Annotated in this window: 51 protein-coding genes, 3 tRNA genes and 1 pseudogene (2 of these 55 only partly in view); 16 read left to right on the forward strand and 39 right to left on the reverse strand. The window is 72.9% G+C overall.

Translation table 11 applies throughout. From position 1 onward, the window contains the following. Together OG472_RS18085 and OG472_RS18090 are read right to left on the reverse strand one after the other, a co-directional pair. On the reverse strand, positions 1-1,164 hold the 5' portion of the coding sequence (locus OG472_RS18085) for an ATP-binding protein (protein WP_401602207.1). 234 nt of this gene lie to the left of the window's left edge; 1,164 of the gene's 1,398 nt are visible here — the first part of the coding sequence; it begins with the start codon at positions 1,162-1,164; the stop codon falls past the left edge of the window. A 7-nt stretch (positions 1,165-1,171) separates the two neighbouring features. Continuing rightward, positions 1,172-1,861, reverse strand: coding sequence for a response regulator transcription factor (locus tag OG472_RS18090; RefSeq protein ID WP_078893179.1), 690 nt, complete (start codon positions 1,859-1,861; stop codon positions 1,172-1,174). 79 nt (positions 1,862-1,940) lie between these two features. Here OG472_RS18090 and OG472_RS18095 point away from each other — a divergent pair, with 79 nt between their 5' ends. Next, positions 1,941-2,489 (forward strand): hypothetical protein, encoded by a 549-nt coding sequence (locus OG472_RS18095; protein ID WP_401602209.1) that lies wholly within the window; start codon positions 1,941-1,943, stop codon positions 2,487-2,489. An 18-nt stretch (positions 2,490-2,507) separates the two neighbouring features. On the opposite strand, the gene OG472_RS18100 is transcribed toward OG472_RS18095, so the two are convergent. From OG472_RS18100 to OG472_RS18110, 3 genes are all read right to left on the reverse strand, one after another. Further along, the gene (locus OG472_RS18100) at positions 2,508-3,143 is read right to left on the reverse strand and encodes a class I SAM-dependent methyltransferase (RefSeq protein WP_383567618.1); all 636 of its coding nucleotides are present in this window, start codon (positions 3,141-3,143) and stop codon (positions 2,508-2,510) included. 234 nt (positions 3,144-3,377) lie between these two features. Beyond that, on the reverse strand, positions 3,378-4,256 hold the full coding sequence (locus OG472_RS18105) for a spermidine synthase (RefSeq protein WP_405941739.1): 879 nt from the start codon (positions 4,254-4,256) through the stop codon (positions 3,378-3,380). A gap of 47 nt (positions 4,257-4,303) precedes the next feature. After that, positions 4,304-4,711 carry a hypothetical protein gene (locus tag OG472_RS18110; protein ID WP_401602213.1) on the reverse strand — a complete coding sequence of 136 codons (408 nt, stop codon included), beginning with the start codon at positions 4,709-4,711 and terminating at the stop codon, positions 4,304-4,306. A gap of 250 nt (positions 4,712-4,961) precedes the next feature. Here OG472_RS18110 and OG472_RS18115 point away from each other — a divergent pair, with 250 nt between their 5' ends. After that, on the forward strand, positions 4,962-6,284 hold the full coding sequence (locus OG472_RS18115) for a tetratricopeptide repeat protein (protein WP_401602214.1): 1,323 nt from the start codon (positions 4,962-4,964) through the stop codon (positions 6,282-6,284). Positions 6,285-6,303: 19 nt separating this feature from the next. Here the strand turns inward: OG472_RS18115 and OG472_RS18120 are convergent, their stop codons facing one another. After that, positions 6,304-6,645 carry a VOC family protein gene (locus OG472_RS18120; protein ID WP_401602215.1) on the reverse strand — a complete coding sequence of 114 codons (342 nt, stop codon included), beginning with the start codon at positions 6,643-6,645 and terminating at the stop codon, positions 6,304-6,306. Between the two features lie 553 nt (positions 6,646-7,198). Further along, a complete protein-coding gene (locus OG472_RS18125; RefSeq protein ID WP_405941740.1) occupies positions 7,199-7,795 on the reverse strand; it encodes a histidine phosphatase family protein in 597 nt (198 codons plus the stop codon). 148 nt (positions 7,796-7,943) lie between these two features. Between OG472_RS18125 and OG472_RS18130 the strand changes: the two genes are divergently transcribed. Genes OG472_RS18130 through OG472_RS18140 form a run of 3 tightly spaced genes read left to right on the forward strand, consistent with a single transcriptional unit; the run spans position 7,944 to position 12,021 of the window. Continuing rightward, complete coding sequence (locus tag OG472_RS18130; protein WP_405941741.1) at positions 7,944-9,083, forward strand: hypothetical protein; 1,140 nt, start codon at positions 7,944-7,946, stop codon at positions 9,081-9,083. Continuing rightward, positions 9,080-10,684 carry a hypothetical protein gene (locus tag OG472_RS18135; RefSeq protein WP_405941742.1) on the forward strand — a complete coding sequence of 535 codons (1,605 nt, stop codon included), beginning with the start codon at positions 9,080-9,082 and terminating at the stop codon, positions 10,682-10,684. Before OG472_RS18130 ends, OG472_RS18135 begins: the two co-directional genes overlap by 4 nt. Beyond that, positions 10,681-12,021 carry an AAA domain-containing protein gene (locus OG472_RS18140; RefSeq protein ID WP_405830258.1) on the forward strand — a complete coding sequence of 447 codons (1,341 nt, stop codon included), beginning with the start codon at positions 10,681-10,683 and terminating at the stop codon, positions 12,019-12,021. The genes OG472_RS18135 and OG472_RS18140 overlap by 4 nt, the downstream gene beginning before the upstream one ends. A 26-nt stretch (positions 12,022-12,047) precedes the next feature. Here the strand turns inward: OG472_RS18140 and OG472_RS18145 are convergent, their stop codons facing one another. Then, entirely contained in the window at positions 12,048-12,527 is a 480-nt protein-coding gene (locus OG472_RS18145) for a MarR family winged helix-turn-helix transcriptional regulator (RefSeq protein WP_405941743.1), read from the reverse strand. Between the two features lie 112 nt (positions 12,528-12,639). Here OG472_RS18145 and OG472_RS18150 point away from each other — a divergent pair, with 112 nt between their 5' ends. Further along, positions 12,640-13,209: an NADPH-dependent FMN reductase gene (locus OG472_RS18150; RefSeq protein ID WP_405941744.1), complete on the forward strand. Its 570-nt coding sequence runs from the start codon at positions 12,640-12,642 to the stop codon at positions 13,207-13,209. Here the strand turns inward: OG472_RS18150 and OG472_RS18155 are convergent. Continuing rightward, on the reverse strand, positions 13,199-14,455 hold the full coding sequence (locus OG472_RS18155) for a M20 family metallopeptidase (RefSeq protein ID WP_405941745.1): 1,257 nt from the start codon (positions 14,453-14,455) through the stop codon (positions 13,199-13,201). The genes OG472_RS18150 and OG472_RS18155 overlap by 11 nt on opposite strands. A gap of 90 nt (positions 14,456-14,545) precedes the next feature. Between OG472_RS18155 and OG472_RS18160 the strand changes: the two genes are divergently transcribed. From OG472_RS18160 to OG472_RS18170, 3 genes and pseudogenes are all read left to right on the forward strand, one after another. Continuing rightward, a complete protein-coding gene (locus OG472_RS18160) occupies positions 14,546-14,887 on the forward strand; it encodes a hypothetical protein (RefSeq protein WP_383567651.1) in 342 nt (113 codons plus the stop codon). Positions 14,888-15,142: 255 nt separating this feature from the next. After that, positions 15,143-15,761, forward strand: a pseudogene (locus OG472_RS18165) (bifunctional DNA primase/polymerase). Next, positions 15,752-15,825: transfer RNA gene (locus OG472_RS18170), tRNA-Lys, on the forward strand. Before OG472_RS18165 ends, OG472_RS18170 begins: the two are co-directional and overlap by 10 nt. Before the next feature lie 53 nt (positions 15,826-15,878). Here the strand turns inward: OG472_RS18170 and OG472_RS18175 are convergent. After that, positions 15,879-17,114, reverse strand: coding sequence for a M6 family metalloprotease domain-containing protein (locus OG472_RS18175; RefSeq protein WP_405830261.1), 1,236 nt, complete (start codon positions 17,112-17,114; stop codon positions 15,879-15,881). A 345-nt stretch (positions 17,115-17,459) separates the two neighbouring features. Between OG472_RS18175 and OG472_RS18180 the strand changes: the two genes are divergently transcribed. Then, complete coding sequence (locus OG472_RS18180; protein WP_401602232.1) at positions 17,460-19,337, forward strand: putative bifunctional diguanylate cyclase/phosphodiesterase; 1,878 nt, start codon at positions 17,460-17,462, stop codon at positions 19,335-19,337. Between the two features lie 119 nt (positions 19,338-19,456). Next, positions 19,457-20,014 carry an ALF repeat-containing protein gene (locus OG472_RS18185; RefSeq protein WP_405830262.1) on the forward strand — a complete coding sequence of 186 codons (558 nt, stop codon included), beginning with the start codon at positions 19,457-19,459 and terminating at the stop codon, positions 20,012-20,014. A 57-nt stretch (positions 20,015-20,071) separates the two neighbouring features. Here OG472_RS18185 and OG472_RS18190 read toward each other — a convergent pair whose 3' ends face one another. The 4 genes from OG472_RS18190 to OG472_RS18205 form a co-directional block, all read right to left on the reverse strand. Next, complete coding sequence (locus OG472_RS18190; RefSeq protein WP_405830264.1) at positions 20,072-20,308, reverse strand: DUF397 domain-containing protein; 237 nt, start codon at positions 20,306-20,308, stop codon at positions 20,072-20,074. Continuing rightward, positions 20,268-21,116 (reverse strand): helix-turn-helix transcriptional regulator, encoded by an 849-nt coding sequence (locus OG472_RS18195; protein ID WP_405830266.1) that lies wholly within the window; start codon positions 21,114-21,116, stop codon positions 20,268-20,270. The genes OG472_RS18190 and OG472_RS18195 overlap by 41 nt, the downstream gene beginning before the upstream one ends. Positions 21,117-21,275: 159 nt before the next feature. Further along, the gene (locus OG472_RS18200) at positions 21,276-22,961 is read right to left on the reverse strand and encodes a glycosyl hydrolase family 18 protein (protein ID WP_405830268.1); all 1,686 of its coding nucleotides are present in this window, start codon (positions 22,959-22,961) and stop codon (positions 21,276-21,278) included. A 254-nt stretch (positions 22,962-23,215) separates the two neighbouring features. Further along, positions 23,216-24,331, reverse strand: coding sequence for an LLM class flavin-dependent oxidoreductase (locus tag OG472_RS18205; protein ID WP_405941746.1), 1,116 nt, complete (start codon positions 24,329-24,331; stop codon positions 23,216-23,218). Positions 24,332-24,560: 229 nt separating this feature from the next. Here OG472_RS18205 and OG472_RS18210 point away from each other — a divergent pair, with 229 nt between their 5' ends. Beyond that, positions 24,561-25,319, forward strand: coding sequence for an IclR family transcriptional regulator (locus OG472_RS18210; protein ID WP_030718073.1), 759 nt, complete (start codon positions 24,561-24,563; stop codon positions 25,317-25,319). Positions 25,320-25,418: 99 nt separating this feature from the next. Here OG472_RS18210 and OG472_RS18215 read toward each other — a convergent pair. The 7 genes from OG472_RS18215 to OG472_RS18245 all read right to left on the reverse strand — a co-directional run bounded on the left by OG472_RS18215 (position 25,419) and on the right by OG472_RS18245 (position 35,204). Continuing rightward, positions 25,419-25,492: transfer RNA gene (locus OG472_RS18215), tRNA-Lys, on the reverse strand. 59 nt (positions 25,493-25,551) lie between these two features. After that, positions 25,552-26,235, reverse strand: a complete 684-nt coding sequence (locus OG472_RS18220) for a LuxR C-terminal-related transcriptional regulator (RefSeq protein WP_401602243.1) — start codon at positions 26,233-26,235, stop codon at positions 25,552-25,554. Then, a complete protein-coding gene (locus OG472_RS18225) occupies positions 26,190-27,515 on the reverse strand; it encodes a sensor domain-containing protein (RefSeq protein ID WP_405941747.1) in 1,326 nt (441 codons plus the stop codon). The genes OG472_RS18220 and OG472_RS18225 overlap by 46 nt, the downstream gene beginning before the upstream one ends. A gap of 681 nt (positions 27,516-28,196) precedes the next feature. Then, a complete protein-coding gene (locus OG472_RS18230; RefSeq protein WP_405830272.1) occupies positions 28,197-29,867 on the reverse strand; it encodes a long-chain-fatty-acid--CoA ligase in 1,671 nt (556 codons plus the stop codon). Between the two features lie 26 nt (positions 29,868-29,893). Beyond that, on the reverse strand, positions 29,894-30,487 hold the full coding sequence (locus OG472_RS18235) for a lytic polysaccharide monooxygenase (protein WP_405943191.1): 594 nt from the start codon (positions 30,485-30,487) through the stop codon (positions 29,894-29,896). A gap of 221 nt (positions 30,488-30,708) precedes the next feature. Further along, positions 30,709-32,352, reverse strand: a complete 1,644-nt coding sequence (locus OG472_RS18240) for an SPFH domain-containing protein (RefSeq protein WP_405941748.1) — start codon at positions 32,350-32,352, stop codon at positions 30,709-30,711. Positions 32,353-33,827: 1,475 nt separating this feature from the next. Continuing rightward, positions 33,828-35,204, reverse strand: coding sequence for a peptidoglycan-binding protein (locus OG472_RS18245; RefSeq protein WP_405834879.1), 1,377 nt, complete (start codon positions 35,202-35,204; stop codon positions 33,828-33,830). A 226-nt stretch (positions 35,205-35,430) separates the two neighbouring features. On the opposite strand from OG472_RS18245, the gene OG472_RS18250 reads away from it, so the two are divergent. Continuing rightward, positions 35,431-35,504, forward strand: a tRNA-Lys gene (locus OG472_RS18250). A gap of 65 nt (positions 35,505-35,569) precedes the next feature. Here the strand turns inward: OG472_RS18250 and OG472_RS18255 are convergent. The 13 genes from OG472_RS18255 to OG472_RS18315 form a co-directional block, all read right to left on the reverse strand. Next, complete coding sequence (locus OG472_RS18255; protein WP_401602250.1) at positions 35,570-36,229, reverse strand: class F sortase; 660 nt, start codon at positions 36,227-36,229, stop codon at positions 35,570-35,572. Between the two features lie 83 nt (positions 36,230-36,312). Further along, positions 36,313-36,921 carry a hypothetical protein gene (locus tag OG472_RS18260; RefSeq protein WP_401602252.1) on the reverse strand — a complete coding sequence of 203 codons (609 nt, stop codon included), beginning with the start codon at positions 36,919-36,921 and terminating at the stop codon, positions 36,313-36,315. A gap of 150 nt (positions 36,922-37,071) precedes the next feature. Then, positions 37,072-37,851, reverse strand: a complete 780-nt coding sequence (locus OG472_RS18265; protein ID WP_319732742.1) for an HAD-IIA family hydrolase — start codon at positions 37,849-37,851, stop codon at positions 37,072-37,074. Positions 37,852-37,988: 137 nt separating this feature from the next. Beyond that, positions 37,989-39,518, reverse strand: a complete 1,530-nt coding sequence (locus OG472_RS18270) for an alkaline phosphatase family protein (RefSeq protein ID WP_405830277.1) — start codon at positions 39,516-39,518, stop codon at positions 37,989-37,991. Between the two features lie 147 nt (positions 39,519-39,665). After that, positions 39,666-40,748, reverse strand: a complete 1,083-nt coding sequence (locus OG472_RS18275) for a 2-aminoethylphosphonate ABC transporter substrate-binding protein (protein WP_405830279.1) — start codon at positions 40,746-40,748, stop codon at positions 39,666-39,668. Positions 40,749-40,860: 112 nt separating this feature from the next. After that, positions 40,861-41,658, reverse strand: a complete 798-nt coding sequence (locus tag OG472_RS18280; RefSeq protein WP_405941749.1) for an ABC transporter permease — start codon at positions 41,656-41,658, stop codon at positions 40,861-40,863. Continuing rightward, entirely contained in the window at positions 41,645-42,463 is an 819-nt protein-coding gene (locus OG472_RS18285; RefSeq protein ID WP_383567719.1) for a 2-aminoethylphosphonate ABC transporter permease subunit, read from the reverse strand. The genes OG472_RS18280 and OG472_RS18285 overlap by 14 nt, the downstream gene beginning before the upstream one ends. 223 nt (positions 42,464-42,686) lie before the next feature. Continuing rightward, positions 42,687-43,736 carry an ABC transporter ATP-binding protein gene (locus OG472_RS18290; protein WP_405830281.1) on the reverse strand — a complete coding sequence of 350 codons (1,050 nt, stop codon included), beginning with the start codon at positions 43,734-43,736 and terminating at the stop codon, positions 42,687-42,689. Next, positions 43,733-44,467 (reverse strand): phosphonatase-like hydrolase, encoded by a 735-nt coding sequence (locus OG472_RS18295; protein ID WP_405830283.1) that lies wholly within the window; start codon positions 44,465-44,467, stop codon positions 43,733-43,735. The genes OG472_RS18290 and OG472_RS18295 overlap by 4 nt, the downstream gene beginning before the upstream one ends. A 5-nt stretch (positions 44,468-44,472) precedes the next feature. After that, on the reverse strand, positions 44,473-45,594 hold the full coding sequence (locus OG472_RS18300; protein ID WP_405830285.1) for a TIGR03364 family FAD-dependent oxidoreductase: 1,122 nt from the start codon (positions 45,592-45,594) through the stop codon (positions 44,473-44,475). Between the two features lie 159 nt (positions 45,595-45,753). Beyond that, positions 45,754-46,518, reverse strand: coding sequence for a GntR family transcriptional regulator (locus OG472_RS18305; RefSeq protein WP_401602266.1), 765 nt, complete (start codon positions 46,516-46,518; stop codon positions 45,754-45,756). Positions 46,519-46,761: 243 nt separating this feature from the next. Further along, entirely contained in the window at positions 46,762-47,499 is a 738-nt protein-coding gene (locus OG472_RS18310; protein ID WP_401602268.1) for a hypothetical protein, read from the reverse strand. A 676-nt stretch (positions 47,500-48,175) separates the two neighbouring features. After that, on the reverse strand, positions 48,176-49,405 hold the full coding sequence (locus tag OG472_RS18315) for an ROK family protein (RefSeq protein ID WP_401602270.1): 1,230 nt from the start codon (positions 49,403-49,405) through the stop codon (positions 48,176-48,178). A gap of 55 nt (positions 49,406-49,460) precedes the next feature. Here OG472_RS18315 and OG472_RS18320 point away from each other — a divergent pair, with 55 nt between their 5' ends. Further along, complete coding sequence (locus OG472_RS18320) at positions 49,461-50,564, forward strand: Gfo/Idh/MocA family oxidoreductase (protein WP_405941750.1); 1,104 nt, start codon at positions 49,461-49,463, stop codon at positions 50,562-50,564. A 137-nt stretch (positions 50,565-50,701) separates the two neighbouring features. Here OG472_RS18320 and OG472_RS18325 read toward each other — a convergent pair whose 3' ends face one another. The 4 genes from OG472_RS18325 to OG472_RS18340 all read right to left on the reverse strand — a co-directional run bounded on the left by OG472_RS18325 (position 50,702) and on the right by OG472_RS18340 (position 53,863). Beyond that, positions 50,702-51,559, reverse strand: a complete 858-nt coding sequence (locus tag OG472_RS18325) for a fumarylacetoacetate hydrolase family protein (RefSeq protein WP_401602273.1) — start codon at positions 51,557-51,559, stop codon at positions 50,702-50,704. Between the two features lie 186 nt (positions 51,560-51,745). Continuing rightward, positions 51,746-52,516: a YidC/Oxa1 family membrane protein insertase gene (locus tag OG472_RS18330; protein ID WP_405941751.1), complete on the reverse strand. Its 771-nt coding sequence runs from the start codon at positions 52,514-52,516 to the stop codon at positions 51,746-51,748. A 132-nt stretch (positions 52,517-52,648) separates the two neighbouring features. Then, a complete protein-coding gene (locus OG472_RS18335) occupies positions 52,649-52,966 on the reverse strand; it encodes a DUF6412 domain-containing protein (protein ID WP_405830292.1) in 318 nt (105 codons plus the stop codon). Positions 52,967-53,047: 81 nt separating this feature from the next. Further along, entirely contained in the window at positions 53,048-53,863 is an 816-nt protein-coding gene (locus OG472_RS18340; protein ID WP_405941752.1) for a class E sortase, read from the reverse strand. 56 nt (positions 53,864-53,919) lie between these two features. Here OG472_RS18340 and OG472_RS18345 point away from each other — a divergent pair, with 56 nt between their 5' ends. Beyond that, positions 53,920-54,924 (forward strand): SEC-C metal-binding domain-containing protein, encoded by a 1,005-nt coding sequence (locus OG472_RS18345; protein WP_405941753.1) that lies wholly within the window; start codon positions 53,920-53,922, stop codon positions 54,922-54,924. A 37-nt stretch (positions 54,925-54,961) separates the two neighbouring features. On the opposite strand, the gene OG472_RS18350 is transcribed toward OG472_RS18345, so the two are convergent. Next, positions 54,962-56,053 (reverse strand): MrcB family domain-containing protein, encoded by a 1,092-nt coding sequence (locus OG472_RS18350; RefSeq protein WP_405943192.1) that lies wholly within the window; start codon positions 56,051-56,053, stop codon positions 54,962-54,964. A 167-nt stretch (positions 56,054-56,220) separates the two neighbouring features. On the opposite strand from OG472_RS18350, the gene OG472_RS18355 reads away from it, so the two are divergent. Further along, positions 56,221-56,564: the 5' end (the start) of a DUF3427 domain-containing protein gene (locus OG472_RS18355; protein ID WP_405941754.1), read on the forward strand. It continues 2,797 nt past the right edge of the window; only the first 344 of its 3,141 coding nucleotides appear in the window; the start codon lies at positions 56,221-56,223; its stop codon lies off the right edge, out of view.

A 56,564-nucleotide genomic window follows, 5' to 3' on the forward strand; every position in this document is an offset into this window, starting at 1 on the left:
GGCGGCCTCCGGGTCGGCGATGCCGGGGCCCGCGTCCGAGACGAGCACGATGACGGCGTCCCCCGCATCGTGGACGTCCACCGAGAAGGGGGTGCCCTCGGGGGTGTGGCGGAAGACGTTGCCGAGCATGGCGTCGAGGGCGGCGGCGAGCTCGGGCCGGGCCACGGGGATCCGTACCGTACGGTCCACCCCCGCGAGCCGCACCTCGCGGCCCTCGTCCTCCGCGAGCGCCGACCAGAAGTCCATCCGGTCGCGGATCACCTCGGAGGCGTCGCAGCCCGCGCCCGCCCCGACCAGGCCGGTGGCCGGGCGCTGCTCCCGCGCCGTGCGGATGATCGTGTCGACCTCGCGCTCCAGCTGCTCCACCGCGGCCCGGGTCTGTTCTGCGGCCGGGCCGTCCCCGAGCGAGGCCGTGTTGAGCCGCAGCACCGTCAGCGGCGTCCGCAGCCGGTGCGAGAGGTCGGCGGCCAGCTCCCGCTCATTGGCGAGGAGTCCCACCACCTGGTCCGCCATCGCGTTGAACGCGACGGCCGCCGAGCGGAGTTCCTTCGGCCCGACCTCCGGCACCCGCGCCCCGAGCCGGCCCTCGCCCAGCTGGTGCGCGGCGTCCGCGAGCCGCTCGGCCGGCCGTACGAGCCGGGCGCCGAGCCGGTCGGCGACGCCCACCGAGCCCACGATCAGCGCGAGCCCGACGCCCGCGAGCACCACCCAGGCGGTGCCGACGCCGTTGCTGACCTCGCTCTCCGGTACGAAGATCTCCACCACGGCGATGTCCCCGGAGCCGAGCGCGGTCGGCTGGAGCAGCGCCGAACCGCCGCCGGCCGCCGAGGCCGTCGTGGCCCGCCCGATCCGCCGGGTCTCGGCGACGGCGTGCGCGCCCGCCCGGCCCTGGCCGATCTCCACCGGGGCGCTGTCGCCGATGGCGGGCACGTGGACGGCCATCCGCCGGGCGGCGCCCATCTGCGTGGACTCCATCGCCTTCTGCAGCTGGACCGGGTCGGTGGTGATGGACAGGGTCGGCCCGATGGTGGCGGCCTGCCGCTCGGCGTTGGAGAAGGCCCGGTCGCTGGCCATCTCCTGGACGACGAGCCCGAGGGGTACGGCGAAGGCCACGACCACCATGGCCGTGACCGCGAGGCACACCTTGACCAGGGCCCATCTCATCGGGGCATCACTGCGGCGGCTCCAGCTTGACGCCGACACCCCGCAGCGTGTGCAGGTACCGCGGGCGGGCGGCGGTTTCGCCGAGTTTGCGGCGCAGCCAGGACAGGTGGACGTCGATGGTCTGGTCGTCCCCGTACGACTGCTGCCAGACCTCGGCGAGCAGTTCGCGGCGGGCCACGACCACTCCGGGCCGCCCGGCGAGGAAGGCCAGCAGGTCGAACTCCCGCCGGGTGAGGTCCAGTACGGTCCCGTCGAGTTCGGCCTGGCGGCGCAGCGGGTCGATGGCGAGCCCGCCGACGCGCAGGACGCGCGAGGGGGGTTCGGCCCCGGCGGCGGCCCGGGAGCGGCGCAGGACGGCGGCCATGCGGGCGGAGAGGTGCTCCACGGAGAAGGGTTTGGTCAGGTAGTCGTCGGCGCCGTCGTTGAGCAGCCGGACGATCTCCGCCTCGTCGTCGCGGGCGGTCGCGATGATCACGGGGACGTCGGTGATGCCGCGCAGCATCTTGAGCGCCTCCGACCCGTCGAGGTCGGGCAGTCCGAGGTCGAGGATGACCACGTCGAAGCGGTGGTGCGCGACCTCGCGCAGGGCCTCCAGGGCCGTGCCGACGCTCCGCACGGTGTGCGAGGCCTCGGTGAGGTGCCGGATGAGGGCGGAACGTACGAACTGGTCGTCCTCGACCACGAGCACACTTGCCATGGCCCGCACCGTAGTCCATTCGAGGTACCCACCGGGGTGTCGGGCTGCTCTTGTGGCGGGTGGTGCAGTATGTGCCCTGATGCGACGAGGACTTCTTCATGCCATGGCTTGGATGCTGGCGACCGGGGCGGCGGTGACGCTGTCGTGGTGGGGCGTGCACAGCGTCATGTCGGGGACGGCCTACGATCCGCCGCTCGCGGTGCCGCTCGCCACCCAGCCGCTGTCCTCCTCGACGCAGCGCGCGCAGCCGCCGGACGCCCCGGCGGAATCCGCCTCCGCGTCCCCGTCGCCCTCCGCCTCGCCGACCCCGTCCGCGCCGTCGTCCGCCGGGGCCTCCCCCGGCAAGCCGTCCCAGAAGCCCTCGGCCACTCCCTCCCCCTACGGGCAGGGGGAGGGACAGGATCCGGGCAGCGTGAAGGCTTATCCGGTCTCCGGCGGCCGGGTCGTCTTCTCCCTGGGCGCGTCCTCCGCCGAGCTGGTTTCGGCGACCCCGGCGGCCGGCTGGCGGATGCAGGTGTGGAAGCAGGACTTCTGGATCCGGGTCACCTTCACCCGGGACGGCCGCGAGGTGTCGGTGTTCTGCACCTGGCACGACCACCCGCCGGTGGTGGAGATCGTCGACCCCTGAGCCCCGGAGTTCCGGACCTCAGGCCGGGACCGTACCCACCAGCACGAACTCGTTGTACGGGAAGACCTTGCCCATCGGCCGGGGGAAGGGGAAGGAGTAGGTCCGCCGGACCGCGATCCCGGCCCGGCCGGCGTGGCTGCGCAGCTGGTCGAAGTCGACCCAGCGGATGTGCGTGGCGTCGGACCGGAAGCCGACCTCCTGCGGGGTGATCATGACGACCGAGCCGCCCGGCTTGACCAGCGGCAGGTACTGCTCCAGCAGCGACGCCGCGGTCCCCTCGTCCACGTGCTCCAGCACGTGCGCGACCAGCAGGCTGTCGAAGGACCCGGGACCGCAGTCCGGGGCGGCGGCCAGCTCGTCGGGCGTGTAGGCGTTCAGTCCGCGCTCGCGGCAGGTCTGCACCGAGTGCGGGTTGTGGTCGACGCCGACGCTGTCCGGGCCGCAGTTGAGCAGGTTCCGCCCCAGCCCGCAGCCGATGTCGAGGACCCGGCCGAGGTGCAGCCGCTGCAGGTTCCAGCGGTACGGAGCCTGCGTGGGCAGCAGCCGCTTGATACCGGACTGCTCCAGGCGTGCCAGCCGCTGGGTGTAATCGGAACCGGCGGTGCTCGGGGTGCCGGGGGTGGGGGCACCAGGGGTTGCGGGGAAATCAGACATGGTCTTGCCGTCTCCTGAACGCGTCGTAGCAGGGCAAGCCCTGCTAGGGGTTCACAGGCTACGCAGGGAGGCCGCCCGCCGGGAGTACTCGACCGATCTTTATCTGCAACTGCGCAAGGTGTATACGGAACCGATGCGCGACCCTGCGTGGCCGCGTATCCGGAACCGATTCGGGCCCCCGGGGGAGGGCCGCGCCGGGCGGGACCCGCGCGGCCGGCGGCAGACCGGGGGCGGCTAGCGGAAGACCGAGGGCGGCGGCTGCGGCGAGGCCACCGCGGAGGCGTCGGCGACGGGGGCCGCGCCGCCCGCGAAGTCCGCCAGCGCCCGGCCGTGCTCGACCCGGCCCGGGTGGGGGTCGCTCGCGACCCGGCGGGTGAATTCCGCGACGGGCAGCTCACGGTCGGACGCCACCAGGACGGCATTACCGAAACGTTTCCCCCGCCACACCACGGGATCGGCGGCCAGCGCCAGCTCCGCGAACCGGGATGCGGCCGTCGCGATCTGGCTCCGCAGATGGGTCAGCGGCGGACCGTCCGCGAGGTTGGCCACGTACCACCCGGTGGGCGCGAGGGCACGCCGTACGTCGTCCAGGAACTCGGTGCTCGTCAGGTGCGCCGGGGTGCGCGCCCCGCTGAACACGTCCGCGATCACCAGGTCCGCCCAGCCGTCCGGCACCTTCGCCAGTCCCGCCCGGGCGTCCACCGCGCGGACCCGGACCCGCGCCTGCGGGTCCAGCGGCAGGTGTTCCCGTACGAAGGTGACTAGTGCGGCGTCGATCTCCACGATCTGCTGGGTCGAGCGGGGGCGGGAGGCGGCCGTGTAGCGGGCGAGGGTGAAGGCGCCGCCGCCGAGGTGCACCACGTTCAGGGGCTGGCGGGCGGGCGCGACGAGGTCGATCAGGTGGCCGATCCTGCGCTGGTACGCGAAGTCCAGGTATCCGGGGTCGTCCAGGTCCACGTGCGACTGCGGGGCACCGTCGATCAGCAGGGTCCAGGCGGCGGCGCGCTCGCGGTCCGGCTCCAGCTCCGCCCGGCCGCCGTCCACCTGCCCGGTGAGCGCCTCGGCGCTGCCGCGTCCGCGCTGCCTGCCCTTGTTCCTGTCCTTGCCTGCCACCACCCCATTGTGCCGGGCGGCAGCCGGGGAAGAGTCGGCCGCAGTGGTCAGCGGCAGTTGTCCGCGGCCTCGATCAGCCGGGCCGCCTCGCCGAGCGCCGCGCGCAGCACCTCGGGGTCGGTGACCGGCCCGACGGCCTCCGGCGGCAGCAGCCAGCCGGTGGAGCCCGCGGCGGGCGAGGCGGCGTCGCCGAAGCGCATCCCGCGCCCGTTGGTCTGCGTACAGGCACTGCCCGGCAGGTCCCAGGCGTCGGCGGTGCCGGGAGGTACGAGGAATCCGAGGGTGTCGTCGGATCCGTCGTGCAGGACGGGTCCGACCCCGCCGGCCTGGCTGGCGGCGCGGCGGATGATGTCCACCGCCTCCAGACCCTGCCGCGTGGGCACGGTCACCAGGTCCAGATCGAGGTCCGGGGCCATGCCGGGCTCGGACGCGGTGTTCGTTCCAGTGCTCTCCATGCCGCCCTCCACCAAGGGAACCCCTCCTCGATCCGTATCCGCATGGGTTCAACGCACGGGAACGTCAACGGGTGCGGCGGCAAGACGCTGCAAAGGATGGCAGTTCATGGCGGATCGCGGGTGAGATATCCGTTTTGTAGCCAAACATCGCATGAACACCCCCGCGCTGACGGTACGTTCATGCGCGCCGGGCCCCACCCTCACACGTCACAGCACCGGCACTGCGGTCCTTGCCAGAGAGGTCACGTCCATGGCGGCGTCCCCCCACTCACCCAACTCCACGTTCCGGCGGCTGCGCGGCCAGCGCTCCCCGGCCGAGTTCGCGGCCCTGGTGCGCCGGGCGGCGAAGGAGATCGGAGAAACGGTTTCCTGCGACGCGCGCTACATCGGCCGGGTCGAGTCCGGCGAGATCCGCTGCCCCAACTACGCGTACGAGCGGGTCTTCCTCCACATGTTCCCCGGCCGCGCCCTGGCCGACCTGGGATTCTCCCCGCGCGAGAGCGTGCGCGGGCGATCGGCGCAGCGCGATCCCTTCACCACCGTCCCCACCCACCGTTCCCCTTCCAGTGCCAAGGAGAGCGACGTGCTGCGTCGCGCGTTCATGGCGGGCGGCTCCGCGACCGTGGCGGCCGCGACGCTCAGCCTCACCCTGCTCGGCGACACCCGCCGGCTCCCCTCCCGCGCCGGCGAGTCCGAGGCGGCCGCCGTCGAGGAAGCGGTACGCCAGATCCGCCTGCTGGACGACCGGCACGGGGCCGACACCCTCTACCGCAGGGCCGCCGAGCCCCTGCGCACCGCCTACGCCCTGCTCGACGCGGGGGCCACCCGGCAGTCCACCGAGGACCGGCTGCACGCGGGCGCCGGCGAACTGGCCGTCTCGGTCGGCTGGCTGGCCCACGACTCCGGCCGCTTCGACGACGCCCGCTCGCACTACGCGGAGGCCCTGGCGACGGCCCGGGTCGCGCGGGACGCGGGTCTGGAGGCGCACGCCTTCAGCAACATGGCCTTCCTCGCCCGGGACTGCGGCCGCTCCCGCGAGGCGGTACGGGCGGCCCAGGCGGGCCGCCGGGCCGCGCGCTCCCTCGGTTCCCCGCGGCTGCTGTCGCTGCTCGCCCTGCGGGAGGCCGGCGGCTGGGCGGGGCTGGCCGACCGGAAGGCCTGCGAGGAGGCGCTGACCCGGGCCCACACGGAGTTCTCCCGGGGCGAGGCCGACGCCGACCCCGAGTGGATGTCCTTCTTCGGCGAGGCGGAGCTGGAGTCCCTGGAGGCGCGGTGCTGGGCGGCGCTCGGGGAACACGCCCGCGCGGCCCGGCACGCCCGCCGCGCCGCCGACCTCCAGGATCCGCACTTCGCCCGGAACGTCGCCCTCTACACGGCCGAGCTGGCCGGCGACCTGGCCCGCGCGGGCGCCCCGGACGAGGCCGCCTGGGCGGGGGGCCGGGTGCTGGACCTGCTGACCGAGGTCCAGTCCACACGGGTCCGGTCGATGCTCTCGGAGACGGCGGGCGCGCTTGTTCCGCATCAGCGCTCTCCTCGGGTGGGCGCCTTCCTGACGAGGCACGCGGCGGTCTGACCCCGCCGGTCCGCCGCGGTCAGCCGCCGAGGTACTCGTAGACCCCGCCCTCGGGGTGGCGCACCACCGCGCGGCGCCCGTTGGGCGTGGGGGCGGGGGCGGCGATCACCTCACCCCCGGACGCGGCGCAGTGCGCGACCGCCGCGTCCAGGTCGGCCACGGAGAGGGTGGCGGCCACGCCCGCGAACCGCTCGGCGATCGCGTCGGGCCCGCTGAACAGCAGGAACGGCCCGACGCTCGCCAGGTCCAGGCCGGCGAACTCGAACCGGGTCGCCGGCTGGCCGGTCAGCCGTACGTAGAAGTCCAGGGCCGGACCGATATCGGCCACGCGCCGCCGCAGCACCACGGAGGTAATCGTCATGGCCCCATCCTCCCAGCCGCACTCTCTCAACTCCCTTGAGAAGGGCTGCCTTTAGAGGATTTCCCGGCCAACTTCCGGTGCAACGCCGCTGCCGGGGCTCCGCCCCGCGCCCCGCTCCTCAAACGCCGGAGGGGCTGGAGGGTACGGCGGGGTGGGAGGACGCGGCAGGGTGGGAGGACGCGGCGGGGTGGGAGGACGCGGCAGGGTGGGAGGACGCGGCGGGGTGGGAGGACGCGGCAGGGTGGGAGGACGCGGCGGGGTGGGAGGACGCGGCTCAAAGATCGGGGCTCCGCCCCGGACCCCGCGCCTCAAACGCCGGCGAGGCTGAATTCGGCACCCGCCGGGTCGGGTGTGTGTCGGGGCGCTCCCCGCAGGGCGCCGAACGCAAGGTGCCCCGGCCCGCCGACCCCCCGACACGTTCGGCGCCCGAGGAGACGCCCCAGCACGCGCCCGGCCCACCCGAACCGGCGAAGCCGGCCGCCCGGCCCCGGCGCAGCCGACCACCCGACCCGACCGGCTCGGCCCAGCCAGACCGGCCCGGCCCGGCCGGAAGCTACGCGTCGAGGTGCCCGGTGTCGTTCCAGCGTTCCAGGGCCGGGGCGCCGTAGGCCCAGCCGAGGACCGAGAGGGAGGTGGGTTCCAGGCGGATGCGGGCGCCGAAGGAGGCTTCGAAGCCGAGCCAGCGGGCGGCGAGGGTGCGCAGGATGTGGCCGTGGGCGAAGACGAGGACGTCGCGCTCCGCCGAGCGGGCCCAGGCGACCACCTCGTCCGCGCGCGCCGCGACGTCGGCGACGGACTCGCCGCCCGGGACCCCGTCGCGCCAGATCAGCCAGCCGGGCTGGATCGCCTGGATCTCGGCCGGGGTCATGCCCTCGTAGTCACCGTAGTCCCACTCCAGCAGGGCGTCCCACGGCTCCGCCCGGACCCCGAAGCCCGCCAGGTCGCAGCTCTCGCTCGCGCGGGCCAGCGGACTGGTGCGGACCTCGATGCCGGGCAGGCTGTTCCACGGGTCGCGGGCCAGCCGCTCGCCGAGCAGCTTGGCACCCCGCTTGCCCTCCTCCAGCAGGGGCACGTCCGTGCGTCCGGTGTGCTTGCCGAGCTGGGACCACGCCGTCTGGCCGTGGCGGGCCAGCAGGATGCGGGGGGCCATGCGAATCTCCCGATCGGTGTGAGATTGTGCGGTTTTACGATGGTTTCCTGGTCCGTCCATCATCCATCACGCCCCCGGCCGGCTCTCCGGCCGGCCCGTTTCCGCACTCCGCACACGATTGTCAGTGGCGGATGGGACACTTCCGCCCGTGAGCTCCTACCCGCCCAGCAGCCCCGCGCAGCCGACCACGCTGCGGCAGCGGCTCGCCGGCCTGCGCGGCCTGGCCGTGCCGCCCCGTCCGCTCGACGCCCGGGCGCTGGCGGCCCTCGCCGCCAATCCCGGCTGCGGCAGACGGGCCCTGCTCGACGGCGCCGGCGTGGACAAGAACGCCCTCGCCACGGCCCTCGGCTCGCCCGCCGCCTTCGGGCAGTCGCAGTTCGCCATAGTCCGCGGGAACTCCTTCGAGACCAAGGTCAAGGGCGACGGCGGGGCCGAGCTGCTGCGGCTGGTCCACGCGCACCTCGACCCGGCCGCCGAGCCGCCCGGCGCGGGCGCGAACGTCCCCGACCTCGCCGCCGCCGGGCCCGAGGGCCGCGCCGCCCGCACCGCGCTCGCCCTGCGCGAGGCGACCGCGGCGCAGGCGTGGACCCTGCTGGACCACCCGATGCTGGCCCTGGAGGTGGCCGGCTCCCCGGCCTACCTGGAGCCGGACGCCGTGGTCGTGCATCCGGACGGCCGCTGGACCGTCGTGGAGATCAAGTCGTTCCCGATGATCGACGGGGCCGCCGACGCCGCGAAGGTGGGCGCCGCCGCCCGCCAGGCCGCCGTGTACGTGCTGGCGCTGGAGAAGACCGCCGGGAAGCTGGCGGGCGCCGAGGTCGGGCACACCGTGCTGCTGGTCTGTCCGAAGGACTTCTCCAACCTGCCCACCGCCTCCCCGGTCGACATCCGCCGCGAGCGTGCGGTGACCCGGCGCCAGCTGGACCGGCTGACCCGGGTCGAGGAGCTGGCCGCGGCCCTACCCGAGGGCCTCAGCTTCGACCCGGCGACCCGGACCGCCGAGGAGCTCGTCGAGGCGGTGTCCGCCGTCGACGCCGCCTACGCCCCCGAGTGCCTGGCCGCCTGCGAGCTGGCCTTCCACTGCCGGGACCGGGCCCGTTCCGCGGGCGCGGTGACCGCGCTGGGCCGTTCCGTACGGGGCGAGCTGGGCGCGCTGACCACCGTGGAGGAGGCACTCGCGGCGGCCTCCGGGGCCGGCTGCGCCGAGGATCCGACCGCCGCCGCCCTGCACCGCGCGGCCCGGCTGCGCGCCGAGGCGCTGGAGTCGGCTGCGGGGGTCGTCGCATGAGCCTGCTGAACACGCTGGCCCGGCTGGAGGCCGTACGGGCGGGCCGCGCCCAGCCGCTCGCGACCGTACGGCACCGCCATCTGAGCGAGCGCCCGATGGTCTTCGTGCCGCTGACGACGGCCGGTGAGGCCGGGGCCCCGCTGGGCGCGCTGGTGGGCACGGACCGGCACGAGCCGCAGGTGTTCGTGATACCCCAGCCCCGCGACCGGGACCTGCGGTGGGCGTTCCTCGCGGACCTGGCGGTCCAGGTGCTGGCCCACATCGACGCGTACGCGGACGCCGTGGAGCCGGCCGAGCGCAGCGAGACCGACCCGGAGACGGGCAAGCGGGTCAAGGTGGAGACCGAGCTGTGCGTGGACGCGCCGCAGCTGATCGTGCCGAGCCGGGCGGGCATCGAGTACGTGCGGCTGCTGGGGCGGTCGATGCGGTTCCGGCGCACCGCCGAGGAGGAGCCGGAGAATCCGTATCCGGCGCCCTCGCAGGTGCCGATGCTGGGCCGCTGGTTCACCCACCTCGCCGAGCGCTCCCGGGTGCCCGGCTCCTCGATGCTGCTGTCGGCGACGGACCTGCTGTCCCGGCACTGGGCGACCGGCCAGAGCAATCTGGAGGACCAGCACCTGGGCGCGCTGCTGAGCTGGATCGACCCGCCCGAGGGCCTCTCGGGGGCCGAGGCGGCGCTCCGGGCGGAGCTGGGCCGCGACGAGGAAGGCCGGCTGCTGTGCCCGCCGGCCGGTCCGGCCACCGACCCGGCCTTCGACAACAAGCTGCTGGCCCCGGCGATCGCCCGCTACGACGCTGCGCGCGCGGCTCTGGCGGCCGCCGGGCCCGGGGACGGCGACCGCGAGGCGCGCAGGGCCGAAGAGGTCCGCAAGGCCGGGGAGGCCGTGCGCCGGCTGGTCGTGGACCAGATGTCGAACACCTGGTGGGCGACGTGGGAGGCGATCGACCTGCTGCGCACCCTGCCGCCGGGCGAGCGCGCGGAGGAGCGCTGGACGCGCGACCGCTGGTCGTACACCGGCCACCGGGACCGCGTACGGGCGGGCGAGCCGCCGCAGCCGCGCCGCGACGACGCGGTGACGGCCGCCCAGAAGCTGGCCACGCGGGAGACCGAGCAGGTGCGGCTGGACGCGCAGGAGGCGCTGGACGACCCCCTCGTCATGGCGGGCCGGCGCCTCGCGGGCGAGGCCTTCGCCGGCGAGGTCACCGAGGTGGTGATGGAGTGGACGGAGTCGAAGCGGCCGAGCCCGCGCCCGCTGGTGACGGTGGCCACGGAGGACCGGCCGCAGCTCGCGGAAGGGGGCGGCGGGAAGGTGTTCCGTTCGCTGGACGGTCGCCCGCAGAGCGCACAGTTCGTACGCTTCGAGGAGGACGGGCGGCTGGTTCTGCGCCTCCTCGACAAGATGGGCCGCGGCCGTGAGCCGGAGCCGGGCTCGGTGCCGGAGAAGGGCGACCGGGTGTGCTGGACGCTCTTCGAGCACGACGCGCGCGGCGGCCCGAAGCTCCCGGAGCCGGAGCAGACGCCGTGGACACACGGCGGCCCGCCGGGGCACCTGAGCGCCGTTCCCCTGCCCGACGCCGTGACCGACGAGGACCTGCTGTGACCGCGACCGCATCCTTCGACCCCGGGGCGGCGGCCGCCGGGGCGACCGCCGCGATCCTGCGCGACACCCTGCACGGGTCCGAACGGGGCGTGGTCGTCGACTCCCCGCCCGGAGCCGGCAAGTCCACGCTCGTGGTGCGGGCGGCCCGGGAGCTGGCCGCGGCCGGGCGCCGGCTGATGGTGGTGGCTCAGACGAACGCGCAGGTCGACGACCTGGTGCTGCGGCTCGCCGACAAGGACCCCGAGCTGCGGGTCGGCCGGCTGCACAGCAGTGACGGGGAGGCCTACGACCCGGCGCTGCGCGAGCTGCCCTCGGTCACCCTCTCGGCCAAGCCGGGGGACCTCGCGGAGCTGCCGATCACCATCTCCACGGCGGCGAAGTGGGCCTTCGTCAAGGACGTCGAGCCCTGGCAGCACGCGATCGTCGACGAGGCGTACCAGATGCGCTCGGACGCGCTGCTGGCCGTGGCCGGGCTGTTCGAGCGGGCGCTGTTCGTGGGCGACCCGGGGCAGCTGGACCCCTTCAGCGTGGTCGGCGCGGAACAGTGGGCGGGCCTGTCCTACGACCCCTCCGCGTCGGCGGTGAGCACCCTGCTCGCGCACAACCCGCAGCTGCCGCAGCACCGGCTGCCGGTGTCCTGGCGGCTCCCGGCCACGGCGGCGCCGCTGGTCTCCCGCGCGTTCTACCCGTACACGCAGTTCCGCAGCGGTACGGGCCCGGGCGAGCGGCGACTGTCGTACGGGGTCCCCTCGGACGGGTCGGGCCCGGACCGGGTGCTGGACGAGGCCGCCGAGGCGGGCTGGGGACTGCTGGAGCTGCCCGCGCGGCACACTCCGCGCACCGACCCGGAGGCCGTGGGGGCGGTGGCCCTGGTGGTCCGCCGCGCCCTGGACCGCGGGGCGGTGACCTCCGACGAGCAGTCCGAGGGCCCGTCCCCGCTGACGGCCGACCGGATCGCGGTCGGCACCGCCCACCGCGACCAGGCGGCCGCGGTCCGCGCGGCGCTGGCCGCGCTCGGGGTCACCGGGGTCACGGTGGACACCGCGAACCGCCTCCAGGGCCGCGAGTACGACCTGACGGTGGTCCTCCACCCCCTGTCGGGCCGCCCGGACGCGACCGCCTTCCACCTGGAGACGGGCCGCCTGTGCGTGCTGGCCTCCCGGCACCGGCACGCGTGCGTGGTGGTGGCCCGGGCGGGCATAGCGGAACTCCTGGACGACCACCCTTCGACGGAGCCGGTCCAACTGGGCGTGACGGTGAAGTTCCCGGACGGCTGGGAGGCGAACCACTCGGTCCTGGCCCACCTGGCGGAACACCGGGTGCCCTGGCGGCCGTAGGGACGGGCGGCCGGACTGCCGGGGGCTCAGGTCTTGCGTTTGACGCCCAGGCGTTCGCGGAGGAGTTCGCCGACCTCGGCCAGGGTGCGCAGTTGATCCGGGGTCAGGATGTCGATCAGGTGGCGGCGGACCGACTCCACGTGGAGGGGGGCCGCCTCCGTGATCATGGCCACGCCCGTGCCGGTGAGGACGACCTCCGCGCCCCGGCCGTCCGCGGCCACCTCCTCGCGGCGGACGATGCCCCGCTTCTCCATGCGGGTGAGCTGGTGGGACAGCCGGCTGCGGGACCACTGCATCAGTTCGGCCAGCGCCGTGATCCGCATGCGGTGGCCGTCCGTGGAGCCGAGCACCGACAGGACGTCGTAGTCGGCCTCGGAGAGCCCGCTGTGCTGGCTGAGGTCGCGCGCGATCTCTGCGTTGACCAGCGGGAACATGCGCCGCCACGCGTACCAGGCGTCCTGTTCGGGATCCGTGAGCCAGCGGGGCGGCTCGGATGCGGGGGTCATGCTTCCACTCTAGCCAGATCGGTGACACATCATCTATCTGGTTGACACGTCACGCACACTCCGGGTTTTATAGGTGACACATCAACAATCACACCCACCGGGAGCCCACTCCATGACCCGCCTGCACGTCATCTCCGCCGCCACCCGCCCCACCTCCTCCGGCCGCCCCCTCGCCCGCTGGGTCACCGAGCAGGCCCGCGCGCACGGCGGCTTCGAGGTCACCCCCGTCGACCTCGCCGAGATCGCGCTGCCCTTCCTCGACGAACCCGAATACGCCTCGACGGGCAACTACGCCCACCAGCACACCCGCGACTGGAGCGCCCTGGTCGACTCGGCCGACGCCTTCCTCTTCGTCCTGCCGATGTACAACGGCGGCTTCAGCGCGCCCTTCAAGAACGCCATCGACTTCCTCTACAACGAGTGGAAGGGCAAGGCGGTCGGCCTCGTCAGCTACAGCGCCGGCCCCACCGGCGGCGTCCCGGCCGCCGAGATGCTGCTGCCGGTGCTCACCCGCCTCGGCATGCTCCCCGCCGAGCGGTCCGTCGCGATCCCGGGCATCCCGAAGCTGATCGGCCCCGAGGGCCTCGAGGCCCCCGAGGCGCTCGTCGGCGACCTGGCCGGCGTACTGGAGGACGTGGCCGCGCTCGCCGCACAGTGCGCCGCGGAGTCCGTCACGGTGTGAGCAGGCTCCCGGCGAGGTGGTCGTACGCGGCGTGCGCGTGCAGCCGCACACCGGTGACCAGCGTGTCGTCGTCCGCGTAGAAGCCGGGATGGTGGTTGCCCACGAGGCCCCGCCCGCCCGGGACCGCGACGGGCTCGCCGGTCGACGGATCCAGCTCCGTGTCCTGGACGCCGAGCATCACATACAGCCCGCCGAAGCGGTCCACCAGCTCCGAGACGTCGTCATAGCCGAGGGTGCCGCCGGCCTCGACCACCCGTTCCTCGCCCGCGACCCGGCGCAGGGTGGGCAGGGCGGCCGCCGTCCAGGCGGGATCGTTGTGCACGGCGGGCACGTCCTGGAGCAGGCCGACCTCCGCCGTGCAGCCGTACGCCCGGGCCGTGTGTTCGGCGAGCACGGTGAGCCGGCGCTTGACCTCGGGCATGTCCCGCTCCTCGGCGCAGCGGATCGTGCCCCACAGGGTGACCGTCTCACCGATGACGTTGTACCGGCCGACGTCCTCGATGTGGCCGATCGAGACGGTGAGCGGCGCGAAGGCGGACATCTGCCGGTACAGCTGGCCGATCCCGGTCAGCAGGGCACCGGCGGCCGGCATCGGGTCGGTGCCGTGCCAGGGGGAGGAGGCGTGCGTCTGACGGCCGGTCAGCACGATGCGGACCAGGCAGGACGCGCCGTACATGGCGCCGGCCTTCCAGCCGACCCAGCCCTTGGGGTGCGGGGTGACGTGCATGCCGAAGGCCATGGTCGGCACCGGGTCGGCGAAGGCGCCCTCGGCCACCATCAGCCGCGCCCCGCCCTCCTCCCCCACCGGAGGTCCCTCCTCCGCGGGCTGGAACACGAACAGCACGGTGCCGGGCAGCCGCTCCCGTACGCCGGCCAGCACGCGGGCCGCGCCGAGCAGCATCGCGGTGTGGCAGTCGTGCCCGCAGGCGTGCGAGGCGGCGCCCGTGGCCGCGAAGGCGGCGCCGCACCGGTCGGGGACCGGGAGCGCGTCCATGTCGGCCCGCAGCGCCGCCACCCGCTCCCCCGGCAGCCCGCCGCGCAGGACTCCGACCACGCCGTGCCCGGCGATGCCGGTCCGCACCTCGTCGAGCCCGAAGGCGCGCAGCTGCTCGGCGACGAGCCGGGCAGTGCCGGCCTCGCGGTTGGGGAGCTCGGGATGTCGGTGCAGGTACCGGCGCCAGCCGATCACCTGTGCGACTCCCTCGCCACTGAGACGGTCGATCTGCTCGTGAACCCCGTCGGCCATACAGGTGTTCTAGCCCATCGCGTGGGGTCTTGCGCGGCGTTGGACAATGGACGGTGGCCCGGATTTCGCACGCGCAGCAGGAGGACACGGATGGCAGAGCCCGAGCGGACCGAGCGACGGCTGCGGCCGGCGCCGCTCCTCTTCGAGCCCTCGGAGGCCGCGGGGGACCCGGAGCACTTCTTCGACCTGGAATCGATCGAGGACCCGCGGGAGCTGCTGACCCGGGCGACCGAGCTGGCCCTCGCGTTCCGGGCGGCCCAGGACCGGGCCGTGGAGTTCCAGGCCCTGGCGGCGGCGCAGCTGGCCGATCCGCGGCGCTTCGACCGGCTCTCGCCCGCGGTGATCGCCGAGCAGGCGGAGTGGACCGAGGACTACGCCCTCAAGATGATCGAGTTCGGCGAATCCCTCCAGCGCAGCGCCGGTACGCCGTAGCGAGGGCCGGGCCGCCTTTCAGCCCCGCCGGCGTTTGAGGCGCTGGGGGTACCCCCGGACGGAGTCCGGGGGAGGGTCCGGGGGCCGGCAACGGCGCCCGGACCCGGCCACGTCGGGGTGGCCCGGGACGCCCGCCGAGGCCAAGCGCAGCGGACTGGCATATGCGGGGCGCAACATACCGCAGCGACAGTCACCGCGTCCCGGTTTTCGGTAACTCCCGGAAACCGGTTCGCTACGGCCGGTAGACCTTGGCATATGACGACCCTGACGACGGCTCCCGGCTGCACCGCCCTCGACACGCGGACCGCGCGCACCGCGCCCGCCACCCACGTCACCCCGCAGGGCGCCGCCTGGCTCGCCTCCGCGTCCGCCCACCCCGGGAGCACCCTCGCGCTCTGGGAGGCCCGGCCCGGCATGCCCGCCACGCTGCCCTGCGGGAGCGCCTTCGACGTCGTCAACGTTCCGCTGGTCCTCGGGCGCCGCGTTCTGGACCTGCTGTGGGCCGAGGGCCCCGGCTCCGGTCCGGTCGCCGTGCACCGCGGCCGAATGCTGCTCTTCGCCTCCCCCGGCACCGCGCACCGGCTCCCCGCCCTCCTGTCGTGGGAGGAGTGGGGCGGCTCCCGCACCGCCCCGGTGCCCCTGTGCCACGGCCCCGGCGACGCCGTCACCGTGCCGCCGCTGGCCGCCGGCCCCGGTCCCTCCCGGTGGCTGGTCGCCCCCGACGCGCGGATGCCGTGGCTTCCCGGGCCCGAGGCGCTGCTCTGGGCCTTCGTACGGGCGGCCCGCAGCCCCGCACCGACCGGACCTGGGGATATCGATTTTTCGTTCCGCGGATCCTCCTGCTAATGTCTTCCTCGTCAGCAAGCGCCGCTAGCTCAGTTGGTTAGAGCAGCTGACTCTTAATCAGCGGGTCCGGGGTTCGAGTCCCTGGCGGCGCACAGACGAGAAGAAGGCCCCCACGCAAGTGGGGGCCTTCTTCGTCGTGCCACGATCAGGTCGTGATCTTCACCGTGTACGCGCCCGACCGGGTCCGGTCCGCCACCTCGATGGTGATCCGCTCCCCCGGCACGGTGTACGTCTCGCCCACCTCCAGCGGCGCGTCCGCCAGCGGCGGGTACACCGAGCGGTCCCAGCACGCCTCCGTGTCCGGATGCGCGTCCATCACCTCGATGGGGCCGCCACCGGACGCCGCCTCGTTGCGCACCCGGTAGACCAGGACCCCTTCCGTGCAGGTGTCCCCGTCGTTGCCGGCGGAGCCCCGCGCCTCGACGGCGATGGCGCTGCCGGGGCCCGTACGGATCACCGCGAGCCGGGTCCCGCCCGTGCCGCCGCTGGGCGGTGCCTGCGCCAGCGGCTGGAGGGTGTGCATCGAGGAGCCCGACTGCACGCAGTCCACCTGGGAGCCGTCCAGCCAGCCCAGCTTCCACTTGTGCCAGGCGAAGAGGTCCGGGGCCATCCCGAACTGGCTGCCCATGACGTCCCAGTCGCCCACGTACGTGTCCCAGTCGCCCTTGCCGTCCGTGGGCCGGTGGTAGAGGTCGGGCAGGTCGAAGACGTGTCCGGTCTCGTGGGCCAGCACGTTGCGGTCCGGCGGGTGGCGCTCGAAGACGGTGACGATCCGCCGCAGTTCGGTGCCGTCCGCGACGATCGGGCGGTCGAAGTTGACGACCTTCGTGGCGTCGGAGTCCACCCCGGGGGCGTCCGGGTCGGCGACGAAGTAGACGATGTCGTACTTGGCGAAGTCCACCTCGGCGTCGGCCGCCTTGACCGCGTCCCGCAGGTAGGCGGCCCGGTCCTCGGGCGCCCAGTCCCGCCTTATCCCGTAGGCGGTGGACGGCTTGGGCATCCGGATCCACTGCTTCTGCGGGTGCGGGGCCAGCCGGAACCGCCCGTACGAGGCCTGCTCGAAGAACTCGCTGGTGGCGGGGAAGTGGTCGCGGGCGAGCTCCGCGGTGGTGAGGGTGCTGCGGTGGTCGGGGAAGGAGAGGAAGACCATGACCGCATCGAGCGTGCGCTCGGGCTTGGGGTAGGCGCCGTTCCAGCTGTCCAGGCCCAGCGAGTGGTGGGCGCCCGTCCGGGTCAGTGCGCAGGGTCCGGCGCCGGAATCGGCCACCGCGGGTCCCGCGACGAGCGACATGGCAGCCAGCGCAGTGAGGGAGGTGAGCGCCGCGGCGGTACTTCGGATGCGGGAACGGTCCACTCCCCCGGGTGTCTGCTGTCGCGCCACATCGACCTCCGGTGGTGGATTCGTGCCTGTTTAGCCACCTTGAGGCGATTGTCTTACTAATGCCCTGTTCCGCTGCCCCACACGAGTGAGCAATGAGGCAAGACGGTGACCCCCGGACTTCACGCGCATGCCTACAGAACGTCACGACCGATCACCCGAGATCAGCCAGAGCCTTCGCACGTTCACAGCCGCGCAGAAACGATCAAGCGATCTTGGTCCGACGATCCGTCATCACGCCGAACTCCGGGACCTCACGCGGCGACGCCGCTGGATAGGGCCTCCCGGCAGCCTCTATGATCGGCACACTTTCCTGCACGGACACTCACGAACACTGCGGGGCCAACGGTGAGCGGAACCTCAGAAGGAACCGGTTCGGCGGCCGACAGCATCCGATCGGCCATTACGGAGCGTCACCCGGCAGTGCCGGTAGTGCCGTCGCGCGCCGATTCGGAGCGGCGCGACTACCGGGCCGCCTTCAACGCGGCCCACCTCGCCATGGCGGTCGTGGACCGCGACGGCTACGTCGTCACCGCGAACGAGGCCTTCGCCGGACTGCTGGGCAGCGAGCCGCACGCGCTCGTCCACCAGTGCGCCGCCGACCTGGTGGACCTGGCCGCGGAGGCCCGCACCTGGGCCGCCTACCAGGAGGTGCTCCGCGGCCGGCAGGCCCGGCTGCGCTGCACCCGCCGCCTCAAACACCCCGACGGGCACTCGCTGTGGACCGAGGTCACCCTGGGGCCCGTACCCGGGACCGGGGACGTCCTGCTGTCCGTCTCCGACATCAGCGACCGGCGCGACCTCCAGGCCCGGCTGCGCCACCTGCAGATGCACGACCCGGTCACGCGGCTGCCCAACCGGGCGCTCTTCTTCGAGCGGCTCTCCGCCGCCCTGGAGGCCTCCTCGTACGACCACGGCGGCGGCACCGGCCGGATCGGGCTGTGCTACCTGGACCTCGACGGGTTCAAGGCCGTCAACGACACCCTCGGCCACCGGGTCGGCGACCGGCTGCTGACCGCCGTAGCGGCCCGGCTGACCCAGTGCGCCGACCAGTCCGGGTACGGGCGCACCGGCGGGCACCTGGTCGCCCGGCTCGGCGGCGACGAGTTCGCCCTGCTGGTCGAGGACTCCACCGGCACCGAACAGCTCGCGGACCTGGCCCGGAGCGTACTGGCCGCCGTACAGGAGCCGTTCGACCTGGCCGGGCAGCGGCTGTCGGTCTCGGCGTCGATCGGCGTGGTGGAGCGGGCGACGGACGGCACCTCGGCGACCGGGCTGATGCAGGCCGCCGACACGACCCTGTACTGGGCCAAGGCCGACGGCAAGGCCCGCTGGACCCTCTTCGACCCCGAGCGCAACGCACACCGCATGACCCGGCAGGCGCTCTCCTCGACGCTGCGCCCGGCGGTGGAGCGCGGGGAGTTCGAGCTGGAGTACCAGCCGCTGGTGGACCTGGAGAGCGGTGTGGTGCGCGGGGTCGAGGCCCTGGTGCGCTGGAACCACCCGCAGTTCGGCACGCTCACGCCGAATCGGTTCATCGGTATTGCAGAAGAGGACGGATCGATCGTCCAGTTGGGGCAGTGGGTGCTGCGGACCGCCTGCCGGCAGGCGCGGCGCTGGCAGATCGAGCAGCCCAGCGACGCACCGGTCTTCGTGTCGGTGAACGTGGCCGTGCGCCAGGTGTGGGACTCCGACCTGGTGGGTGACGTGGCGGAGATCCTGGCCGAGACGGGCCTGGCTCCGCAGCTGCTGCAGCTGGAGCTGACCGAGTCGGCCGTGATGGGCTCCGCGGGCCGGCCCTTGCAGGCCCTCCAGGCGCTCAGCGACATGGGCGTGCGGATCGCGATCGACGACTTCGGCACCGGGTACTCGAACCTGGCCTACCTCAGCCGGCTGCCGGTCTCCGTGCTGAAGCTGGACGGCTCCTTCGTACGGGGCTTCCGCTACGAGGAGGGCACGCACCCGAACCCGGCCGACGAGACCATCGTCGAGGCCCTGGTCCAGCTCGCGCACCGGCTGGGTCTGACGGTGACCGCGGAGTGCGTCGAGACCGCCGGGCAGGCGGCCCGGCTGCGCCGCGTCGGCTGCGACACCGGGCAGGGCTGGCTGTTCTCGCGCGCGGTGGCTCCGGACGTGATCGCCGGCATGATCGGACGCCAGACGGCGGCCGCGCCCGACGCACGGCCCGACGGGGCCGCCCCGCAACCGGCGGGCCCGGGAGTGTGAGATACGCCGGGCGGCGGAACCAAACGGCCTAGCCTGGTGGGCAGTTGTCCGCCGTACGCCCCCTTGTAACGATCTCCCTGCTGTCGAGAACCGGACAGCCATTCGATCGAGGGGGAACCATGAAACTGACCCGTGCTGCGCTCGTACTGGCCGCAGGCGCGATGGCGCCTGCCCTGCTGCTCTCCACCCCGTCCTTCGCCGCCGCGCCCGCCGCCGTGCCGGCCGCCGCGTCGGTGGACTCGGACACGGAGAACGCCGTCGCCATCGCCAAGATCCTGGCCGACCCGGCGAGCGGCAAGGCGGTCAAGCGGGAGGCGAACAAGGCCCTCAGCGGCACCCCCGCCGACCGCGTCGCGTTCCTGGCCACCGGCTTCGCCAAGGCCCAGGACGAGGACAACAGGGTCGCCATCGCCAAGATCCTGTTCGCCAACCCGGCCACCGGCAAGGCCGTCAATCGCGAGGCCAACAAGGCCCTCAACGGCACCCCGGCCGACCGCGTCGCGTTCCTGACCACCGGCCTGCGCCTGGCCCAGGCCGAGGACGACCGCGTGGACGTCGCACGGATCCTGGCCCGCCCGGGCATCAGCGACGCCCTGCGCGCGGCGGCCGAGAAGGCGCTGAACGGCACGCCGGAGGAGCTGCGGTACTTCATCACGGTCGGCCAGTACCAGGTCTGACCGCCCGCCGGAACCGAAGCGGCAGCCCCTCGGCGGGACTGCCGCTTCGGCGTACGGTCAGAGACTCCGAACGAAGGCGGTGAACGCCGTCGGGGCGACCGTGAAGGCGGGCCCGTCGGGGTTCTTGGAGTCCCGGACAGCCACCAGGCCGCCTCCTCCGGTGGTTCCGCTGTACGAAGCCTTGCGCCAGGCGGCGGTGCCGAGGGGGGCGCACTCGACGCAGTCGCCGCCGGTCCCGCCGCTGTAACTGGACTTACGCCACAGCACGCCCGTCAGGTTCTGGATGGTCCCCATATCGTTCCTCCCGTACACGAGCGATCAGAGCCGCCGATTCCTCCAGAGAGAGTGCTGCGGCCTGCAAATGGTCGTAGCGATGTGCACAGTCACTGGCCGTCTCGGGATTCGCTGTCACATGAGCCGAACCGTAGCTCTCGGCATAGACGATATCCGGGTCGCCCTCGAACCGTAGAACGTTGAACGCCCCAACAGTGGCAGGGTGATGGCCCGCGCTGAAGGGAAGGATCTGGATCCGCATCTCGCGGGAATCCCGGAACTTCAGCAGGTGGCTCAGCTGGTCCCGCATTATTTCGCGGCCTCCGAACGGCCGGTGCAGCACCGCTTCATCCAGCACCACCCAGACGAGCGGCGGGCGCTCCCGGGTCAGGATGCGCTGGCGCTCCATCCTCGCGGCGACCGCCTCGTCGAGCTTCTCGCCCCACCCCGCCTGGAGGACAGCTCGCGCGTACGCCTCGGTCTGCAGGAGTCCGTAAACCAGCTGAGGTTGGAACGAGGAGATGTGCGTCGCCCTGGCCTCCATCTCCGCATAGGCCTGAAACCACGCCGGCAGCTGGCTCCGCAGGACCAGACCCACCAGGCGGGAGAACACACCACCTGTGCCGAGCGCAGCGTCCACCCGTTCGGAGAAGTCCCGGGTCGGTACCCGCCGACCGTTCTCGATCATGCCGATCAGCGAACCTGTGCAGAAGATGACGCCGCCCAACTGTGCCTGCTTCAGCCCCGCCTCTTCTCTCAGCCGACGCAGCTCGTAGCTGTAGTAGTCCAGCGGCGAGGCACTGGGATCGATGTCACGGGCCTGAACCATGAGACGGCACCCCCAAGCGGAAACGAGCTTGTGGCCGAGCGTAGCGATACCGACACGGAGCGGTGTCCGGAATCCGGCAACCATGTCACACACCTCCGCCCCGCCCCCGGGAGAGAGGGGGCGGGGCGGAGGCGTCGCTCGGCGCGGGGTGGGGGGAGATCAGCAGGCGCCGAGGTCCTTCCAGACACCCCATTCACCGGTGGTGCCCGGCGTCTCGTTCTGCGTCCACCACTGGGCCTTGTACTTGCGGCCGTTGTGGGAGACCTCGTTGCCGGCCGTGTAGATGGTGCCCGCGACGTACGCCGGGGTCGATCCGCAGCCCGTGGTCGGCGGGGTCGTCGGAGGCGTGGTCGGCGGCGTCGTGGGCGGGGTGGTCGGCGGCGTGGTCGGCGGGACCGTGGTGCCGCCCAGGGCGTCCGAGATCTGGTTCAGCAGCGTGGTGTTGTTGTCCAGGCCGAGGAGGGAGTACATCATCGCTCCGGCCAGGCCGCGCTGCTTGCCGTAGTCGACCCGGGCCTGGATGGACTTCTGGTTCAGGCCGGTGAAGAACTCGCCGTCCTTGTAGAAGTACGAGGCCTTGGCCTGGTCGTCCCAGAAGGTGCTCGCCGGGTTGTCGACGATGCCGCCGAGCTCCTTGTAGTTGGCGATGCCGGCCTGCTGGCTGGTGGGCCGGGCGCCCGAGGCGCCGGTGGCGGACTGGGCGAGGCCGCCCGCGGTCCCGGCGGGGACGCCCTTCCATCCGCGGTAGTAGAACTCGTAGCCCAGCGTCAGCTTGTTGGCGGGGAAGCCGCCGGTGATGCCGTAGGCCGGGTTGCCGTCGATCCAGGAGTCGATGGCGTTGTCGATGCTGTACTTCTGGGTGCCCGGCGCGATCGGGTCGGTCGGGTCGTTGGCACCGGAGTACAGCGGGGACTGGTGGTACGTCGGCCCGTCGCCGTCCCAGGCGCCGTGCATGTCGTACGTCATGATGTTGGCGTAGTCCAAGTACTGGCCGATCTTGTCGGTCTCGATGTACTTGATCTTGTCCTGGCCGGCCGGGAGGGCCGAGGTCAGGAGGTACTTCTTGCCGCCGTTGGCCGCGCCGTAGGCGTCGAGCTGGGTGCGGAACTCCTTGAGCAGGAGGGTGAAGTTCTGCTTGTCCTCGGGGGCGTAGTGGTTGCCGAGGTGGCCGCCCGACGAGCCCGGGTACTCCCAGTCGATGTCGATGCCGTCGAAGATCCCGGCCGCGGCGCCCTGGCCGCCGAATCCGCCCTCGACCGGCAGGTTGCCCTTGATGTACTGGTCGATGCAGGAGGACACGAGCTTCTTGCGGGAGGCGTCGGTCTTCGCCGCGTCGCTGAAGTACTTCGAATAGGTCCAGCCGCCGATCGAGATGTTGATCTTCAGGTGCGGGTACTTGGTCTTCAGCTGCTTGAACTGGTTGAAGACGCCGACGATCGGCTGGTCCCACTTGTCGGCGACCCCGCTGACGCTGTCGGCCGCACTGAAGGACTTCTGGTAGTCGGCGTACGAGTCGCCCGCGCCGTCACCGGCGTTGGGGTTGTTGTCGTCGCCCGCCGCCTTGTTCGCCTCGAAACAGGTGAGGTCGGTGGGGTGGATGTTGCCGAACGAGTAGTTGATGACGTCCAGCTTGCCCGCTATGCCGCGGGTGTCGAGGTGCTTGGGGTAGAAGGCGTTCCCGTACACGCTCCACTGGTCGTAGTAGGCGATGCGGACACCGCCCGCCGCGGCGGTGGTTCCGGCGCCGGCGGCCTGGGCCGTGCCGAGTCCCGCGAAGGAGGCAAGCGCTCCGGCTGCCAGCGCGGCCGTTGCGGCGGCCGCGATGAGGGGTTTACGGATGTGCATGAACTGCTCCGTGGGGGTGGGAGGGGAGAGCAAGACGTTCAGGTGAGAGAAGTGATAGCGATCGCCCTGACCCCGCGTCAATGGTTCGGACCAAAGAAGGACTAGACCAATTCCGCACTATCTCCCCAAGTCAGAGACCTGAGTGCACATCAGAAGTCGCTCGCCACCCCGGGTGACGAGCGACTTAAGGCTGCCTTCAGACATCCCCCCGCAAGGTTTCGTCAACAAACCAGCCAAACCCCGTTTGCAGGCGGTCAGTCGGCCGCCGGCACCTGCACGGGCATGCCGTACGCATCTGCGACGAGCTCGTACGAACGCAACCGGGCCGCCCCGCTGTGGGCGTTGGCGGTCAGCATCAGCTCGTCCGCGCCCGTCCGCTTGGCGAGGTCGTCCAGTCCGGTGCGGACCTCGTCGGGGGTGCCGTGGACGATGTTCGCGAGCCAGCCGTCCACGAACTCCCGCTCCGCCATGGAGAAGGGGTACGCCGCCGCCTCCTCCGGTGTCGGAACGAGTCCGGGCCGCCCGGTGCGCAGCCGCAGCATCGACAGTGCGCCCGTGAGCACCTGGGCGCGGGCCTGTGCGTCGGTGTCGGCGGCCAGTGCCGAGACCCCGATGACGGCGTACGGGGCGTCCAGGACGGCCGAGGGGCGGAAGCTCTGGCGGTAGAGGTCGAGCGCGGGCAGGGTGCCGGCCGCCGAGAAGTGGTGGGCGTAGGCGAAGGGCAGGCCGAGCTCGCCGGCGAGCCGGGCGCTGAAGCCGGAGGAGCCGAGCAGCCACAGCGGAGGCCGCCCGGCGGGGCCCTGCACCGGGCCCGGTACGGCGTGTACGCGGGCGTACGGATGCCCGTCCGGGAAGTCGTCGTCGAGGAAGCGGGTAAGCTCCATGAGCTGCCGGGGGAAGTCGTCCGCGGCCTCGTCGAGGCGCCCGGCCCCGCGCAGCGCGGTGGCCGTACGCCCGTCGGTGCCCGGGGCCCGGCCGAGCCCGAGGTCGATCCGGCCCGGGGCGAGCGCCTCCAGGGTGCCGAACTGCTCGGCTATGGCGAGCGGGGCGTGGTTGGGCAGCATGACCCCGCCCGAACCGAGCCGGATGCGGGAGGTGTGCGCGGCGAGGTGGGCCAGGATCACGGCCGGCGAGGAGCTGGCGACGCCGGGCATGGAGTGGTGCTCGGCGACCCAGTGGCGGTGGTAGCCGCGGGACTCGGCGAGCCGGGAGATGGCCACGCTGGTGCGCAGGGACGCGTGGGCGGTGCTGCCGGCGCCGACGGTGACGAGGTCCAGGACCGAGAGCGGTACGGTCGCCGTGCCCTGCGCGGCGCCCCGGATGCTGCCGTTCCTGCCGTGCTGTCCATGTGCGCCACCGGTGTCACTCATCGTCGCTCCCGTCTCGCCGTGTCGTCCGTACGAAGAATTCGAACCGTGGAGGGCGGCCGGGCATTCCCGGCGGACCCGGACAGTGCGCGTGACCATGGCATATGCCAGTGGAGTAGATCCAGGCCGAGAGGCATGATTGAGCCATCAATCTCATCAACAGGCGCTCCACATGGGCCTCTTGATGGCTATCGTGGTAGGGCAAGCGGTAACAACCTGCTAGGGGGAAACCGTGGCGCTGAAGCCCGAGCCGACCGCGCCGTTCCACTCGGTGCAGTACGCACTACGCGTACTCGAAACGATCGCACGGCACACCGGTGGTGTGACCGACGTGCAGATCGCGCGTGAGACCGGCCTGCCCGCCGTCCATCTCGCTCCGATGCTGCTCATGCTGCGCCGGGAGGGATATGTCCTGCAGGTCTCCGACGGCGCCTACGCCATAGGGGACTCCCTCGTCCTGCTCGGATCGGGCATCGACCGGCAGCAGGCGCTGACCGACAAGCTCCAGGAGACCCTGGACCGGCTGCGCGACTCGGTCGGCGCGGCCGTCTACATCAGCCGCTACGTGGACGGCGAGGTCAGGATCACGCAGTTCGCGGACAGCCCCCGCACCCCGAAGGTGCACGAGTGGGTCGACTTCCGCTCCGCCGCGCACGCCAGCGCGGTCGGCAAGTGCCTGCTCACGCAGCTGGACCTGAACGGGCGGCGCGACCACCTGTCCCGGCACAAGATCGCCCGGCTCACGTCGAAGACGATCGTGAACGAGCGCATCCTCTTCTCCAAGCTGGACGCCCAGCCGGCCACCGTGCCGATGCTGGACCTGCAGGAGTACGCCGTGGGCACGGTCTGCGCGGCGGTCCCGATCACCGCCGGAGCCTCGGTGGGCTGCCTCGCCCTGTCGATGCCGGTCGAGCACGCGCACCGGCTGCGCGCCGCGGCGGACACCCTGAACCGGAAGGCCGCGCCGCTGCTCCTGTCGCTCACGCTCTAGCGGCGGGGCAGCGCGGTGCGGCCCGGAGCGGGGGCGGTACGCGGGCCGGAAAACACTTCGGGCGGTTCCCGGTGAACCGGAAACCGCCCGAAGGACAGGTGCGCCGCCAGGGACTCGAACCCCGGACCCGCTGATTAAGAGTCAGCTGCTCTAACCAACTGAGCTAGCGGCGCCTGCTGACAGAGAAAATACTACCTGGTCCTCCGGGGTGCTCAAAACCAATAGACCGGCCCTAGCCGCGGAGGTACGCGAGGACCGCCAGGACCCTGCGGTGGGTCTCCTCGGCGGGCGGCAGGTCGAGCTTGTGCAGGATGTTCCCGATGTGTTTGCCGACGGCGGCCTCGGAGACCACCAGATCGCGGGCGATGGCCCCGTTCGACTTCCCCTCCGCCACCAGGCCCAGCACCTCCCGCTCGCGCGGGGTCAGCGCGGCCAGGGGGTCGCGCCGCCGGCGCAGGAGCTGGCGTACGACCTCCGGGTCCACCACCGTGCCGCCACCGGCCACCGTGACCACCGCGTCGAGGAACTGCTGCACCTGCCCGACCCGGTCCTTCAGGAGGTAGCCGACACCGCTGCCGTCGCCCGAGTCCAGCAAATCGGCGGCGTACGAACGCTGCACGTACTGGCTGAGCACCAGCACCGGCAGGCCGGGACGCGCCGCCCGCAGCTCCACGGCCGCGCGCAGTCCCTCGTCCGTCATGCCGGGGGGCATCCGTACGTCGGTGACCACGATGTCCGGGTCGTGGGCGGCGACCGCGCCGCGCAGCGCCTCCGCGTCCCCGACGGCGGCCGCCACCTCGTGGCCGAAACGCGTCAGCAGACCGACGAGCCCTTCGCGGAGCAGGACCCCGTCCTCGGCGAGGACGATCCTCAGGGGCTGCTCGCGGGGCTGTTCTCGGGACTGCTCACCGGGCACGGAATCTCCAGGCTCAGGACGGTCGGCCCGCCGGGCGGGCTGGTGATCGTCAGTGTGCCATCGAGGACCGCGATCCGGTCGGCCAGTCCGGTCAGCCCGGACCCGGCCGCCGGATCAGCTCCGCCGCGACCGTCGTCCCGTACGTCGATCAGCAGCGCGGCGCCGGTGTGACGGGCGGAGACGGCGGCGCGGGCGGCGCCGCTGTGCTTGCCGATGTTGGCGAGGGCCTCGCAGACGCCGAAGTAGGCGGCGGCCTCGACGGACTCGGGCAGCCGGGGCAGGGCGGCGGCCAGGTGGGTGTCGACGGGAACGGCGGAACGCTCGGCGACGTCGGCGAGCGCGCCGGTCAGGCCGTAGTCGGTGAGCACCTGGGGGTGGATGCCGTGGATCAGCTCGCGCAGTTCGCCGAGCACCTTGCCGGCCTCGTCGTGGGCGGTGGCGAGCTGGTCCGCGAGCGGGCCCGGGGGCGCGTCCAGGCGGGCCAGGCCGAGGGTCATCGTGAGGGCGACGAGCCGCTGCTGGGCGCCGTCGTGGAGATCGCGCTCGATCCGGCGGCGCTCGGCCTCGAAGGCGTCCACGAGACGGGCCCGGGACCGGGTGACCTCGGTGAGCAGGCCACGGAGTTCCCGCTCGCGGGGGGCGAGGAGGGCGCGGGTGAGGGCGGCGCGGGCACCGGCGAGGGCGCCGAGCGGGTAGAGGAGGGCGGGGAGGAGCACCGCCCCTGCGGCAGCGACGGCGAAGGCGAAGGGGTACGAGGTGACCAGCCAGAGCTTGAGCACCTTGACCTCGCCGTCGCTGTCGCCGTCGCCGGAGAGGGCGAGCTGGAGCGGGGTCGTGAGCAGGAGGAGGGGCAGGCCGAGGAGGGTCCCGACGGCGACGAGGTCGACCCACCAGAGCAGGAAGCCGTGCAGGACGGCGTAGCCGAGCTCCTGCCAGGTGGCCTGCTCGCGGTAGCGCAGCACGGCCCAGGCGCGGAGGCCGGGCTCGGCGGGCGTGCGGTGGGGGGTGGCGGCGGGGTCACTGTCGACCAGCCGCAGGCGGCGGCGCTCGACGGCTGCGGTGGGGAGGCCGGCGAGGCCGAGCAGGGCGAGGAGCGGCAGGCCGATGGCGACGAGGCCGAGGGCGGCGCCGGCGGTGGCGAGGAGGACGAGGGCGAGGAGGACGGGGATGCCGGTGAGGGCGCTGCCGGCGAGGTAGCCGGCGGCGCGCCAGGGCCAGGCGGAGCGGAGGTAGTGGCCGCGGGCCAGGGCCTGCCAGGTGGTGCGCGGGGCATCGTCCATACGCGCACGCTAACGGCGCCCCGCCCACCAAAACCATGACCCCAGGGGGCGTCCCCCCGGTATCCCTGGCCCTACCCCCAGCCCGGAGCTCCCGCCGCGGAACCTTGCGGCCAGGCCGACGGGCCCCGCTGCGCGAAGCCTTGGGCCGCGCTGGCGCGGATACCGCTGCGCGGTGCCTTGGGCCGAGCCGGTACGGATACCGCTGCGAGTAACCGCTCGCGCGGAGCCGCAGCCCGAGCCCCGCGGGAATCGCTGCGCGAAGCCTTGGGCCGAGCCGGTACGGGTCGCGCTGGGCGAGGCCTTGTGGCTGGGCCTTGTGGCGAGGCCTTGTGGCTGGGCCGGTGCGGATGCCGTTGGTGCGGAGCCGGACCTCGGGCCGGGTGGGGGGTCGCTGCGCGGAGCCTTCTCCCCGCCCCGCCCTTTCACCGTTTCCCCGGGCGCTGCCCGGACCCCGCGCCTCAAACGCCGGCGAGGCTGGATGTGGCGCGGCTCGAAGACCTGGGGCTCCGCCCCAGACCCTCCCCCAGACTCCGTCCGGGGGGACCCCCACTCCTCAAACGCCGGAGGGGCTGATTGGCGTCGGCGTCGGCCCATCCAGCCCGCCTGGCAACATCCAGCCCCGCCGGCGATTGAGGCGATCCTTCAGCCTCGCCGGCGATTGAGGCGCGGCGGCGCGCCCTGCTAGTGGTTCAGGAGATGGGTTCGGCCGTGGGATTCGTATTGGGCGAGGAGGGTGGACATGTCGGGCTCGGTCAGGAGGGCGTAGGCGCCGGCAGGGGTGCGGTGCCAGACCGGGTCGGGGCAGCGGAAGGCGGCTCGGCGGAGGGAGACGCGGTGGATCTTGTTCGTGGCCGTGACCGGCATGGACGGGAGGATGCGGACGTAGCGGGGGGACATCTTCGTGCCCAGGTCCGGCTGCGCCGCCAGGAAGGCGGAGAAGGCGGACGGGTCGAACCGCGCGCCCTCCCGGAGGGTGAGCGCGGCCATGACCTGGTCCCCCGCCACCTCGTCCGGGACGGCGTAGACCGCGACCGCCGTCGCGTCGGCCCAGCGGGCCAGGATGTTCTCGATCACCGCCGCGGCGAGGTTCTCGCTGTCGACCCGCAGCCGGTCGTCAGTACGGCCCGCGAAGTAGAGGAAGCCCGCCGCGTCGCGGAAGAAGAGGTCTCCCGTCCAGTACCAGCCGTCCCGGGTGCGGTCGGCCTCCGCGGCCGGGTTGCGCCAGTAGCCCTCGAACAGGCTGCGGCCCCGGTTGACGAGTTCGCCGATGGCCGCGGAGCCGTTCTGCAGGCGGCCGTCCCCGTCCAGTACCGCGGCCGGGCATTCCGCGCCCGTCTCCGGGTCGATCACCGCCAGGTCGTCCCCCGCGCCCGCCCGGCCCAGCGCGCCCGGCGGGGTGTCCGGGGTGCGCTGGACCGAGGCGCCGCCCTCGGTGGCCCCGTAGCCCTCCACCAGCCGCACCCCGAACCGCTCGGCGAAGCGCGCCGCGTCCACCGCCCCGGCCTCGGTGCCGAAGCCGAGCCGGAGGCTGTGGGTGCGGTCGTCGGGGCGGGGCTCGGTGGCCAGGAGGTACTGGATCGCCCGGCCGACGTAGGTGAAGTAGGTGGCCCCGTACGCCCGTACGTCGTCCAGGAACGCGGAGGCCGAGAAGCGCCGGCGCAGCGCCACCGCGGCCCCGCCGACGAGCGCGGGGAGCCAGTCGGCGATGACGGCGTTGCCGTGGAAGAGGGGCATGCAGACGTAGTGGACGTCGTCCGGGGTGACGGAGAACTGGCGGGCCAGTGCGGAGCCGGCCGCGGCGAGCCGGCCTTGGCTGCAGATGGCGGCCTTGGGTGCGCCGGTGGAGCCGGAGGTGAAGTAGAGGAGGAGGCGGGAGTCGGGGGCGGGGGTGCTCAGGGCCGCCTCGCCGGGTTTGGCCGCGGCGTAGGGCGCGAGCAGGGCCTCGTACTCCTCGGTGCCGGTGACCAGGATGCGTACGCCCGGCAGGTCCAGTCCGCGCAGCAGCGGCAGGTGGGCGCGCTCGGTGATCAGGATCCGGCAGTCGGTGTGGAGGATGTCGCGGGCCAGTTCGGGGCCGCGCCGGGTGGGGTTGATCCCGGCGACGGCGGCCCCGGCCAGGGCCGCCGCGCCGAGCCAGAACGGGAACTCGGGGGTGTTGTCGAGCAGGACCCCGAGGTGCGGCTCGGCCCCCGGAGGCATGAGGTCCACGAGGAGCGCGGCGCGCGCGGCGGCCTCTTGGGCGGTCCGGTGGTGGGTGAGGACACCGCCCTCGTGTTTCAGCCCGGGCCGGTGGTCGCCCCATTGGCGCGCTATGAGCTCCGCGACGGTTTCGGGTGGAGTCGTCGTCCGCATGCCGCCGGAGGGTAGCTGACGTTCCGTCAGAATTGAACGTCGGAGCAGGCGTAGAAGGCCATCGGGGTGTCGTTGACGGTCCAGACGGCGAGGATCAGGTGCCGGCCGGTCTTGCCGCTCGGCATGGCTCCCTGGTGGACGGTGGTCATCGCGGGGCGGGCGCCGTTGTAGGCGACGGTGAGGAACGGCTGGGGTTCAAGGTCGGCGCGGGTGAGGGCCTTGGTGCCGGTCCAGCCGTTCTTGGTGACGTAGTACTTGAAGTCGGCGGTGGAGTGGTTGGCGGTGAACTGCCACCGGAAGGCGTAGCTCTGCCCGCTGGTCACCCTGGTGGTGGGCCAGGCGCCGTTGCGCGGGTTGTCGAGCTCGGCGAACTGCGAGAGCCCGCCGGAACATATCTTGCCGTCGGCGGGGCCGGCGGCCGGGAAGCCCTTGAAGCCCTCGACGCTCTGCGGCTCCCACTGGATGGCGCCGCAGTCGGAGACGGTCTTGTTGGCACAGAGCTTCTGGCGGCTGATGGGGGTGTCGGTGTAGCCGTGGCTGCTGGCGCTGGGGGCGCCTATGAGGGTGATTCCGGCGACGAGGCCGAGGCCGAGCGCGGCGACGCCGGCCCGTCCGGGCATGCGGACGTTACGCATGATGCTCCTTGAACGTGGGGGGAGTTCGACGAGAGCGCGCGCGCTGCGTGTGCGGGTGTGCGTGTGCATGTGCGTGTGGGGATTTCAGGTCTAGACCAAGTCCCAGATTATTGACGAGAGTTGGCCATGTCCATACCAATGGGAGAACGGGTGGTCCGGTTGCTTCCGGCCACCCGTTCTCGCCCCGCTCCTCGTGCTGCCCGGGGCTACTCAGGGCGTCCCGTGTAGAAGGCGACCGTGAGGTCCTTCACCAGGGCCTTGCGCTCGTAGTCGTCGAGCTCGACCAGTCCCCGCGAGGTCAGCCGGTGGACGGTGTCGTCCACCGCGTCCACGACCGAAGTCAGCACGGTGTCCCGGTGCTTGGCGTCGATCGCCGCGACCCGGCGGCGGCGCATCGCCTCGGCGACCTCGGCCGCGTACTCGATCCGGGTCGGCTGGGCCGAGAACACCTCGATCCCGACGGCCTCGGTTTCGGCCGCCACCATCCGGGTCAGCGCATCACCGACCGCCTCGGCGTCCCGCAGGGTCGGGGCGTCCTCGTGGAAGGCGTCGGCGGGGAGCTGGGACAGTACGCGGGCCATGGCCGATTCGACCTGCTCGGCCAGGTACTCCGTGTGGTCCTCGACGGCGAGCGTGGCCCGGGCCGTGTCCTTGACCTGCCAGACGACCTGCACGACGACCTGCAGGGCGAGGCCGCCGGAGTCCACGGCGGGCATGGGGTCGCTGCGCCAGTGCCGCAGCCGTACGTCGACCCGGCGGCGCAGGAGGAGGGGGCTGACCCAGGTCAGGCCGGTACGGCGGACCGTGCCGCGGTAGCGGCCGAAGAGGGTGAGCACCCAGGCGTGGCCGGTGCGGGCCCGGCCGAGACCGCCGAGCGCGACGAGGGCGACGATGCCGAGGAAGGCGAGCGGGGGCCAGTGGGTGGCGCGCAGGCCCTGGTAGGCGCGGGGGGCCGCACCGAAGGCGGCCACGAAGGGGGCGGGGACGACCCCGGCCCGCCAGAGCACGGCCGTGCAGCCGGCGAGTGCGATGCCGCCGACGGCCACACCGACCCAGCCGGGCAGCACCGGTCCGCGGTGCTCCCGGAGCCGGTCGTCGCCGCGGGGGACCCGGCGGCCGGGGGCGGGCCGGGGGGCGGCCTGTGACCGGCCGGGCCGGGTGGCGGGCGCCGGCATCGGCTTCGGCTCGCCGCGGAAGGGGAGGTGCACCGGCACCTCGGTGACCGCGGTGCCGCGGCGGGGCGGGAGGCCGGGGAGGTCCCGGGCCTCGTCCCCCTCCAGGCCGCGCGCCACCGCCTGGGCGACGATCTCGGCGACGCCGGGCCCGGGCACGCCGGGCGGGTCCGCGGCTTCGGCGGCCGGTTCGGGGCCGGTCTCGGACTCATGGCCGGACTCGGGGTCGGCGGTCCGCAGGCTCAGGGTGGCCACCCCGGCCGGGGCCTCCGCGCCCTGGGGGTGCGGGATCTCCGGGGCCTCGGCGGCGGCCACCGGCTCGGACTCGGACTGGGCCCGCGCCGCCGGCACCTCGCATCCGTGCGGGGCGTGCGGGGCGTGCGGGGCGTGCGGGGGTACCGGTTCGCCGGCCTGCGCCGAGCGGACCCCCGGGGCCGCGACCGGCCCGGCCTCCTCGCGCGGCGCGCCCACGGCGGCGGATGGCGGCGCCGGAGCAGCAGGCTCCGGCTCCGCGCCCCACGCCGGGCGCGAGCGGGGCGCGTCCGCTGCCGCACGGGAATCAGCGCACGGCGCGGCCACGGCCAAGGCCGACGCTGCGGCCGAGCCGAACGATCCCGAGGCCACGGCCTCGACCTCCGCCTCCGCCGCCCACGCCCGGTCCGGGCGGGACACGGACACGGACGCAGGCGCGGAAGCGGACTGCGCGGCGCGGCCGGGGCCGCTCGATGCGGCTCCCGTGAGCTCCGGCTCCGCGGCCCACGCCGGGCGGGCATGCGGGCCGGGTGCGGATACGGCCGCGGGAGCGCGTGCGGGCTCCGCCTCCGCCGCCCACCGCGGGTCCGGGCGGGACACGGAGGCAGGTGCGGAAGCGGACTGCGCGGCGCGAGCCGGGCCGGGGCCGCTCGAGGCGGTGCCCGCGGCCTCCTGCTCCGCCGCCCACACCCCGTCCGGGCGGGACACGGACGGAGCCGACTGCCCGGCGCGCGCCGGGCCGGTCGAGGCGGTGCCGGCGGGCGACGGCTCCGGGTGTGCGCGCCCCGCGGACGGCGCCGCGTCCCACGCCGTACGGGAATCCGAGCGGGACGCCGACGCGGGCGCGGGCTCCGGCTCGGCCGCCCACCAGGGGCGGGCGTGCAGCGCTTCCGGTGCCGTGCGGGGATCCGGGCGGCGGGACGCGGATCCGGGCGCGGGGGCACGTACCGGCGCCGGCTCGGGTGCCGGTCCGGACCGTGCGTCCCGGCCGAGCCCGCCTTGGGCGACGGCGGACGCCCTGCGGGAATCCGGGCCGGGCGCCGGTTCCGACGCCGGCCGCGGGCCGAGCGCGGATACGGCCGCGGGAGCGCGTGCGGGCTCCGCCTCCGCCGCCCACCGCGGGTCCGGACGGGACACGGACGCAGGCGCGGGAGCGGACTGCGCGCCGCGCGCCGGGCCGGTCGAGGTGATGTCGGTGGGCGCCGGCTCCGGGTGTGCACGCCCCGCGCCCTGCGCCGTACGGGCATCAGAGCGGGGTGCGGATCCGGGCGCGGGAACCGACTGCGCGCCGCGCGCCGGACCGGTCGAAGTGATGGCGGTGGGCGCCGGCTCCGGGTGTGCACGCCCCGCGCCCTGCGCCGTACGGGCATCAGAGCGGGGTGCGGATCCGGGCGCGGGAACCGACTGCGCGCCGCGCGCCGGACCGGTCGAAGTGATGGCGGCGGGCGCCGGCTCCGGGTGTGCACGCCCCGCGCCCTGCGCCGTACGGGCATCAGAGCCGGATGCGGATCCGGGTGTGGCGGGTGTCGGCTCCGCGGTCGCCCACGCCGGGTGGGCGTGCCCCGCGACCGATGCCGTACGGGAATTCGGGCTCTGGACGGGCTCTGCCGGGCGGGCATGCGGGCCGGGTACGGATACGGATACGGGAGTGCGTGCGGGTGTCGGTGCGGAGGGTGCCGCCCGGCCGGGTCCGGCCGGGGCGACGGCGACGGGCTCCGGCTCCGTCGCCCATGCGGGGCGGGCCTCGGGCGCGAACGGCGCCGACCGGGGGTCCGGGTGGGAGCTCGGCGCGGCCGGTGTCGCCGTCCGCGTCGGGTGGGCGTGTGGTGCGGGTGCCGTCGGCGGTACGCGGAGGGTGCCCGTCGTCGAGGTGGTGCGCGTGGGGAACATCGTTACCTCCGTCATGCGAACAGCCGGCGCCAGGTTTCCGGGCCCGGGTAGCCGTTGGCCGAGGCGCCGCGCCAGCCCTGCGCGCGCTGGAAGGCCTCGACGTTGCGGCGGTCGGCCTCACCCCAGCGGGGGCCCGGGCCGGACGTGTAGTACTTGCCGAAGCCCTTCTTGCGCAGCTGTCGGCCGAGGGCCTCGATGGCCGCGTGCGACTGGCCCGGGCGGAACACCGCGGACCCCGGGTAGGCCCGTACCCCGCCCGGTCCCGGCGCCGCGCCCACCAACGGCGGGATGTCGGCGCCCTGCTTCTCGACGAGCAGCCGCCAGGTGTGCGTGCCGGGGACGCCGTCGGCGTCCGTGCCCGACCAGCCCTGTGCCCGCTGGAAGGCCTGGGTGGCCAGCTTGTCGTGGTCGCTCCACGTCCGGTCCGCCACCCCCTTGGGGTAGAAGCGGTACGCGCCGCGCTCGATCAGCATCCGGCCCAGCTGCTCCACGAAGTCGTTCGCGGCGCCCGGGGCGAACTTGTCCGCCCCGGGGAAGGCCTTGGCATCGCCCGGTTTGGGGCCCGCCGCGGGCGGTTCGGGGACGACGCCCGGGACCTCCGGAACGACCGGAACGACCGGAACGACCGGAACGACCCCGCCCGTCACCCCGTTGAACCGGTACGGGACGTACTTGGCCGCGTTGCTCCAGTACCCGTAGGGAGTGGCCAGCTTCCGCGTGTTGGGGCGCGTCTGCTCGTAGGCGATGTAGTGGTTGCGCGTCTCGTCGACCCAGCCGCCGAAGATGACCACGTGCGAGCCGTTGTTCGGGTCCGCCGGGTTGTGGAAGAGCAGCATGTCCCCCGGCAGCAGGTCGTCCTTGGTGATCTTGGTGGCGAATTTGTCGAGGCTGCCGGTCCACTCGTTCGAGCCGAGGTTCCAGGCCATGGAGACGTAGCCCGAGCAGTCCTGCCGGTAGCCGTCCGTGAAGTACGTGGACATGCTGTACGGAACCTGCGCGTCCAGCCACAGCTTCGCCCGGTTGATGATCGTCGTGCGGTCGATCCGCTTCACGGCGCCGGGCTTGCCGGGGGAGCCGGGCTGTCCGACCGGGCCGCCCTTCGGGCCGTGCAGCGGGGTCCGGCCGCCCTGCGGGGAACCGGGGTCGTCCAGGGCCACCGGACCGGCGGCCGGGGTGGTCACGGCCACCGCGGCCGTGCCGCCACCGCCGAGGACCACGCCCGCGGCGGTGGCCAGGACCAGCGCCCGCCGGGCCCCGCGGGCCGCGGGGTGCCCCCCGTCCCGCAGCGGTATGGCCCGCGCGCGGGCGAGGGAACGACGGCGCTGGGCGCATCCCCGGCACGCGCAGTCGCCCGCGGGCTCGTACTCCTCGAAAGCGGGCATCGGCATCTGCACATGCGTCGGAGGCTGCGTCGTCATGCGGATCCGTCCACTCCCCTGCTCGTCCCCTGCTCGTCCACTGGTCGGCCGGGCCCACATCTGATAAAGCATCAGATGTGCACGGCGCAGACATATCGTGCACGATAAACCCCTCAAACATGGGTTAATCGGACAAGGCGGGCGTGGCTGGTCACGAGCACCCGCGGAGGTGGGGTAGAGTTTTCCCTGTCAGCAAGCGCCGCTAGCTCAGTTGGTTAGAGCAGCTGACTCTTAATCAGCGGGTCCGGGGTTCGAGTCCCTGGCGGCGCACAGACGGAGGAAGCCCCTCGCAGCGAAAGCTGCGAGGGGCTTCTTCGTTTCCCGGCCGACCCCGGTCAGGCCGTCGTGCCCGGGCGGGCTCCCACGCCCGTCAGGTAGGCGGAGACCACCACGTTCGCCGTGTACTCCTTGGCCGCCTTGTCGTAGGTGCCCCCGCAGGTCACGAGCCTCAGCTCCGCCCGGCCCCGGACCCGCGGACCGTACGCCTTGTCCGCGTCGAAGGCCGCGCGCTCGTAGACCCGTACGTCCTCGACCGTGAACTCGGCGACCGATCCGTCCGCCCGCACCACCCTCACCTTGTCACCCGGCTGCACCGCGCTCAGGCCGTAGAACACCGCCGGCTTGGACCGGGTGTCCACGTGCCCCACCATCAGCGCCGTCCCGGCCGCCCCCGGCTGGACGCCCTTGCCCCACCAGCCCACCGTGCCCGGACTGTCGTACGGGGGCGGTTCGAGCGCGCCGTCCTTGTCCAGGCCCCGGGAGATCACCGGGGCCTGGATGCCTATGGAGGGCACGTCGACGCGCTGGGGCAGGGCCGCGGCGAGCGGGGCGTGCGCGGCCGGCAGCCCCAGGCCCACCGCCCCGCCGGCCGGGCCGGCGGGCGGGGCGGGCGCCACGGTGAGCTGGCGGCCCCACAGCCACAGGCCGAGCACCAGCACGGACCAGGCGGCGAAGGTCAGCAGCCGGCCGCCGGCGGAACCCTTGACCTCACTCATCCGGCCCCCGCTCGTCCACCATCCGGCCCCCGCTCATCCCCGGCGCCCGCCTCATCCACCGCTGTCCTCATCCGCCGCTCGCCTCACTCGCCGCTGCGGCGGCGGCGCAGGGCCAGCGCCCGGCCCGCGACGGCCAGGGTGGCGACGGCGGCCAGGATGGCGCCGATCACCGTGTGCGGCAGGCTCGGGCCGTCGCCGCCGTGGTCCTTCTTGGCCGCGGCGGCGACCGGCTTGGCCGCCTCCGCGAGCTCGGCGGACATGCCGCCGCCGCCCGCGTGGACCGGCCAGACCGGCGAGGCGTGGTGGGAGGGGTGGCGGTACGGGGAGATCTGGACGGAGCCGCTGACCTTGTCGTGGCCGTCGCACGTCACCCGGACGGAGTGCCAGCCGGGCGAGGCGTGCGAGCTGATCACCGCCTCGCCGTAAAGCGGGCTGCGGCCTCCGTCACGGCCGTAGAGGTCGACGTCCGCGACGAAGACGGAGGACTTGGCCGCCCCTCTGGTGCCGTCGCATCCGTGGACGCGCAGCTTGACCTGCGCTCCGGGGTGGGCCGGATCCGGGTCGACCGAGATGCTGCCGCGGTCGCCGCGGTCCTCCTCGCCCGCGAGGGCGGCGGGCACGGTCACCGCGGAGAACGCCGCCAGGGCTACGGACACGGCGGCGGCACGGAGAGCGATCGGGACACTGCGCATGGTGAACCTCCTCGTCAAGGAGATTCACGCGCGGCGCGCCGCTCCGCATCCGGAACGGCGCCGTACGTGTCAGCCGTACGCCCCAAACGCAGTACGCCCCATCGGCCGTACGCGCCGCACGCACCGTATGCGCTGGATGCGCCGTATGCCTCAGACGAGGTCGACCAGATCGGCGATCGAGTCGACCGTCTTGGTCGGGCGGTACGGGAACTTCTCGGTGTCCGCGATCGAGGTCAGGCCGGTGAGGACGAGGAAGGTCTGCATGCCCGCCTCCAGGCCGGCCAGCACGTCGGTGTCCATCCGGTCGCCGATCATCGCGCTGGTCTCCGAGTGCGCGCCGATGGCGTTCAGGCCGGTGCGCATCATCAGCGGGTTGGGCTTGCCCGCGAAGTACGGCTTCTTGCCGGTCGCCTTGGTGATCAGCGCGGCAACCGCGCCGGTGGCCGGGAGCGGGCCCTCGGTGGAGGGGCCGGTCTCGTCGGGGTTGGTGCAGATGAAGCGGGCGCCCGCGTTGATCAGGCGGACCGCCTTGGTCATCGCCTCGAAGCTGTACGTCCGGGTCTCGCCCAGCACCACGTAGTCGGGCTCGTGGTCGGTCAGGATGTAGCCGATGTCGTGCAGGGCGGTGGTCAGGCCCGCCTCGCCGATGACGTACGCGGTGCCGCCCGGGCGCTGGTCGTCGAGGAACTTCGCGGTGGCCAGCGCGGAGGTCCAGATGTTCTCGACGGGCACGTCCAGGCCCATGCGGGACAGGCGGGCCTGGAGGTCGCGGGGGGTGTAGATGGAGTTGTTCGTCAGGACCAGGAAGGGCTTGCCGGACTCGCGCAGCCGCTTGATGAAGGCATCGGCGCCGGGGATCGGGGTGCCCTCGTGGATGAGGACCCCGTCCATGTCGGTGAGCCAGGATTCGATCGGCTTGCGCTCTGCCACTGGACTGTTCTCCGCTCTCGGTGGCCTGTGACCACTGACCACTGACCTCTGACCTCTGACCGCTGGTCTGTACCACCCTATCGGGGCCGGGCCGTGGACGCTCCGGCCGTCCACAGCCCGGACCGGTAGGGCCTGGATCAGCTCAGGCGGACGTTGTCGACGGTCCAGTACCAGTTGTTGCTCCCGCTGTAGCGGAAGCGGATCTGGACGTCGGTGGCGCCGGCCGGGACCTGGAGCGCGAGGGACTCGGCCTTGGCGACCGCGTCGACCGTGTAGGACTTCACGACGGCCGGGGCGCCGCCGTTGTACGAGACGAGGACCTGGGCGCTCTGGCCGGCCTCCTGGCGGTAGTGCGTCTGGAAGGTCAGGTTGCGCGTGCTGCCGCCGGTGACCGCCCACTTGGGGGTGATCAGGGTGGAGTCGAAGGTGCCGGTGTGGCTCTTGTCGTCCCACTCGTCGGAGTCGGCGACGGCGAAGACGTCACGGGAGCGGACGTTCAGCTCGCGCCACTGGTCGCGCTGTGCCTGGCTCCAGAACTCGTCGGTCGCGAAGGCCCAGCCGGCCCACTCGGTGACCCCGCCGGTGCCCATCCTGGAGTTGTCGACGGACCAGCCCGCGGGCGGGGTGTGCGTGAAGCCCTTCACCCCCGCCGGAATGCCCGTCTCGTCCACGCGCGCCTGGAGGTTCGGGCGCAGGGTGTCGAAGGGGTCGTCGTCCGGGGCGTTCAGCGGGACTCCGTCGATGCCGGGGGCGGCGACGCCGACCTGGGCGAGCGCGGTCGCGGCCACGTCGACCAGCTTCACGTCGTCGCGGACCGAACCGGCCGGGATGCCCGCGCCCCTGGCGATGACGAAGGTGCCGCGCTCCTGGATGGTCGAGCCGCCGTGGCCACCGGAGTTGGTGTGCCCGTGGTCGGTGGTGACCAGGACCTTCCAGTTCTCCTGGGCGTACGTCGGGCGGTTCTGGACGGCGGTGAGGAGCTGGCCGACCAGCCCGTCGACGCGGGCGATGGTGTCGAGGTACTGCTGGCTGGCGGCGCCGTAGGAGTGACCGGCCGCGTCGATCTCGCCGAGGTAGACGAAGGCGGCGTCCGGGTTCTGGTCGCGCAGCTCGGCGGCGGCAGCGGCGGCGATCTTCGGGTCCTCGTTGCGGTAGCCGTCGCGGTCGCCCTTGAGGGAGAGTCGCTTGTCGACCTTGGCGGAGAAGATCGGGCCGTTCTGGTCGGTGGAGGTGATGGGCTCCCAGTCGGCGGCCGCGTACGTGTTGAGCGCCGGCTTGGCGTTCTCGATGCGGGTCAGGAAATCCGGGTAGGCGGTGTAGTTCTTGCCGGTGAAGGAGTTGTCCTTCACGCCGTGCTTGTCGGGCCAGACTCCGGTGGCGATGGTGGACCAGCCGGGGCCCGAGGAGGTGGCGGCCATCGGGTTCGCGTAGAGGGTGCTGCGGGCGGTGAGGCCCTGGGCCATCAGGCCCTGCAGGTGCGGCGCGTTGGCGGCCTTGACGCGGTCCAGGACCGCGCCGTCGATGCCGATGACGAGGACCTTGTCGGTGCCGGCGGCCGCGTCGGCAGCGTGCGCGGTCAGTGCGGTGCCGGTGAGGGCGGTGGCGAGCAGGGCGGTGGCGGTGGCGGCCACGGCGAGGGTGCGTCCGGCGGGGACAGCAGTGGGCACGAGCTCCTCCGGGAGTCATCGCGGGGAATGGCGCTGGGGACATGCGTTGGGGACGTGCGCCGGGTCCGGACCGAAGGTGCGGTCTTCGGTCCAGACCCGTTATGCAACGGTCACTCTGCTGGCCGTGGATGACCAGGAGGCAACCGGTCAGCTTCCGGTTGCCGACTTCCACGCGTCGACGTAGCCGGTGAGGTTCTTGTCGATGTCGGCCCAGTCCGGCTCGAAGACCTCCACGCCCGCCATGATCTTGGTGAGCTCGACGGCGTTGGCGTCGGTCGGCTTGACGTCGGTGCGCGCCGGGAAGCCGCCGCCGACCTCGCTGACCAGCTTCTGGGCCTCCTCTCCGAGGAGGTGGTCGAGGAGCTTCTTGCCGTTCTCGGAGTGCGGGCCCTTGGCGACGAGGCCGGCCGCGTAGGGCAGGGCGAAGCTGGTGGGCTTGCCGCCGTCCTTCGCCGGGAACCAGATGCCCAGGTTCGGCATGGACTTGGACTGCGCGAAGTTCATCTGGACGTCGCCGTTGGCCACGAGCAGCTCGCCCTTGTCGGTCTTCGGCGCGAGCTTGCTGGTGGAGGAGGACGGGCCGACGTTGTTGGCCTGGAGCTTCTTCAGGTACTCCATCGCCGGCTCCTTGCCGCCGAAGTCGTGCATCGACTTGATGAGGACGGCCGTGCCGTCGCCCGCGACGCCCGGGGTGGAGTACTGCAGCCTGCCCTTGTACTTGGCGTCGAGCAGCTCCTCCCAGGTCTTGGGGGCCTCGGGAAGCTCCTTCTTGTTGTAGACGAAGCCGAAGTAATTCTTGACGACCGAGGTCCACTTGCCGTCGGGCGCCTTGTCCGCGCCGTTGACCTTGTCGGAGCCCTGCGGCTCGTAGGCCTGGAGCAGGCCCTTCCCGTCGGCCTGCTGGATGAACGGCGGCAGCGTGATCAGTACGTCGGCCTGGGTGTTGGTCTTCTCGCGGACGGCGCGCTGCACCATCTCGCCCGAGCCGCCCTCGACGTACTTGACCTCGATGCCGGTCTTCTTGGTGAAGTCGGCGAAGACCTTGTCGTACCAGCCGTCGCCCTTCTCGCTCTTGAGGCCGTCGGCGCTGTAGACGGTGACGACCTTCTCGCCGCCCCGGGAGTCGGCGGAGTCCGCGGAGGAGGAACCGCCGCAGGCGGTGAGGGAGACGGTGAGGGCGAGGCTGCCGACGAGGGCGGCGGCGCTGCGGAGCAGGATTGTGCCGGGCATGGAACTTCCTTACGGGGAAAGGGAGTCAGCGGGGAATCAGCGTGGGTCTGCGGGGGGGGTCTGGGGGTGCGGGGGTCTGCGGCTGCCTGCGGTGACCGGCCGGCAGCCGGAGTCAGCGGTACGAGGCCCTGGTGCGGACGCGGGAGACGGCCAGGAGGACCAGCAGGGTGGCGGCCATCAGGACCACGGCGACGGCGGAGCCGCTGAAGAGCGAGCCGCGGTCGGTGGCGGTGAAGATGCGGACGGGGAGGGGCATCCAGTCCGGCGGGTAGAGCATCATCGTGGCGCTCAGCTCGCCCATGGACAGGGCGAAGCAGAGTCCGGCCGCGGCCGTCAGGGACGGCAGCAGGAGGGGGAGTTTGACCCGCCAGAGCACGTACGCGGGGCGGGCGCCCAGGGAGGCCGCCGCCTGCTCGTACGCGGGGTCGAGCCGTACGATCGCGGCGGAAACCGACTGGTGGGCGAACGCCGTGACAAGGATCGTGTGCGCCAGGATGACGATCGAGCTGGTGCCGTTGAGCAGGACCGGCGGGCGGCTGAAGGCGACGAGCACGGCGAGGCCGACGACTACGGACGGGACGGCCACGGGCAGCATGAACAGCGCGTCCAGGGCGCGCTTCCCGCGCTTCTTCAGCGTGGCGGCGGCGAGTGCGGCCCAGGTGCCGACGGCGAGGGCGAGGAGGCTGGCGGCGAGGGCGGTGACCAGGCTGGTGGTCACCGCCTGGAGGGATTCGCCGCGCACGGCGGAGGCGTAGTTCGCGGTCGTCGGACCGGAGGGGAAGGCGCCCGACCAGTGGGTGGCGAAGGAGGCCGCGACCACGACGAGCAGCGGCAGGGCGAACAGCGGCAGGAAGAGGAGGCCGAAGAGGCTCCAGGCGGCCCAGCGGCCGGTCTTGCTATGCACCAGCACGCTTGCCCACCACCCGGTAGAGGCCGAACAGGCCGACGGAGATCGCGATGTTGACGACGGCGACGACGCAGGCGGCCGCGTAGTCGGATTCGAGGATGGCCTTGCCGTAGATGAGCATCGGCAGGGTCGTCACGTCCTTGGCCCCGGTGAAGAGGACGATCCCGAACTCGTTGAGGCACATGACGAGGACGAGGCTGCCGCCTGCGGCGAGCGCCGGGAGGGCCTCGGGGAGGATCACCTGCCGGACGATCCGGGCGGGCCGGGCGCCGAGGCCGGCGGCGACCTCCAGCTGGGCGGTGTCCAGCTGGGAGAAGGCCGCGAGCAGGGGGCGCATCACGAAGGGCGTGAAGTACGTGATCTCCGCGAGGAGGACGCCCCAGGGAGTGGTGAGGAAGTGGAAGGGCCCCTCGGCGGCGCCGGTGAGGCCGGTCCAGGCCCCGTTGGCCATGCCCACGGTCCCGTAGATGAAGAGGAGGGCGAGGGTGACGAGGAAGGAGGGGAAGGAGAGGAACACATCGATGAACTTCGCGACGGCGCGGGCCCCGGGGAAGGGCACGAAGGCGATGATCAGCGCGAGGACGAAGCCGAGCACGAGGCAGCCGGCGGTGGCCCCGACGGCCAGCCAGACGGTGGTCCCGAGGGCCTCGCGGAAGCTCTGCGAGGCGAAGACGGAGGCGTACGCGTCGAAGGCGCCGCCGCCGTTCTCGGGGCTGAGCGACTGCTGGACGACCAGCGCGAGGGGATACAGGAACACCAGCGCGAGCACGGCCACGGGCGGCAGCGCCCATACCGCCCGGGATCTCATCAGCCCCGCCAAATACAGCCTCGCCCGGGGGCCCCTCCCGGCGGTGGCTGGGGGAGTTCGAGGCGCGGGGTCCGGGGCAGCGCCCCGATCTTTCGGCCCCGTCGGCGATCGAGGCGCGGGGCTCGGGGCGGGGCCCGAAGTCTGCCCGGCCACGGGCGGCTGCGCACACTCCAGCCCAGCCGGCGATTGAGGCGCGGGCGCGGCGGCCGGCCGCCGGACGGCATCAGGCACGGGACACCCCGGCGGCCAGCAGCACGGCGTCGCGCGGCTCGAAGTGCAGCGTGACCCTGTCCCCGAGCGCCGGGGTCTCCCGCAGCTCGGGGAGGTCCGCCTTGACCCGGTGGCCGTCGACGTCGACGTAGAGCCGGTGCGTCGAACCGCGCCACTGGACCTCGGCGATGGTGCCGCTCAGCGCGTTGGGGCCGGCCCCGAGGCCGAGCAGGTGCGGCCGTACGCACAGGGTGGCGGTGGCGCCGGGCGCGGCGCGGCCTCGGTCGAGGGTCAGGGCGCGGCCCTCGAAGACCGCGCCGGACTCGGCCACCGTCACCGGGAGCAGGTTCGCGTTGCCGACGAAGGACGCGGTGAACTCGGTGCGCGGGGCCCGGTACAGCTGCTGCGGGGTCCCGCAGTCCTGGAGGCGGGCCTTGTCCATGACGGCGATCCGGTCGGCCAGGGTGAGCGCCTCGACCTGGTCGTGGGTGACGTAGAGGATGGAGACGTCGGGCAGTTCGCGGTGCAGGCGGGCCAGTTCGGCGAGCATCCCGGAGCGCAGCTGCGCGTCGAGGGCCGAGAGGGGTTCGTCCAGCAGGAGCACCCCCGGGCGGATCGCGAGCGCGCGGGCGATGGCCACGCGCTGCTGCTGGCCGCCCGAGAGCTCGCGGGGGTAGCGCCGCGCGTAGGCGCCCATGCCGGTCAGTTCCAGGGCCTCGGCGACCCGGCCCGGGATCTCGGCCTTGGGTGCCTTCTGGGCCCGGAGGCCGAAGGCGACGTTGTCCTCGACCCGCATGTGCGGGAAGAGCGCGTACTGCTGGACGACCATGCCGATGCCGCGCTTGTGCGGCGGGAGCGCGGTGACGTCCCGGCCGCCGATCAGCACCCGGCCCGCGACGGGCCGTACGAAACCGGCGACCGCGCGCAGTGCGGTGGTCTTGCCCGAGCCGGAGGGGCCGAGCAGCGCCATCACCTCGCCCGGCTCGACGGTCAGGTCGAGGGAGTCCAGGACGGTCGCGGCGCCGTAGGCGACGCTGACCCCGTCGAAGCGGATGCCGCTCACGCCGACTCCGCGAGGAGGTCCGGGAGTTCGGCAACGGAGCCGAGGACGTGGGTCGCGCCGTTCCCGGTCAGCGTCGCGCGGTCGTGGGCGCCGGTGAGGACGCCCGCCACGATCCCGGCGCCGGCGCGGCGGCCGCTGAGCATGTCGTAGGCGGTGTCGCCCGCGACCACGGTGTCGCGTACGTCGGTCACGGCGCCGGTGCGCAGGAACGCGGTCAGCACCATGTCCGGGTAGGGCCGGCCGCGGCCGCCCGCGTCGGCGGGGCAGAGGGTGAGGTCGGCGAGGTCCTGCCAGCCGAGGGCGTCGAGGATGGCGTCCTGGGTGACGCGGGCGAAGCCGGTGGTGAGGACGACGGTGCGGCCGTCGGCGCGGAGCTTCTCGATGGCGGCGCGGGCGCCGGGGAGCGGGGCGATGAGGCCGCCGTCGACGAGCTCCGCGTACGCCTCCTCGAAGGCGGAGTTGGCGCGCCGGGCGAGTTCCTCCGTACCGAAGAGGTGGCGGAAGACGGTGATCTTGGACTCGCCCATGGTGTCGCGGACGTACTGGAGCTTGGCCGCGTGGTCGGGGGTGCCGGGCTCGACGCCCAGGCGCTCGGCGGCGCGCTCGAAGGCGTGCTCGACGAGGCCGCCGTCGGCGACGGTGGTGCCGGCCATGTCGAGGACGATCAGCCTGAGGGTGTCGGTGTTTGCCGTGGTGTCGGTGGTGTCGGTGTTTGCCGTGGTGTCGGTCATCTGGCTTACCAGCCCAGTTCGTTCGCGGTGGTCTCGGCTATGGCGGGCGAGCAGGTCATGCCGCGTCCGCCGGGTCCGGTCACCAGCCAGACGCCGTCGGCCACCTGCTGGCGGTGGACGACGCGGGTGGTGTCGGTGCACTGCGCGTACACGCCCGCCCAGCGGCGCTGGATCCGCGGCAGCGGGCGGCCCAGGAAGCCCTCGACCACCCCGGTGAGGTGTTCGTAGGGGTCTTCGAGGGTGTCGAAGGCGAAGGGGTGCTCGTACTCGTGGGTGTCGCCGATGGTCAGTCCGCCGTCCTGGCGCTGGACCATCAGCAGCTGCATCTTGTGCGCGGCGGCGGTCGGCGCCTGGTCCTGACCGGCGTTGAGGGCGTCGAGCGCGGGGGACTTGTAGGCGGGGTAGTAGCGGAAGCTGTCGGCGTCGGCGACGGACGTGGTCAGCCGCTCGCCGAGCGGGGCGGTCTGCATCATCTGGAGCCGGACGCGGCGCACGGGCAGGTCGGGGACCAGCTCGCGGACCAGGCCGGACAGCCAGGCGCCGGTGGCGAGGACGACCGCGTCGCCGCGGTGCACGTCGCCGTGGTCGTCGCGGACTGCGCCCGGGCCCGTCACCTCGCGCACCTCCCGGCCGGGCAGGAAGGTGTACCGGCCGGTGGCCTTGAGCGCCTCCCGCAGGTGGAGCTGGGCGGTGCGCGGCTCGACGGCCGCGTCACGCTCGCACCACAGGGCGGCCTCGAAGACGCCGCGCAGGGCCGGGTTGATCTGCCGCGCCTCGTCGGCGGTGACCAGCTTGTAGCCGCGGGCGGCGGCGTCGGGGCGGGCCAGGGCCGCCTCGGCGACGGCGTACTCGCGGTCGGTGCGGACGGGGGTGAGGGAGCCGTTGGCGCGGAAGCCCATGCCGGGCACCTCCGCGCCGATGCGTTCCCAGAGCTCGCGGGCCCGCAGGGCGGTGTCGAGCTCCTCTCCCCCGGCCCGTCCGCTGACCCAGATCTGGCCGAAATTGCGCAAGGACGCGCCGCGTGCCTCGGCCTCCCGCTCGATCTGGACGACCTCGTGGCCGCGTTGGACTGCTTGCCAGGCGTGCATGGTGCCGACCACGCCGCCTCCGACGACTATGACTCTCACGTCGCCAACGGTGGGTGCGGACCGTGACCCGGAGGGATCCGTCCGGCAACGCGTCGGTGAACGGCCCTCGACACTTGGACTAGACCCGTTATCTTTCTGTGATCAGAGTGCGGTGTTCATATATCCCTTTACGGCTGGTAAGGGTGGATCGACCTGCGGCTATTCGGCCCGCAGGCGGGTCGTGAAACTGAACCGGTCACCACGGTAGAGCGAACGGACCCGCTCCAGGGGCCGGCCGTCCTGATCCCGCGAGAAGCGGTGGATGAGCAGCATGGGAAGGGCCGGCGGGGTGCCGATCAGCAGTGCTTCGCGGGGGGTCGCGAGGACGGTCTCCAGCTTCTCGTCGGCCTCGCCGAAGGCGATGCCGAGGCTGTCGCGGAGGTATCCGTAGAAGGAGGAGTCCGGCTGGAAATCGATGTCCAGGCGAGGGGCGCGGGCCACCCGGATGTACGTGCTCTCCAGGCCGACGCGCTCGTCGTCGGCCAGCAGGACCCGCTCCAGGTGCCAGACGGGCTCGCCGGGCTCGGCACCGATGCCGGGGGCGAGGTCGGGCGGGCAGGGGAACTGCTCCAGGCCGATGAGGTGACGGCCCGGACGGCGGCCCTGGCGGCGCACGCCCTCGGTGTAACTGGCGAGGGAGAGCGGCTGCTCCAGCTTCGGGCCGGCGACGACGGTCCCGCGGCCGGCCCGGCGCAGCCTGCCTTCCAGCAGCAGCTCGCGCAGGGCCTGGCGGACGGTCTCGCGGGACACCTCGTACTGCTCGGCGAGATCCCGCTCGGTGGGCAGCGCGCCGCCCTCGCCGAGCTCGTCGAGCAGCCCGGAGATCCGGGCCTTGACCGCGTAGTACTTGGGGATGCGGCCGTGCTCGGGAATGCCGGAACGCACGGGTGAGCCGGGGCGGTGGCGCGGGGTCTGTTCTTCCACGGTGGGACTCTATGCGGGTCGCTGAGCGGCGCGGCCGGTCGGGGCGGTCGGGCCGGTTGGGGCGGTCGGGGGCTCCTTCAGGGTGGGGCCGGCTTCGGCGGTTCGGGTGGGCCGGGCGCGCGCCGGGGCGTCTCCTCGGGCGCCGAACGTGGCGGGGGGTCGGAGGGCCGAGGGGATTGCGTTCGGCGCCCTGCGGGGAGCGCCCCGACACACACCCGGCCCCGCGGGGCCCGCAGGGGGTGATCAGCGGCGATCGGCGGTACGCAGCCGTCGGGCTCCCAGCAGGAGTCCGCCACCGGCGGCGAGGGCGGCGACGGCGCCCGCACCGTACGCCCACTCGCGCGGGCCGGTGTGGGCGAGGGAGCCCGCTTCCCCGGCATCCTCCGGACCCTCGACGGAGAACCGGTAGCCGCCGGCCTCGCCGACCCAGTCGCCGTCGTCACCCTTGCGCTGGACGAGGGCGGCGTCGGCGAGGACCTCACCGGTGGGGGCGTCGGGGGCGAAGGCGAGGCCGACCCTGACGGTCTTGGAGCCGCCGGGGCCGACGGTGAAGCCGGCGAAGGCGTCGCCGCCGTCGAAGACGGCGATGATCTCGTCGCGGTCGCTCCGCTCCAGGCTGACGGGGAAGGGGCCGCCCGGCGCGTCGAACTCCATCCGCAGGTGGGCCGGACGCAGGGTGCGGGCCTTGTCGGTGAAGACGACGACGGGGTGGATGGCCGTGCACTCGGAGTCCGTGGTGTTGGTCAGGTCCAGGTACCAGGTCTGCGGGCCGCCGCCGGTGCGGTACACGGCCGGGCCGCCGCGGATGCGCGCCCCGATGGGGAAGGCGTGGCTCTTCCCGTCGCCACAGGTGGCGTGTGCGCGGGAGGGCAGGGCGGGTGCGGGTCGGGCCCCGCCGCCGGTGCCGATGTCCGCGGCCGCGGTGGGGGCGGTGGTGGCTACGAGTACGGCGGTGAGGGCAAGGGCTTTGCGCAGTCGCATGGAAGACCTTCGCTGCTCGCCGGACGGGACGATGATCGGACCAGGTGACAATCACCCTGGCCCTGCCCGCACCGTGCCACGCCCGCGGACCCCCACCCCACGCGCCACGCCTGAGCTGTACCGGTTTACGCCCGATCGCAGGACGGGTCAACCCCGGACATCCTCACCCGTGCCGGGCGCCGCGGGGACGGGGTGTGTGCCGGGGCGCTCCCCGCAGGGCGCCGAACGCACCGTGGCCCGGCCCGCCGACCCCCCGCCACGTTCGGCGCCCGAGGAGACGCCCCGGCGCGCGCCCGGCCCACCCGAACCGCCGAAGCCGGCCGCCCCAATTCAGCCCCACCAGCGCGTGAGGCACGGCCCCCAGGGCAAGGCCCCAACCTTTCAGCCCGGCCGCACCATTTCAGCCTCGCCGGCGTTTGAGGCGCGGGGTCCGGGGCGGAGCCCCGATCTTTGACCCCGGCCACCCATCCGGCCCCGCCGGCGCGTGAGGCACGGCTCCCAGGGCAAGGCCCCGATCTTTCAGCCCGGCCGTCTCAATTCAGCCCCGCCGGCGCTTGAGGCGCGGGGTCCGGGGCGGAGCCCCGATCTTTGAGCCCGGCCACACCCATGCAGCCCGGAACCAGTCCGGCCCCGCCAAGGAGGCGCAGGACCAGGCCAGAGCCCAGGCCGCGGTCCGCTACGTCCGCCCGAACACAGGGCCCAGCACCAGCTCCGCCGCCCCCTCCGCCACCCCCACCTCCGCGAGCGCGACGGAGACCCCGGCCCCCCACCCCCGGAGGGCCATCGCCGACCGAACCCTCTCCAGGAAGACCCCCGGCGCCGCCGCCACCACACGCCCGCCGAGCAGCACCCGGTCCACATCCAGCAGCGCGACCAGATTGGCCGCAGCCTCGCCCAGCATCCGTGCCGCCTCGGGAAGATCGCCTCGGGCCACCGCGTCCAGGCACAGCGCCTCCACACAGCCGCGCGCCCCGCACCGGCACGGCGGGCCGTCCAGCAGGAGCACCTGGTGCCCGAACTCCCCCGCCGCCGAGCGCTCACCGCGGTAGACCTCGCCGCCCAGCCACAACCCCGCGCCGAGCCCCGTCCCGAAGTGCAGGTACACGCAGGTGCGGGGCCCTCCGTCGGCAAACGGATACGCATACGCATCCGGCGCGACGTCCGCGCCACGCCCTGCGTCGGCGCCACGCCAGGCATCCGCGCCACGCCCGGTATCCGTGCCACGCCAGGCATCCCCGTCACGCCCGGCACCCGCATCCGGCCAGGCGGCCCGGAGCCACGCCCCCGCAGCCGCGGCCGCACCGGCGTTCGTGTCCTTGTCCAGCAGCACCGGCAGGCCCAGCCGCCGCTGCAGCACCCCGCGCAGCGGAAACCCCTTCCAGCTCGGGAACCCCGTCACCCGCCCCATCGTCCCGGCCCGGTGGTCGAGCGGCCCCGGTGCGGCCACCCCGACGCCCAGGAGCGGCAGGCCGGCCGGGTCTCCGACCCGCGCGACCGCCCGTACGACGGCCTCCACCACCGCCTCCGGGCCGGCCCCGAAGTCCAGCGGGCCACCGCTCTCGGCAACGACGCGGCCCGCCAGGTCCACCCGTACCGCCCGGAGCTCGTCGCGGTCCAGGTGCACTCCCGCAGCGTGATGTACGTCCGGCACCAGCCGGAGCAGGGTGCGCGGTTTGCCGCCGGTGGACGCGGCTCGCCCGGCCTCGGCGACCAGCCCGTCCGCGCCGAGCCGGGCCGTGATCTTGCTGACGGCCTGCGGGGTCAGTCCCGTACGGGCCGCGAGCTCGGCGCGACCCAGGCCCGCCGGGCCCGCGCCGCGCAGCAGATCCAGCATCAGCGCCTCGTTGTACCCGCGCAGCGCCGGCAGGTTCACCCCGCCGCGCCCGTCCCCGCTACCCCTGTTCACGAGTCCATTGTCCACCTTCCTTGCACTTCGACAACACTGTTGCCAAAGTGGTTCCATGAGCAACCCCGCCTCCCCTTCCTCCCCCGCACCCCTCCGCGTCGGACTCATCGGCTACGGACTCGCCGGTTCCGTCTTCCACGGCCCCCTCGTGGCCGCCACGGACGGACTCGCCCTCGACACGGTCGTCACCTCCGACCCGGCCCGCCAGGCCCAGGCCCGCACGGAGTTCCCCGACGTCCACATCGCCGCCACCGCCGCCGAGCTCTGGGACCGGGACCTCGACCTGGTCGTGGTCGCCTCCCCCAACCGGACGCACGTCCCCCTCGCAACCACCGCCCTCGAAGCCGGCGTCCCGGTGGTCGTGGACAAGCCGCTCGCCGCCACCGCCGCCGAGGCCCGCGCTCTCGCCGCCCTCGCGGACCGCAGCGGAACCTTCCTCTCCGTCTTCCAGAACCGCCGCTGGGACAACGACTTCCTCACCCTGCGCCGCCTCCTGGCGGAGGGCGAACTCGGCGAGATCCAGCGCTTCGAGTCCCGGTTCGAGCGCTGGCGCCCGCAGCTCAAGGGCGGCTGGCGCGAGTCGGGCGCCCCGGAGGAGATCGGCGGCCTGCTGTACGACCTGGGCAGCCACGTCGTGGACCAGGCGCTCGTGCTGTTCGGTCCGGCCGTACGGGTCTACGCGGAGGCCGACGCGCGCCGCCCGGGCGCCGAGACCGACGACGACACCTTCATCGCCGTCACGCACGCCAACGGGGTCCGCTCCCACCTGTACGTCAGCGCGACCACCGCCCAGCTCGGGCCGCGGTTCCGCGTCCTGGGTTCGCGGGCCGGCTACGTGAAGTACGGCCTCGACCCGCAGGAGGGCGCCCTGCGCGAGGGGCTGCGGCCGGACGGCGAGACGCCCTGGGGCGAGGAGCCCCCGCACCTGTGGGGACGGGTGGGCTCCGGGGAGTCCCCGCTGACCGGCGGCGGAACCCCGTTGCCGACCGAGCCGGGCGACTACCCGGCGTACTACGCGGCGGTGGCGGCCGCCCTGCGCACGGGCGGGCCGGCCCCGGTAACGGCACACGAGGCCGCGCGCTGCCTCGACGTACTGGAGGCGGCCCGCAGGTCGTCCGCGGAGGGCGTGGTGGTGGAGATTCCCGCCACCGATGTCTGATTCGCAGGGAACCGCGGCCGCGAGCGCCGGGCTGGTGCCGGCCGAGAGCTGAGCTGGTGGGGGCACCGCACCCACCCACACGCAACAAAAAGGGGGCGGGGCTGCCGATGACAGTCCCGCCCCCCTTTCGGGTGTTCCTAGGCGCCCTTGAACTCCTGGCGCTGACGGCCCAGGCCCTCGATGGCCACCTCCACGACGTCACCGGCCCGCAGGTACGGCTTCGGCTCCGGCTGGCCCATGGCCACGCCGCCCGGCGTACCGGTGACGATGACGTCGCCGGGGTACAGGGTCATGAACTGGCTCAGGTACCGGACGACCTCGCCGACCGGGAAGATCTGGTCCGAGGTGTTGCCGTCCTGCTTCAGCTCGCCGTTGACCCACAGCTTCACGTCCAGGACCTGCGGGTCCGGGACCTCGTCGGCGGTGACCAGCCAGGGGCCGAGCGGGGTGAAGGTCTCGCAGTTCTTTCCCTTGTCCCAGGTGCCGCCGCGCTCGATCTGGAACTCGCGCTCCGATACGTCGTTGACCAGTACGTAGCCGCCGACGTGCGCGAGGCCCTCCTCGGCGGAGGACAGGTAGCGGGCGGTGCTGCCGATGACGACGCCGAGCTCGGCCTCCCAGTCGGTCTTCACGCTGCCGCGCGGGATCAGCACGGTGTCGTCGGGGCCCACCACGGTGTCCGCGGCCTTCAGGAACAGGATCGGCTCGGCCGGCGGCTCCGCGCCGATCTCGGCCGCGTGCCCGAAGTAGTTCAGGCCGATGCCCACGACCTTGCCGATGCGGCCGACCGGCGCGCCGATCCGAAGCCCTTCGGCGCCCAGGACCGGAAGCTCACCGGACTCGGCCGCGTCCCGCACCCGGGACAGCACGGAGTCGTCGGCCAGCAGGCCGCCGTCCACATCCGTGATCAGGCCGGACAGGTCACGCAGGGTCCCGTCCTGGTCGAGCAGCGCGGGGCGTTCCGACCCGACGGGTCCGACACGCAGCAGCTTCATGGGCATTCTCCCGTGGTCGTGGGTGGTCGGCCCGGGGGCGTGCCGCGGGCCGGCCGATGGGTTGCGGCCATCGGAGGATTGGTTGATCCTCCAAGATGTCCGCCCAATCCGCAAGACCCTGTTCACGGACTGGAACGCCCCGCTCCACCGGCCGCCGCCCGTCCCACCGGCCGCCGCCCGCTCCGCCTACGCCGCCTGTTCCACCTGCGCCGCCTGCCCGGCCTTGTCCGCGCGCTCGGCCCGCTCCTTTCGGTACTGCAGCCAGATCCGCTCCGCCACCGACCACGCGGTGGTGGTCAGCAGGTACAGCCCGGCGGCCAGCGGCACCACGGCAGCCGTGATCAGCGTTCCGAAGGACAGCAGGGGCAGTACGCCGCCCAGCTTGCGCATGACCTCCTGCTGCTCGGCACTCACCTCGACCACGGCCCCGGCCTTGGCACCCGGCTTGGCACCCGGCTTGGCCTTCGCCGCCCCCGGCTTGGCCTTGCCGCGGCCGGCCGGCGTCGCCGCGGAGGCAGCGGCAGCTGCGGCGGCGGCCACGGCCGCCGCCTTGCGGCCCCGCACCGCACTCCATGCGGCGACCACCGCGATCGCGCCGAACAGCCCGAGGAACACCAGCCCCTGCGCCCCGAACAGGCCGCCCTCCCCCAGCGCCTCGGTCCACCGGGAGCCCAGCGGCGCGGCGAAGAGCCGGTGCCCGAGCAGCTCGTTGGCCTCGCCGCCGACCTTCGCCGAGGAGAACGCCTGGTACATCACGAAGAAGACCGGCAGCTGCAGCAGCAGTGGCAGGCACCCCGCCGCCGGGGTCGCCCCGCGGAAGGCGGCCCGGCTCAGCGGGTGCAGGGCGAGCCGTACGAAGACGGTGAACAGCACGATCGCGGCAGCGGTCGCGGACTGGGCCAGCACCGGCTCGAGAAGCCGGCCCAGCTCAGCAACAAGGTGGGTGAAAACGGACACGTGGGCCCTCCGAAGGGTCTCGTCGAACGTCGAAAGAGGTGCATTTCGGCGTGACGACCCGCGAGGGGCGACAACAGTGATCAGTCAGCAGAAGGCGTGAACAAGAACGAGAACGAGATGTACTGCGCGCCCCTACGCGGCCGTCAGGAGGGCACGGCCGGGCGCCCTGGGCCGCGACCGGCCCGAGGCGTCGGGATCACGCTGCGGCAGGAACGCCGTGCGTTGCTCGCGATCACGTATCGCGGTGCGTATGCGGTGCGGCGGGACGGGCCGCACGAGCCGTGCGGCGGCGGCCAGGGCCTCGGTGCCCACGGCCACGGTGGCCGCGAGGGCCACCACCACGGCGCCGAGCCCGCTCTCCCCGGCGAAGAGTCCGAGGACTCCCCCGAGCAGCATCAGCGGGAGCAGTACGGCAAGGGCCCGCGAGGCCCGGGCGAACACGCCGGCCATACGAACCTCCCCCTCTCCACTCCCGCGCGCGAATTCACGTACGCGTTCGATGGTAACCGGCCCCGCTGACAACGGAACGGGTCAGGCCGACTTGAGGGTCCCCCAGACCACCAGCCGGTACTTGGAGCTGTACTCGGGCGTGCAGGTGGTGAGGGTGATGTACGCGCCGGGCTCGCCGTACCCCTGGTCCGGCTTCACCAGGCTCCGCGGCACAGGCGCGATCACCCCGGTGTCCCGCTCGGTCGTCTCGCTCATGATCTTCCCGACGACGTACGTGTACCTGTGCCCCCGCATGTCGACGATCAGCTCGTCGCCCGCCCGCAGCCGGTTGATGTACCGGAACGGCTCGCCGTGCGTGTTCCGGTGGCCGGCCAGCGCGAAGTTCCCCCGCTCCCCGGGCCCGGCGGTCCCGGGGTACTGCCCGACGTAGCCCTTGTCGAGGACGGCCCGCTTGTCGATCCCCTGCGCGACGGGAACGACGAGGCCGAGGCGCGGAACGCGCAGGACGGCGTACGCCCGCTCGGTCCGGTCCCGCGCCGGCGGCCGGGCGGACCGACCGGGCTCGGGCCCGGCACCCGTCTCGGCGGGGCCCGGTCCGGCTCCGGATCCGGGTAGGGGGACGGTCACAGCCGGCTCCGGAAGATCGGTTACATCAGATCCATCGGCCACGCCAGGTGCGGGATCCCGCCCCCAGGACCGCTCCAGAGCCTGGACCTGTTCCTGCGCGGCGGCCGCGGCCTGCCGGTTGGTCCACCACACCTGGTGCACCACCAGCAACAACACCACCACGCCCACGGTGACGGTCAGCTCGGCGGCACCCCACAGCACCCCCACGAAACCGACCCGGCGCGCCCGCCTGCCACTCCCCTGAACCACCACACGTATGTGATCCCGCACGGGCGGCACCCTAAGTCCTCCCCCGTCAACTGACCAGCAGCAGTACGGTGTGAACCATGCGCCCCGACACGCCTGCCGAGCACATCGCCGAAGCCGAGCGCCTCATCCGCACGGCGACCCGCTACCCCGAGGACCAGGAGCCCTTGCTCCTCCAGGCCGCGGCCCACCTCGAACTGGCCGACGCACGCGACCGGGCGAGCGCCCTCTACGACCAGCTCCTGTCCTCCTCGCCTTCCGACCCCCACCTGATCAAGGCCCTGCAGGCGGCGAACCTGTGGGAGTACGGCCACGAGGCGGAGGCCCGCGCCCTCATCTCGGGCATCCGCGCCGCCTCCCCCAAGGACCCGGCGCCGTGGGAGGTCATCGCGGAAGCCCTGGAGGCCCACGACGAGTTGGAGGCCTCGCACGAGTGCTTCACGGAAGCAGCGACCCTCCTCATCACCGAGGACGACCCGCTCACCCAGGCCACCACCGCCCTCCTGACGGGCCGCCACCGCGTACGCCGCCTCCTCGGACGCCCGCACGACGACTGGGACATGGTCGCGGACACCCGCCACATCGGCCCGATCCCCCTCGACGAGCTCCACGACCCGAAGCGCATCTGGGCACTGGGCTCCGACGACCCCGCCGAGCTGCGCGCCGAGATCGCCCGCCTGCGCGCCGAACTGGGCGACCGCCGCGCGGCCCTCTCCCGCCCCTTCCCGGTGGCGATCCTCCACTGGCCCGCGCGCGAACTGGCCGAACTCCTCACCTCGTACCCCACGCTCGCCTCGGAGTACACCTCGCACGAGGCCCACCTGAGGGAGATCGAAACCTCCCTCCGCGCCCTCGCCGCCTCGGGCACCACGAACCTCGGCATCGTCACCGCGAGCGTCCCGTCATACGAGGCCTTCGCAGCCTCCGAAAAGACCTCCCCGGCCTCCCCGTCTCTCCTGGCCGAATACGCCACCACCCTGGCCGCCCGCGGCAAAGCCACCCCCTGGCCCCCCACCCCCACCTCCTCCTGCTGGTGCACCTCGGGCAAGCCGTACGCGGAGTGCCACGGCAGCAAGGAGAGCTGAGGATCACGGAGGCCGAGGGGCAACACTCACCTCGCGCTCAGTCGACCATTCCCCAAGCGGCGGCGGTGGGCGACCCAGCCCAGCCGTCGCCTGCACGCCAGATGGACGCGATGCCTTGGGCCTCCAGGTACTGGGCATACGCCAAGATGTCTTCGCTGAAGAGCGCCAGGAGATGGGGCGCTGGTCGCTGACGTTCCCGATACAAGAAGTGGCTGTACTCAAGCAGCTGGCCCACGGCGCCACGTACCGCTGCCGTGGGGTTCCCGTCGGCGACCATCTTGACCTCCACCAGCCACTCGGGGCTCCCCTCCCCAGCCGCCTCCTGATGGTGCAGCAACAGGTCCTTGGGATGAATGCGCAGGTTGGTCGGCTGGTAGCCTCGAGTCTGGATGTACGTACCGAAGTCCTCGATGAGGGCTTCGTGATGCTGGCTCTTCAATTGCTGCTTGGCGGCTATGTTCGCGACGTACCCCTTGCTGCTCCTCGGCTGGAACCCCGATAGGGGATCACTCGACGAAGCCTCTCCGCCAGGAACTTCCTCGCCCTCCGTCGAACGGAGAGACCGCTGAGCCGCGGCGGCTCTCTGGAGCAGGCTCGCCGCGACGCGCATGTCGCGATTCAGTACCTCCTCCGGTGGCAGCGAAGCGATCTCATAGCGCCGCGCCACCACGCTCGCCACTTCGTACGACTCAGGAAGTGAGCCCGGATCGCCGCCCAAGGATGGGCGATGGTTCCAGTCAGTCACCAGCTTGGGCGGCAACGCTTCAAACAGCCTCGTCGCCTGCCGTTCAAGATGCGTGAGGAAAGGTTTCCTCTTCTTGATCTTCCTCTCCAGCTCCGTCACCCCTTGCTGCAGCGTGAGGGTCACCGAGGAGAGGTCCGTGCTGAAGATGTAGGCAAGGTAGAGGCCGCGCTGCGACTTCAGGTTGATTTCAGGATCAAATACCCCAATCCAGGGTGAACTGGCAGCACTACCGGTACCTCCATGTCCACTCGCGACCCACCCATCCGGTAACGACAGGTCTTCACGGGCAGCAACGCTTCTCAGTAGGTCTTGGCCGGGCACACCCCGCCCGCACCCGGATCGACGGTCATATTTCTGGGCCACGTCTATGAGCAAGTCCCGCATAGTCACAGCGCGAAGCTATGCAGCGATCGCCATCAGTAGATGGATGGCGATCAAAATGAGACTCGAGTTGGCCGGAAATGTACAGGTGTGCGGTCGGGGTCAAACACTGCAGTCGGTCCCGCTTGATAGAAGTGCAGGAGCGATCAAGCAGACGAGGAGACACGCTGGTGCCTGAGGAGCTCACGCAACAAGCAACGCCGATTGCCGGCCTGTACGAGACTCTGATCACCACCCGGCTTGAGCAGCGCCTCAAAGAGCTCAACGATGCCGGTTGGCGCTCCATCGAGGGAGAAGTGCGAGATGGATCCACCCCTCACGTGCTCACTCGCCACATCGCCCAGACTGTGCGACGCATCCTCCAGGGCCTGACACCCGCCGAGCAGGTAGTCGCTGCGAACCAGATCCTCTCCTCATTGACCACCATCGAGGGAGCGACCCAGTGGGTCGACCTCGTGGTCGACGGTCCGCGCCAGTTGCTCGCCATCGCCGAGCAAGAGGCACCGGGTGCTTA

It is taken from the genome of Streptomyces sp. NBC_00207, assembly GCF_045160965.1.
Classification (GTDB): Bacteria; Actinomycetota; Actinomycetes; order Streptomycetales; family Streptomycetaceae; genus Streptomyces.

Coding starts and splice junctions, on each gene's coding strand:
- OG472_RS18160 (WP_383567651.1), top strand. CDS start 14,546: ATGGCAGAGCCCGAGCGGACCGAGCGACGGCTGCGGCCGGCGCCGCTC.
- OG472_RS18285 (WP_383567719.1), bottom strand. CDS start 42,463: ATGAGATCCCGGGCGGTATGGGCGCTGCCGCCCGTGGCCGTGCTCGCG.
- OG472_RS18295 (WP_405830283.1), bottom strand. CDS start 44,467: ATGACCGACACCACGGCAAACACCGACACCACCGACACCACGGCAAAC.
- OG472_RS18225 (WP_405941747.1), bottom strand. CDS start 27,515: ATGGACGATGCCCCGCGCACCACCTGGCAGGCCCTGGCCCGCGGCCAC.
- OG472_RS18345 (WP_405941753.1), top strand. CDS start 53,920: ATGCGCCCCGACACGCCTGCCGAGCACATCGCCGAAGCCGAGCGCCTC.
- OG472_RS18245 (WP_405834879.1), bottom strand. CDS start 35,204: ATGCCGATGCCCGCTTTCGAGGAGTACGAGCCCGCGGGCGACTGCGCG.
- OG472_RS18090 (WP_078893179.1), bottom strand. CDS start 1,861: ATGGCAAGTGTGCTCGTGGTCGAGGACGACCAGTTCGTACGTTCCGCC.
- OG472_RS18120 (WP_401602215.1), bottom strand. CDS start 6,645: ATGACGATTACCTCCGTGGTGCTGCGGCGGCGCGTGGCCGATATCGGT.
- OG472_RS18135 (WP_405941742.1), top strand. CDS start 9,080: ATGAGCCTGCTGAACACGCTGGCCCGGCTGGAGGCCGTACGGGCGGGC.
- OG472_RS18310 (WP_401602268.1), bottom strand. CDS start 47,499: ATGCGACTGCGCAAAGCCCTTGCCCTCACCGCCGTACTCGTAGCCACC.
- OG472_RS18350 (WP_405943192.1), bottom strand. CDS start 56,053: ATGCGGGACTTGCTCATAGACGTGGCCCAGAAATATGACCGTCGATCC.
- OG472_RS18115 (WP_401602214.1), top strand. CDS start 4,962: ATGGCGGCGTCCCCCCACTCACCCAACTCCACGTTCCGGCGGCTGCGC.
- OG472_RS18200 (WP_405830268.1), bottom strand. CDS start 22,961: ATGCACATCCGTAAACCCCTCATCGCGGCCGCCGCAACGGCCGCGCTG.
- OG472_RS18155 (WP_405941745.1), bottom strand. CDS start 14,455: ATGGCCGACGGGGTTCACGAGCAGATCGACCGTCTCAGTGGCGAGGGA.
- OG472_RS18095 (WP_401602209.1), top strand. CDS start 1,941: ATGCGACGAGGACTTCTTCATGCCATGGCTTGGATGCTGGCGACCGGG.
- OG472_RS18275 (WP_405830279.1), bottom strand. CDS start 40,748: ATGCCCGGCACAATCCTGCTCCGCAGCGCCGCCGCCCTCGTCGGCAGC.
- OG472_RS18100 (WP_383567618.1), bottom strand. CDS start 3,143: ATGTCTGATTTCCCCGCAACCCCTGGTGCCCCCACCCCCGGCACCCCG.
- OG472_RS18320 (WP_405941750.1), top strand. CDS start 49,461: ATGAGCAACCCCGCCTCCCCTTCCTCCCCCGCACCCCTCCGCGTCGGA.
- OG472_RS18325 (WP_401602273.1), bottom strand. CDS start 51,559: ATGAAGCTGCTGCGTGTCGGACCCGTCGGGTCGGAACGCCCCGCGCTG.
- OG472_RS18125 (WP_405941740.1), bottom strand. CDS start 7,795: ATGGCCCCCCGCATCCTGCTGGCCCGCCACGGCCAGACGGCGTGGTCC.
- OG472_RS18255 (WP_401602250.1), bottom strand. CDS start 36,229: ATGAGTGAGGTCAAGGGTTCCGCCGGCGGCCGGCTGCTGACCTTCGCC.
- OG472_RS18335 (WP_405830292.1), bottom strand. CDS start 52,966: ATGGCCGGCGTGTTCGCCCGGGCCTCGCGGGCCCTTGCCGTACTGCTC.
- OG472_RS18205 (WP_405941746.1), bottom strand. CDS start 24,331: ATGAGTGACACCGGTGGCGCACATGGACAGCACGGCAGGAACGGCAGC.
- OG472_RS18230 (WP_405830272.1), bottom strand. CDS start 29,867: ATGCGGACGACGACTCCACCCGAAACCGTCGCGGAGCTCATAGCGCGC.
- OG472_RS18235 (WP_405943191.1), bottom strand. CDS start 30,487: ATGCCCGGACGGGCCGGCGTCGCCGCGCTCGGCCTCGGCCTCGTCGCC.
- OG472_RS18145 (WP_405941743.1), bottom strand. CDS start 12,527: ATGACCCCCGCATCCGAGCCGCCCCGCTGGCTCACGGATCCCGAACAG.
- OG472_RS18150 (WP_405941744.1), top strand. CDS start 12,640: ATGACCCGCCTGCACGTCATCTCCGCCGCCACCCGCCCCACCTCCTCC.
- OG472_RS18195 (WP_405830266.1), bottom strand. CDS start 21,116: ATGGTTCAGGCCCGTGACATCGATCCCAGTGCCTCGCCGCTGGACTAC.
- OG472_RS18260 (WP_401602252.1), bottom strand. CDS start 36,921: ATGCGCAGTGTCCCGATCGCTCTCCGTGCCGCCGCCGTGTCCGTAGCC.
- OG472_RS18190 (WP_405830264.1), bottom strand. CDS start 20,308: ATGGGGACCATCCAGAACCTGACGGGCGTGCTGTGGCGTAAGTCCAGT.
- OG472_RS18110 (WP_401602213.1), bottom strand. CDS start 4,711: ATGGAGAGCACTGGAACGAACACCGCGTCCGAGCCCGGCATGGCCCCG.
- OG472_RS18185 (WP_405830262.1), top strand. CDS start 19,457: ATGAAACTGACCCGTGCTGCGCTCGTACTGGCCGCAGGCGCGATGGCG.